Source organism: Ponticaulis koreensis DSM 19734 (assembly GCF_000420665.1).
GTDB lineage: Bacteria > Pseudomonadota > Alphaproteobacteria > Caulobacterales > Hyphomonadaceae > Ponticaulis > Ponticaulis koreensis.
Map to the genome: position 1 here is coordinate 1,359,501 of NZ_ATVJ01000001.1, position 57,671 is coordinate 1,417,171.

A 57,671-nucleotide genomic window follows, 5' to 3' on the forward strand; every position below is an offset into this window, starting at 1 on the left:
GTGAACGACCAGAAGATCGTCGCGCTGATATTTATACATGCCAAGCGAGAAGGTCGCGGCGTGTACGCCATCAATGTCAGGCAGGTCCGGAAACCGTTCCGGAGCCAGCGGAGAGCGTGTCAGTTTCACTCAGTCGCCTCAGTAGTTGGAGCTGTGTCGTCAGTAGTTTCGGATTCGTCTGCCAACGGAAGGCCGGACGGAAATTCATCCTCGACCATCAGGTCATCGAGCGATTCCGGAGCATCACTGAAGTTTCGAACACCAATCTCCGGATCTTCGATAACCGTCTCGATGCTGGCGCGGTTGTGCAGGCGCTCCAGAACGGAGCTGATCTCGCTGAGCGTCAGAAACTCGACAATCATCGGGCGGGTTTCGTCGAATGTCGGCGGCGCTTCTGTGCGGCGGTCATCAATTTTGATGATGTGCCAGCCAAGATCGCTCTCGAACGGAGACGAGATCGCGCCGACCGCTGTGCGGTTGATGATGGATGGGAACGGTGCGGAGAATTCTTCGGGAAGGAAATAACCGAGCAGGCCACCTTCCGCGCTGGAACTCCTGTCGATGGAGTGAGTGAAGGCGACTTCGGCAAATTCTGCGCCGCCGCGCAGTTCCTGATAAAGTTCGTCTGCTTCCTCTTCGGTTTCCACCAGAATGTGGCGGATCAGAACTTCCTCACCAAGCTGCTGAAGGGCGGTCTGGGCCTCGTACATTTCCAGAATGGCTGCGTCGTCGACCTCAGCGGAAACGAGATTTTCGATCAGGATGTTTCCGAGAATGCGTTCACGGGCAGCCTGCAGGCGGTGCTGGGCGTTTTCTTCCAGATGAAGGCCGCGTGCGAGGGCTTCCTGCGCGAGCAGTTTCTGGTCGATCAACTGTTTCAGAATATCGGCAAAAACCGGATCTGTGGTTTCAAGTCGGGTGCCGACATCAACCCGGCCCTGCGCAACCGCTTCAAGCTCGACATCAGTGGCATAGATAGGTTCACCATTAACAACGGCGGCGACGGCAGCGCTGACACGGATCGGAACACCTGTCGGTTCGGAACTATTCTGTTCACATGCGGCTGTTGTGAGCAGCAGGCTGCCGAATAAAGCGGCGAAAATCGTACGTTGCATGCGCGTCTGTCTTTCCTGCTTGCAGGTCATCTACATTGACACCAATTTATAGGCTACTTAAGTCATGCTCATCGCAGGGTCGAGGTCAAATCCCCGCTCGTGTGCAGAGTATGTAAAGATGTGCGTGCTATCCAAGCGGAAAGTGCGACGAACTGGTTTTGATTTATGCTTCAACTTGCAAAGAAATTATTCGGATCCTCAAACGAGCGTCAGATTAAGCCTTATCGGGCTCGCGTTCAGCGGATCAACGCGATGGAGCCCGTAATTGAAGCGCTTTCCGATAGTGCGCTCCGGGGTAAAACTGCCGAATTAAAACAGAAACTAGCCAATGGCGCGACGCTGGACGATGTTCTCGAAGAAGCGTTCGCCGTCGTTCGGGAAGCCTCCAAGCGTGCCTTGGGTATGCGGCATTTCGACGTACAGCTCATCGGCGGCATGGTCCTCCACTCGGGCAATATCGCAGAAATGCGGACCGGTGAGGGTAAAACGCTCGTCGCAACGCTTCCGGCTTATTTGAATGCGCTTGAGGGCAAAGGTGTTCACGTCATTACGGTGAACGATTACCTCGCCAGCCGTGACGCGGAGTGGATGAATCAGGTTTATAGCTTCCTTGGCATGAAAACCGGCACGATCGTTCACGGTCTTGATGACCGCCAGCGCCGTGAAGCTTACGCCTGTGACATCACTTACGGCACAAACAACGAATTCGGCTTCGACTATCTTCGCGACAATATGAAATACGCCCTGAATGACATGGTTCAGCGCGGTCACCATTATTGTATTGTGGACGAGGTCGACTCTATTCTGATCGACGAAGCGCGTACGCCGCTGATCATTTCAGGCCCGACCGATGACCGGTCCGATCTTTACCGTCAGATCGACGCGATAATTCCTCAGCTGACCGAAGAGGATTATGACCTTGACGAGAAACAGCGCTCGATTGTCTTCACCGAAGAAGGTAATGAGCACATTGAGGATCTGCTTATACAGGCAGGCTTAATGGAAGGGTCTATGTATGACCCGCAGAACATCACCATTGTTCACCATGCGAACCAGGCGCTTCGTGCGCACAAGCTGTTCACACGCGACAAGGACTACATCGTCAAAGACAAGCAGGTCATGCTGATTGATGAGTTCACGGGGCGCATGATGGACGGCCGCCGCCTTTCAGAGGGGCTGCACCAGGCGATCGAAGCCAAAGAAGGCGTAACGATCCAGCCGGAAAATCAGACGCTCGCGTCCATCACATACCAGAACTATTTCCGCCTCTACAAAAAGCTGGCGGGCATGACCGGTACGGCTGACACAGAAGCCGACGAGTTCATGGATACCTATGGCCTGCGCGTTTTCGATATTCCGACAAACCGTCCGATCCAGCGTATTGATGAAGATGACGTCGTCTACCGGACGGCGAAAGAGAAATATAAAGCGATTATCGAAGAGCTGCGTGACTGCCATCAGCGTGGCCAGCCGGTTCTCCTCGGTACAGCGTCTATTGAGAAGTCCGAGCTTCTCTCCACGCTGCTCGCTCAGGCAAAAATTCCGCACCAGGTTCTGAACGCCCGTCACCACGAGCGTGAGGCTCTGATCATCGCGCAGGCCGGTATGCCGGGTGCGATCACGGTTGCGACAAATATGGCTGGCCGTGGTACGGACATCCAGCTTGGCGGTAACCTTGAAATGCGCATGGAGACCGAGCTTCTGGCAGGTCGTCAGGACCAGCTGCAAGCCGAGTTCCAGACCGAGCTTCAGGAAGAAGTCGGTCGCATCATAGAAAAGACACCAGCGCTCGCAGCAAGCCGTGACCAGATCATGCGCAATGTTCCGCCGGAACTGCGCGATCAGGTGGTGAAGCGCGTTGAGCATAAAGTGCTCGAGCAGATCCGTCAGGAAATTGAAGATGGTAAGCACGAGCAGCTGAAAACCCGTCTGAAAGACGAGATTGCAGCAGCGAAGAAGAAGGCACTGGATGCCGGTGGTTTGTTCGTTCTGGGTACAGAGCGTCACGAGAGCCGCCGTATCGATAACCAGCTTCGTGGTCGTACAGGCCGTCAGGGTGACCCTGGCCGTTCTAAATTCTACGTGTCTATCGAAGACGATCTTCTGCGCATCTTCGCGGCCGAACGTCTCGACACCATCATGCGTCGCCTCGGTATCAAGGAAGACGAAGCCATTGTTCACCCATGGATGAACAAGGCGCTTGAGACCTCCCAGAAAAAGGTCGAGCAGCGCAACTTCGAAATCCGTAAGAACCTTCTGAAATACGACAACGTGACGAACGATCAGCGTAAAGCGATCTTCGAACAGCGTATCGAGTTCATGACGGCTGAAGACGTGAGCGACACCATTACCGAAATGCGCCGTGATGTGGTCGAGGACATCGTCAATGAGGCGATGCCGCCTAAAACCTACGCCGAGCAGTGGGACATTGATGGTCTGATCGAAGAAACACACAAAATCTTCGGCATCACACCGCCTATCCGTGAGTGGGCGTCCGAAGAGGGTGTGGCGAACGAGGAAATCATCGAGCGTCTGTCAGCAGCGGCTGACGAAGCCTTCCTCGCCCGAGCGGCTGAAATGGGTCCGGATCGGATGCGCTGGTTCGAGAAGCAAATCCTTCTCCAGCTTCTGGATAAAGAATGGCGCGAACACCTGCAGCAACTTGATCAGCTTCGGTCTGTTATTCACCTGCGCAGCTATGGTCAGCGTGACCCGCTCAACGAGTTCAAATCCGAAGCGTTTGCGCTTTTCTCAGAGCTCCTGTCTTCACTGCGGAAAACAGTGACTGGCACGCTAATGAACTTCCAGATTCAACAGGGACCACCGCCGCAACAGCGCCCGGCGCAAGCACCTCAACAGGTCTGACGAAAATGTTATCCTGATGTTATCAGAAAAAGCCCCGCATCTTTCATCAATGTATTGAAGGTGCGGGGCTTTTTGTTATCTTGATCCCATTGGGAACGGGGTGGCACTTGTCTTTTTGTACGTCTGTCAAACGTGGTGAATGTGCCAAGTTTATCGTCATGATAAACGGGGACCTCATGGCCGCGCCTTGTCGTCGTGCCCACCCTGCATCCCAGCGTGATCCAGTCTGATCACGATCCCTTAGATTCCGTACATCGAGACTTATGCCCTCCACGGGTGAAGTGCATCTGCGCCTGATCCTGTAAGGCTGATACGTCCCGCCCGGAATCCGTTCCTTCCCGAAAATACATCATAAATCCGCGCATCCGCGCGAAGAGGAGAAGCTATGCCTAAGATTGCTGCAGGCGTTGTAAAGTTTCAACGCGAGTCATACCCAAAACGTCAGGCTTTGTTTGAAGAGCTGAGCTCCGGTCAGTCTCCGGAAGCCCTGTTCATTACCTGCTCTGACAGCCGTATCAGCCCGAACCTCATGACATCGACAGAGCCGGGCGAGCTCTTCATTTGCCGCAATGCAGGCAACATTGTTCCGCCGCATACCCTGCACACAGGCGGAATGACTGCGTCTATCGAATATGCGGTTGCCGCGCTGAAAGTGCCTCACATCATCGTTTGCGGTCACACAGAATGCGGCGCGATGAAGGGCGTTACTGATCTCGAAGCGCTGAATGAGCTGCCACACGTAAAAGACTGGTTGAGCTATGCGCGCGCGGCCTGGCAGGTCGTGAAAGAGAAAGGCGAGGGCATGTCCGAGCAGGAGCGTATGCACCTTCTCATTCAGGAAAATGTTCTGCTTCAGCTGCAACACCTTAAAACGCACCCATACGTGGCGGCACGCCTCGCAACCAAGTCTGTGAAGCTTCATGGCTGGGTGTATGACATCAAAACCGGTGACGTCACGGCCTGGAATGAAGAGACACAACGTTTCGAGCCGGTAGCCGACTATTACGCTGACATGGTGCGTGAGCACCTGCCTGAGCACGCTCACGTCGCAGCGGAATAGGATCTGGCATGAAGAATTACTTCGATTTCTCTCACATAAAGGGCGACCTTTATGGCGGGATCACCGCTGGCGTGGTGGCTTTGCCGCTCGCTCTGGCCTTCGGTGAAGCCTCCGGCGCCGGTCCGATTGCAGGCCTTTGGGGCGCTATTTTTACCGGCTTTTTCGCAGCGCTATTCGGCGGTACGCAGACACAGGTCACCGGGCCGACGGGCCCGATGGTCGTTGTGTTTGCCGGTCTGGCCGGTGAAGTGAGCCGTCAGGCAGGCGCGCCATTTCCTGAAGTGGCGGGCATTATCTTCGCTGCCGTCATTCTTGCGGGCATCTTCCAGATCCTGCTCGGTGTGATGCGGTTTGGCGAGTATATCCGCCTGGTGCCATACCCTGTGATCTCCGGCTTCATGACCGGTATCGGCGTTATCATCATCCTGTTGCAAGCCAGCCGCCTGTTCGGGTCTGAACCTGATGGCGGCGGGACAATTGCGGCAATGGAAGCTATTCCGGCTGCGATTGCAGGCCCGAATTTCGGGGCGCTTGGACTTGGTGTTCTGACACTGGCAATCGTATTCCTTTGGCCAAAAGCCGTTGGTAAGTTCATTCCGGGAGCATTGGCAGCGCTGATCATTGGTACGCTCGTCGGCATGCTGCTGGAGGTTCCGATCATCGGCGAAGACCTCGTGGTCGGCTTCCCGTCTCTTGTCATCCCGAATATTGACCGGTCTGCGGCCTTCCTGGTCGTTGAGGCAGCGATCATTCTGGCCCTGCTCGGTGCGATTGACAGTCTCCTGACAAGCCTTGTTGCAGACAATGCGACACGCACACGTCACGAGTCTAACCGTGAGCTGATCGGTCAGGGTATTGGTAACTCTATTGCGGGTCTGTTCGGTGCTATTCCGGGCGCGGGTGCAACCATGCGGACCATGGTGAACATCCGGACGGGTGGTAAGACGCGCATTTCTGGCATGGTGCATTCCATTCTGCTTCTGGCGGTTGTTGTGGCACTTGCACCGCTTGCGCGGGCAATCCCGCACGCCGTTCTGGCGGGCATTCTGATCAAGGTTGGCTGGGATATCATCGACGTGGCTTACATCAAACGCGCGCATAAAGGCCCACGTTGGGACCTTGTACTCATGGCGCTTGTGCTGGTCGTCACTGTGTTCGTTGACCTCATTACAGCGGTTGGCCTTGGTGTTTTCCTTGCGGCGCTCGCCTTTGTTCGCTCGGTTGCTCAGCAACAGCTCGATGCGATCAATCGCAATGCACCAGCCGCGTTGAACGAAGAAGAGCAGACACTGTTCGAACGTGCGGGCAGCCGCCTGCAAATGTTCGAATTCTCCGGTCCGCTCAGCTTTGGTGCGGCAGCTGACCTGTCTCACCGCGTTCGGGAGAACGTACACGGGCGTGAGGCGGTGATACTCGATTTCGGCGGTATTGATAGCGTGGACGTATCAGCCGCGCGGGCTGTCGAGGCGATTTCGGAAGACGCCCATGATGAAGAGCGCCTGCTCTTTGTGTGTAACGTCACCGAGACCGTGCACCAGCAGCTGGCTGGGCTGAATGCTGACCGTTTCCTTCCGGAAGGCTATCAGTCCATGTCCCGTCTGGAGGCGATCCGCAAAGCTGTTGCCGGCATAGAGGCCAGCGAAACGCCTGCGGATACTTCGGACGAAACCGACACGTCGCTCAAACCTGCCTGACCTTCCCCAATGCAATGGGCTGCGGACACCGCAGCCCTGAGCGACAGGTTTGAGTGATGCCCCGACCGGAGCCCCCCACGTTTCCGGTCGGGGACAACATAAAAAAACACCGCGCCGTTCTGGCGCGGTGTTTTTGGTTTGGGATCTGGTCTTCTCGATTTTTCGTTAGCCAGCGGCGCGTTGACCGTCTTCGCGTCGTGTGCGCGACTTCTTAGGCTGGAACGCGACTTTTGCGTGTTCTGCGCAGTAAGGGCCGCCGGAGGCTGCACGACCACAGAATGCAAAATCCTTGTCCATTGGGTCGCCGATTGGCCATTTGCACATGGACTCGCGAATGTTCAGAACGCTTGCGAAGTCGCCATTCGCCAGTTTTACCGGATCAAGCGGTTCTGTAGATTTTGCGACAGCTGGCAGCGTTGTTGGCTGCTGCTGTTGTGGTGCCGCGACCTCTGGTGTCGGTGCGACTGGACGCTCGACACGCTGCGGCGCTGGTTTTGGCCTTGCCAGACGTGGTGGGCGCTTCACCGGACGTGACGGCGTCGCGCGGCCTGAGAGGCCCAGCCGGTGGACTTTGCCGATGACGGCATTGCGTGTGACACCGCCAAGCTGGTTGGCAATCTGGCTGGCGCTATGGCCCTCGGTCCAGAGTTTCTTGAGCTGTTCCACCCGCTCTTCTGTCCAACTCATCATCCGCCTCCTGAAAGTCAGTTTTGTTAATCAATATGTAGTAGCGTTGAGACTTTGTTAACCTTAGCCTTCCCCACATATCGTATAGGTTGAAGCGGCAGACACAATATCATGATCTGTGGAGAACATGATTAATCCACATCTAGTAGGCTAAATTAACTAATTGCATGTGGAAAACCGAGGAAACCTATCTGGTCAATTAACGCGAACTCATATGTGCAGGGTGTTCTGGCCATTCCATTCTCGTCCGAAACCCTTATGTGTTGGACCTGATTGACGGAAACCAAGGGGCTGACACCATGAGCTACGCTGAACCTCGCCGATTTGCCGGTTGGAACTGGCTCGGAATGTTCACGCTGTACAAGCGCGAAGTCGGGCGTTTTATCAAAGTGGCGATGCAGACCCTGTTTGCACCTGCCGTCTCTACGCTTCTTCTGATGACAGTGTTCAAGCTTGCCTTTGGCAATCGCGGCGAACTAACCGGAGATTTTGAAGGCATTGCCTATCAGAACTTCCTGGCGCCGGGCCTGATCATCATGTCCATCCTGCAGAACGCTTTCCAGAATACGGCGAGCTCTCTGACGATTTCAAAAGTGCAGGGCACATCTGTCGACTTTCTGATGCCGCCTCTGTCTGCGCTCGAGCTGACGCTCGGTTTCGTAGCCGGTGCGGCAACACGCGGGATTATGGTTGGCCTCGTTACAGGTATTGCGATCCAGATCCTTGGCCTTGCCTCTCTGTCCATCACCCATATCTGGGCGGTCATCTGGTTCTCTATGATGGCGAGCATTATTCTCGGCGCGATTGGCGCTGCGGGCGGCATCTGGGCTGATAAATTCGACCACCTCGCGGCTGTCACCAACTTTGTGATCGTGCCACTGACCTTCCTGTCAGGTACATTCTACGATGTGAAGGTTCTGGCAGAGCCATTCCAGACGCTGGCTCACTGGGACCCGTTCTTCTATCTGATTGACGGTTTCCGCTATGGCTTCCTCGGCGTGGCGAACTCCAACATCATGACGGGTGTCTTCGTGACCGGCGGTCTTGCCTTTGTCACCTGTGCATTTGTCTGGTGGCTGTTCAAGATCGGTTACAAACTCAAAGCCTGATCCACGCCCAAAAAGCGAACAAAAAAAAGGGACCAGTCCTGCGAAGGGCTGGTCCTTTGAGTCTTCCCATGCACGAGCTCGGGAGGAAAGTGGTGGCTAAGCGCTAGTCATATCGTCATGCATTTCATTTGCCGATAGCTGACTATACTTATATAATTAAATAAACGCAATTAATTGAAGAGTGCCGGCTCCGGGGAAGGCAGCCCGAAGCCGGCAGGGGCGTCAGGCAAGCCTCAGAAATTATACCGCACTCTGAAACGGACCTGACGTGGCTCTACGGGTTTGAAGTGGATATCCTCGACCGGATTGGCTGCACCCTGAAACTGGCTTTCGTAGAAATAGCTGATGTCATTATCCTCCGCGTCGAGGGCATTAAGAACCTCAAGACCGAAGTCTACGTTTTCCCATGTGTAGCTGGCGCCCAGGTTCAGAACAGTGGTCGGGTCTGTTGTGACCGAGCCATCTTCGATCAGCGGGGCTTTGCCCAGATAGCGTAGACGCGCGGTGAATACCCATGGATCGAAATCGAGGTGCATTCCGGCGCCGACAACGCTTTCAACGGCATTTGGAATGGCGGTATCAGGGCCAGCCACATTGAACTCCGCATCCGTGAAGGCCGCACTCGCATCAAGTGTCAGCCAGTCATTCGGGCGCCAGAAGCTGGTCAGCTCAACGCCGGTGCGTGTGGTGGCGTCATTGATTTCAGTCGTGCCTGCATCGCCGACAAAGATCAGTTCAGAGTCGAGTTCCAGCGTGAACAGGGCGGCTGACAGGTTGAAGTCGCCGCGTTCGAAACGTGCACCCAGCTCATAGCCTTCGCCTTCAGAGAAGAGCGGGGCCTGAGTGGCGGGCTGGCCGCTCGCCGGATCTGTCTGGATCACGGTGCCGCGAATGTCATTGGTGTGGAAGCCGCGGCCATAGCTCGCATAAAGCTCAACATGGTCGCTCGCGCGCCATGCCAGGGATGCGTTAGGCGTCACCAGCGTATCATCGATTGAGCCGGAGTTTTGGGGCACGATATCGGCGGTGACTTCACCATCATAATAGTCTGCGCGAAGGCCGAATGAGCCACGCAGCGTTGGTGTGAAATGGTATTCGGCCTCACCCCATACGCCGAGGCTGAATTCCTCTACCGAGCCGCGATTGACCGTTTGCAACACAGTCGGGCCTGCCGTGAGTTCCAGGCCAACATCCGAGACATCGTCATAGCGCAGTTGTGCGCCCGTATGAATCTCTAGGCGGTCGCTCAATTCCCTTTCATGTCGGATGGAGCCGCCCATAATTGTGCGCTCGTCAAACTGGTGGAACTCATCACCATTTACCGGATCGGCAAGGAAATAGGTGAAGTTGGACGTGAGGCTGAAAGAGGAGTCGACATAGAAGGCCGAAATCTCGGTGGACGCGCCATCGCCGTGATCGAAGCCGAGCTGGCCGGACAGGCTATAGCGTGAGACATCTCCGCCCAGATCATCATCGAGAGACCCGAACCGGCTAATCGTGCCGTTGCTTACGAGTCGTTGCGGGATCTGCTCGCTGGAGACCCAGTTATTGTCATATGCCGTTGCGGTGAGCGTGTAATTCCACGTGCCAAAGTCGCCGGAAAGGCGCGCAAGGCCACTGATCTTGTCGACCTCCTGAGCGTTTTCCCACGGGCCGTCATAGTTCTGGAATTCACCGGCGATGAGGAGGGTGGTTGTTTCTGACAATGGCGTTGAATAGCCGCCTACCGTGCGCAGATACCCGTCTTCACCAATTTTCAGTTCGACGAAGTTCTCAGCGAGTTCGGAATAGAGCGTGTATGTGCCCGCGCCCGCTACGGAGAAGTCGCCTGTATCTGCGAAATAGGGCCCTTTCTGATAGTCGACCCGTTCCACGAGTTCCGGAATAATCGGGTTCAGGTCGAGATAGCCCTGACCATGCCCGTGCGAGCGCATGGAAAGCGGCACGCCATCCACAACGGCTGAGAAGTCCGAGCCATGATCAAGGTTGAAACCGCGCAGGAAAAATTGGTTCGCTTTGCCTTCTCCGGAGTGCTGGGTGGCGATGACGCCGGGAATGACTTCAACGAGCTCACCAGCGCGGGAAAGAGGGCGGTCCTCGAAATCAGCATAGCCGACAACGCCCTGTGAAGCGGCCTGCGCTTCGCCAATCAGCGCAAGGCCTCGGCCGTGAACCTCTACCGTGGAGAGGCGGTTTTCTTCGTCTGTGACATCTGCGGTTTGAGCATAGGCCGAAACAGAGGTGAGGCCAGCCAGCAGCGCTATGGCGCTTGTTCGTATCATTCTTCCATCCCTTGATCTGGCGGCCCGAAGCAGTGCTGCGGGCCGGAAGGGATTTGATACGGGGTCCACTACACCGAAGTGCAGTAAATAACGGTAGCGTAACGCAGTGTAACGTTACATATTTCCCGATATAGGTATAAAAATCAGTCGGTTAGTCGGACGTGTCAGAGAAGTTGCCAACGCGTTTTTCCATGCCTGCTTTCACCGCTTCGACCTGATTTGGCTTGCCGATGATTTCATCCTGCAGAACGGATTCTGTCAGAAGGGCTTCAGCGTCGGTCGCATCGAACAGGGCGTTGAACATCTTCTTGGAGCGTTTCACAGAAGACGGAGAGCGTTCTGCGATCTCACGCGCCAGAACCATCGCATCATCGTATGGGCTTTCGGACACGTGTGTTGCAAAGCCGTATTCCTTGGCCTGCTCGCCGGAGAAAATGCGCGCGGTGTAAGACAGCTCTCTCAGAATGTCTTCGGACGCGATAGCGCGCATAACCGGCGTGCCGCCCATATCCGGAATGAGACCCCATTTGGCTTCCATGATAGAGAGCTTGGTTTCCGGGTGCATGAAGCGGATATCGGCGCCAAGGGTCAGCTGAAAGCCGCCGCCAAAGGCGATGCCATGAACGGCCGCAATGACCGGCGCGTGAAGATTGCGCCAGCCCCAGACAATCTGTTGAGCGCGGTTGGCAATGCCATGCGTGCGATCAGCAAGACCGCCGCCATGTTTTACAGTGGCCGAGCCGCCATTACCTTCTGCGGTACGTTTGAAATTGCTGGTGTCGAGGCCTGCACAAAACGCACGTCCTTCGCCGGACAGGACAACAACGCGGACCTCAGGATGGTTTTCTAATTCGGCTGCCGTATCGATCAGCGCGTCGATCATGGCATTGTCGAGCGCGTTCATTTTGTCAGTGCGGACCATGCGTACATCCGCAATGCCGTTCTTGATTGTGTAGGTGATGCGCTGCTCGCTCATGGCGTTTCCCCGAGGCTGATCTTCGTTTTGGCGGAGACTAGACCCGGGGCGCCGTTTGGCAAGCCATACCGTTGGGTGAGGTCAGTTAAACACTTCCGCGATTTCCGGATTCGTGCGGGCTTTGGGGGCGCGGCCATATTTATTGTCAAACCGGTCACCTTCTTCAGCGCAGAAAAAGAGAAGCGGGAACATGCCAAGGGCGGTGATTGGCGGAATGAGAAGGAAAGCCCAGCGCGCGGTTCGATTGGTGTCGTGCAGCCGTCTTGCGGTGGCGGCCAGCATTGGAAGGAAGCTCAGGAAGGTGAATATCAATTGTGACCCGATCGCTATCATAGCTATCGTTCCCGCAATTGTTTTGTCCGGTGTGGTCTGAGATTCAGCTATCAGAATAAAAGATACCGCGGAGGCCAGCCACAGAATCGTATGGACGCCAACCCATGCGAGTACGATTAGCCAGAAGTTTTTCCGGGACAGCCGACCGTTGAACTCAAACAGATTGAGGCGGAGCACCCAGAGGAATTTGGAAATGCCAGACATATTTGAATTTCAGTTGAGCCGGATCAGAAGACGTCGTGCGTTGGCCTTTTCGGGTCAGGGCCGTATTTGTTCGGGCCAGGTGTGCCTTCCGTGACGAAGTGGAAAAGGAGGAAGAGAAAGCCGATTAGCGGAACTAACCAAATTAGTACCCAGAAGCCGCTCATATCCTTGTCGTGAAGGCGTCGCACCGCCATAGCGAGATTGGGGATGATACAAGCAAGGCCGAACAGCCAGTACAAAACCATCGGGATCCAGATCAGTATCATGCCGATATCGCCAAGCATGCCGAAAATTCCGCTGACGAAGATCATGGCCACGTAAGCGATGAACTGCATCAGCACCGGCCACCAGTATTCGGCGCGGCGTGCGCGATCCTGAAAATTGAAATAGTTTGAGAAGTAAAGGCGAATTGCTGTGCCAAAATCCATGAGATTTCCCCCTGTGGAAGGCAGCCCCCTGCTGCCTTACCGGTCAGGGTGAATTCTGAACATGGAGTTGGCGTGTCTGGCAAGCACGAATTGTCTCGAATGCAGGCAGTAAAAAACCGGCCCACCTGAGTCAGCCGGTTTTTCATTTTAAAGGGCTATCAGCCTAGTTGCTGTAAAGCTCGGAGATAGCGAGCGTCGCTGGCTGATTGTCGCCAAAGAAGCTGCCAACCCAGATGTCATACTGGCCGCTCATAGGAGACGCGATATTGACTGATGCGTTGAAGTTTTCACCGGAGTCATCGTCGCAGATCCAGCTGCCATCCGGCTGGTTGATCACCAGTGTGGTGTCGTCGGAAGACATTGTGGAGATGATGAGCGGGAAGATGTCTCCAGCTGCATAGTTCAGGCGGAAGTCAGGCGCCGTTGCGATCATGCCTGCACAGCCAACAACTTCGGCGTCAACGGTGCCGCCGGATGTGACCTGCACATTGTACGGGTCAGGGTCAAAGCCGGATTGGAGGTCAACCGATCCGTATGTTGGTGCGAGCGAGAAGTCTGGCATTCCGCCGCTCATTGAGCCGCCGTCGTCGTATGACGAGCCTGCCATAATTTCAGAGATATAAAGCGTGGCTTCTTCGTTTCCGCCACCGAATGCGCCAACCCAGATATCATACTGGCCGGACATTGGCTGGTTAAACTCAAGCATCGGGTTCAGGTTACCCGCGCTGTCATCGTCACACGCCCAGCTGCCATCCGGCATATTCACAACGAGCGTCGTGTCGGAATTGGATTCTACGGACAGGATGAGCGGAAAAAAGTCGCCAGCCAGATAATCGACGCGGAAGTCAGGTGCGTTTGCAATCATGCCAGCGCAACCGATTGTAGACGCGTCGACCGAACCACCAGAAATAAGATCAACTTCATACGGATCAGGTGTGAAACCGTTTTCGAGGCTTACAGAGCCGTAGCCTGGCTGCAGAGTGAAATCCTGCGCACTGGCAACGCCAGCAGAACAGATAAGAGCGGTAGACGCGATAAGCGCGATAGTCGTTTTCATAATGTCCCCCTTCGGACCCTTCATCAGTGATTACACCTTAGTGCACCATGCCAAATGTCTGGAAGATGAACAGATTTCAGATTCCGGAAATTTCTGGCTTTGACGAAGTATTCTCAAGCGAAAATCATAAGTTTCAAGCAATTTCAGCAGGGATGTTGTATTTGCCGCGCTCTGGCGCGTGATCGTTTCGTGACAATCCGGGCGTTCCATTGACCAGAATAGCGCAATTAAGGTAATGACGCGGCTTGTTTTTCAACAGGGCAGGAGAGCCCTTTCAGCATTCAGGAGTACATGTCATGCGCGAAGCCATGCTTCCCGTTTACGCCCCGCCAGAAGAAGTCTTCGTGCGAGGTGAAGGCATGCGACTGTATACTGAAGACGGCACGGCCTATCTCGACTTCATCGCGGGCATTGCGGTGAACGCGCTTGGTCATGCGCATCCTAAAATGGTTGCCGCTCTGAAAGATCAGGCTGACAAGCTCTGGCATACGTCAAACATGTTCCGCGTACCGGCTGGCGAACAGCTGGCGGAGAAGTATTGCGCGAACACATTCGCCGATCAGGTCTTCTTTACCAACTCTGGTACAGAAGCGATCGAGTGCGCGCTGAAAACAGCCCGTAAATATCACTGGGCGAATGGCGAGCCGCACCGTCAGGAAATCCTGACATTCTCCGGCGCCTTCCATGGCCGCTCTTTCGCAGCGATCAATGCAGGCGGCAATCCGGCTTATCTGGAAGGCTTTGGCGAGCCTATGGCGGGCTTCACCCAACTGCCATTCGGTGACCATGACGCGCTGAAAGCGGCGATCACCAAAGACACATGTGCGGTTCTGGTAGAGCCGGTACAGGGCGAAGGCGGCGTGCGCAGCATTCCTGAGCATTGCCTCGTCTCCCTGCGCGAGCTTTGCAACGAGACCGGCACGCTTCTCATTTATGATGAAGTCCAGTGCGGCGCGGGCCGTACAGGTAAGCTGTTTGCGCACCAATGGGCAGATGGCAAAGCCGATCCGGACATTATGGCTGTGGCTAAAGGCGTTGGCGGCGGCTTCCCGTTCGGTGCGTGCCTCGTCACGGAAGAAGCAGGCAAGGGCATGCGTCCTGGCTCCCACGGCTCGACCTATGGCGGCAACCCGCTGGCTATGGCTGTCGGCAATGTCGTGTTCGACGAGATGATGTCCGAAGGCTTCCTTGAGGGCGTTCGCCGCACGGCCAGCAATCTGCAGCAGGGCCTTGCAAGCCTGAAAGACCGTCACCCTGATATGGTTGAGGATGTGCGCGGCAAAGGTCTCTTGGTGGGCCTGAAGCTGAAATCCGCACCTAAGCCGGTTCAACAGCTGGCGCGCGCCAAAAAGCTCCTTTGCGGCGTTGCGGGCGACAACGTTCTGCGCCTTGCGCCGCCTCTCATTGCTACGGATGCTGATATCCGTGAAGCTATCGACATTCTTGATGCTTGCCTGACAGAGGCCGCTTCGGCTGGCTGACATGACGGTCAAGCGGCTGCATCTCGCACACAGCGCCCTGAAGGTGGCTATCTGCGCCGTTTCCATTTTCTGGAGCGGGGGCGCGTCTGCGAGTCCGGCCCAGAATCGGATACAGGCCAATGTTCAGGCGGCTTGCGAACTGGTTGCCACGCGGTATGCCTATATTGACGAACTCACGATGGATCTCGGCACCTTTTGCGAGGATCTTACGGCTGACGCAGCGGGAAGATCTGATCTGTTGCCGGTTCTGGAAGAGCTCGTCGCGGCGCTGCGGGACAATCACGTCAGCCTCAACACCAATTCCTCTACATCTCCTCGTCTGGCGCCTTCGGGAGCGGACTACGCGGTGCGTCCTTCAGGCGAAGGTCTGGCGGTTGTCACCGGCGTACGTCCTGCATCATCGGCGGCGCTGGCAGGACTCATGCCCGGAGACCAGATTGTAGCGATTGATGGTCGTCCGGTAGACGACATTATCTCAGCCTGGGAAGCCTATGAGTCAGAGGACCAGCAGGTCAGCCGCGATATGTCTGCGCTCAATCAGGCTGCAGCCGGACAACGTGGTGCGCCGCGTTCTGTAACTCTGAAAACGAGTGAGGACGTTAGCGAACTGCAGCTGGATGATCCTGTGCAGCGGCCTTACCATGGCCCGGTTACAGCGCTGATACTACCTGGCGAGGTGCTTTATGTCAGGTTCAACAACTCACTGGGTGAGACGGACACAGTCGCCGCTTTTGAGGCAGCTATCGAGGATCATGCGGATACGCATCGCTGGATCATTGATCTGCGCGATACGCCATCTGGTGGAGGTACTGACGTTGCCGAGCCCATTCTTGGCCGGTTTGTCGACGAGCGCGCCAATTATCAGCGCTTCAGCATCGCAGACGGCAGCTATGTCGACCGATATGTCGATCCCCGCGGTCCTTGGACCATCAGCGGAGATGTCATTGTTCTGGTTGGTAACTGGACGGGGTCGATGGGCGAGGGTATGGCCGTCGGGTTTGATGCGCTTGGCATTGGAGACGTTGTGGGCTCGCAAATGGCGGCGCTGCGCGGCGGAATAGAAGGACTCAATCTGCCATCGGGTCTGGTTCTGCGATTGCCAACCTATGACCTGACGCACGTGGACGGTACACCTCGGCATCACTGGATGCCGCCATATGAGCAGATCGCAGATAATGGGAATGGCCCCGATATCGCGTTGGCTCAGGCAATCTGGATGCTGACGTTAGAAGAGGACTGAGGGGATGAGACATTTTTTAGACATGTGCGATATCGCAGCGTCCGAGCTGAGAGCCATTCTGGATGACGCGAAGGCGACAAAAGCCGCGCGTCAGGGCTGGCCGAAGGGCAAGGTCGATGCGGGCGCGCCGCTCGCCGACCATATCCTTGCGATGATTTTCGAGAAAAGCTCTACGCGGACCCGCACGAGCTTTGATGTCGGCATGCGCCAGCTTGGCGGCCAGACCATGTTCATGACCTCGTCTGACATGCAGCTCGGCCGCGGCGAGACGATTGAAGACACAGCTAAGGTTCTGTCCCGCTTTGTCGATATCGTCATGATCCGTGCGAACAACCATCAGGATGTTGTCGATTTTGCTGAGACGGGCTCTGTGCCGGTCATTAACGGCCTGACGAATAAGTCTCACCCGTGCCAGATCATGGCGGACCTGCAGACGCTGGAAGAAAAAGGCCTCGACCTGAAAGGCGCGCGTATCGCCTGGGTAGGCGATGGCAATAATGTCTGCGCGAGCTTTATCGACGCTGCGCCGAAATTCGGCTTCTCGCTCGCGGTTGGCACAGCTATTGGCTATGAAGCGCCAGCAGACCGTATTGAGGCGGCCCGCGCAGAGCAGGGCCGAATTGACGTATTCACCTCTGCGGCTGACGCCGTTGCCGGCGCGGATGTCGTCGTGGCGGATACTTTCGTCTCCATGGGCGATAAAGATGCAGATAAACGTCTTTCAGACCTTGCACCCTTCATGGTGGATGACCAGCTAATGGGCGCGGCCAATGGAGGGGCTATCTTCCTCCACTGTCTCCCGGCGCACCGCGGTGAAGAAGTTTCAGCCAGTGTGATTGACGGGCCGCAATCTGCGGTTTTTGACGAAGCTGAGAACCGGCTTCATGCACAGAAGGCAATTTTGAAATGGTGTCTGGAAACCTGACCCATCTGGCCGACGAGCTCGGCACAGGCGCAAACAGCGTTGCAACATTCCAGCTGGACCAGCAGGCCGTGCGCGGACGTATCACGCGCATGGACGGTCAGGTGATTGGCGCAATTCTGAACCGTCATGACTATCCGCACGAACTTGCCCGTTTTCTGGGGGAGGCGCTCACCCTTGCTGTGCTGATCGGTGCCAGCCTGAAAGAAGATGCACGCGTGGCCGTGCAGGCGCAGGGCAGTGGCCCTGTCAGCCTGATGGTTGCCGAGTATCACACGCGCGGCAGCCTGCGCGGCATGCTACGCTATGACGAAGAAAAATGGGCTCTGGTGGAGCGCGTGAACAAAGACGAGCTGATCCGTCCGCACCCGCGTCAGGTGTTCGGCAATGGCGCGCTCGCTATCACCGTGATTTCAGACAATGAATTCGTACAGCCTTATCAGGGTGTTGTGCCGCTCGACGGAACGTCTTTGGCCGAATGCGCAGAGCATTATTTTGATCGCTCAGAGCAGGTGCCAACCAAGGTGCGCCTCGCTGTAGGTGAAATCCAGAAGGCAGGCGAAGGCGCCAGCTGGCAGGCTGGCGGCGCGCTGATCCAGAAGGTTGCAGGCGACGAAAACCGCGGCGACACGGAAGACCAGTGGAACACAGCCAGCGTGCTCTTCCAGAGCGTTGAGGATGCAGAACTGCTCGACCCTGATCTGTCACTTGGCCGTGTGCTTTACCGTCTCTTCCACGAAGATGGCGTGCGCATGGAAGCACCAAGCCTGATCCGTGACGAATGCACCTGTTCTGAAGAACGCCTCGTTGAGACGATGAAGAACCTGCCGGATAACGAGCTTCTGGAACTGGCCGAAGAGACGGGCAAAGACGTCTTTGAAGCCGATTGCCAGTTCTGTAATCGTCAGTTCGAAATCCCGCTTCAGGATGTGATTACGTCGAAGCCGAATTAGGGTTCCGGTGGTCTTTTAAATTTGCTCGGCAGTGTCGCCTCGCCTCCGGCTCGACCCGCCTGCGCCTTCGCATTGCTCGTGGGCTCACAGACCGCGACCGCGGTCCGGGCGATAGCCCGCCCCGCCTTAGACGCCGCGCGTCGTGAGGCATAAAGAAATTGCTGCCTGCGCCTTCGCGTTGCTCGTAATGTTCCGCTCATTCCCGCGAAGGCGGGAAACTGGACCGGCCATGTCGCACCAGATCCCTGCCTGCGCAGGGATAAACGAAAATCCCTCAACACCGCAGATGCCCGCGAAGGCGGGTATTCAGACTGAGATCGACCACTTCAAAATGCCGCGAGATTTAAGCATGGGTTCCCGTCTTCACGGGAACCGGCGGGCTGCGGACGGTTACCATACTGGTAAATTCGCTGCGCTTAATGCACCCTGTCGCGCAGCGGAGTTTCGCCGATCACGGATATTGACGATGAAAATAAAATTCCAACCTAGAGACTTCGGAGCATGGCTCGACATGATTGATGTGAATTGCTTGACTGCAACTGATGCTAACTATCTCGCAGAGTTTGATATTGAGGATGATGGCGCTCTCAAAGCGATGATCGGCGGATGGATGAAGGCTCGTTTTGAGGAATACGATGCTCAGAATCGTGCAGAAATGCGCGCACTTCTGGAACAGTCGAAACAATGGACTACCGAGCAATTAACGCCGGTATTCGCGGAAGTGGGCATTCCATCTGGACAAACGGTAAAAGATATCGACCGCTTCATGGCCGAGTTAAGGTATCAGATTCTAACATAGCCATCCGGTGCTTTGCATCGAGCAGGGTGCATCAAGGGTGCTGCCCGGATGTGCTAGAAAGACTCAGCTGCATGGCATCCATGTTCTTCGATGGCCTGCGAAGCATCACCCCACTTCGTTTTTCTGGTGCGTTTGCTGCGGTTTTTACATCCCACACGTACAGCGAAGTGACGCATACTGCACCCAAACAAAATCAACCAAGGCGTAGATGATTTTATGAGAAGTCAAGACAGACAATTATATTGGTGGTATCGCGCGCAGGAAGAAAGGGCTTGGGAAGTTTATCCTGAGCATATTTATGATTAGAAATATGGTTCTCTGAATGCTGGCTGATCAGTTTGATAAGAGAGTTCGCGATGTCATTGAGCTTAAGCCAAATTGGTTCGTCGGAATGGAGGAACCTGCGAAGGAAAAAGACATCTTACACGTAGAAGATACGCTCAAATGTAAGTTGCCGGAACAATTGAAACATTTTGCACGAACGTTTGGTGCTGGATATTTCGGAAGCTGTAACATTTCATCATTGGTCGAGACGAGTGAGTGGTATATCCTCTCGCGTCCAAAAATTTTCTCCAATGGCGGCCCGCTTCTCGTGGTTTCAGATGATGAGGCGGGAGGCTTTTATGGTTATCAAATCGACACGGCGATCTACGGAGACAGCATCGTCTACGTACACCCAGGTGACGGCAATTACACAGAAGAAATTGCATCTTCGCTTTTTGAGTTTCTGGATCAGCGAGCTCTGAATATTTGATTTGAAATCCCGATGCGTTGCATGAGGTAGCAATCCGATGCTTTGCATCAGGTAAGGTGCATTCCGCGTAGCAATGCACCAGAAAGAACCGGTGCGCATGGGTTCAGGTTTCTGGGGCTATCTCATTGTCATGCTGCACAGCATCCGGGATGACAGTGTAAAAAAACAAAAACTAATCCAACCCCGCCACACCCCGCTCTAAACTTGGGGCATGAACCCCGCGTCATCATCTGCCCCTGATTATACGTCTCTGACCATTGGTCAGCTGATCGGGCTGAACCTTGCGCGGCTTTACGCCTGGTGCCTGCGGCTTCAGGCGTCCGGCGAAACATGCGTGTCGCGTGATCTCGCTCGAATGGTGATCTCGACCGACGCTATGGTGCATGCCTATGTGCGCATGCTGGCCTCGAACCAGCTAAAGCAGGCCGGTTTCACCTTCGCCGCCAACGCCATGCGTACGCCCGTCTGGCAACGGACTGACAGTTTTGTTTGCTCTCATGAAGAAGAGGTTCACATAGAGCCCGCTCAGGGTTGTGATTTCATCTCAATGGCCGAGCTGTCTGACCGACTTCAGACCGCAATAGAAAACTTTGAACGCGCAGAAATACTGGCGAGCCATCTGGCTCGTGTGATTGTCTGCGCGCTGGTGTATCTTGAACCTGCAGAACGCACATCCCTTGAGTTTGATCGGATTGTAGAACCGGCATTCCGGGGTTCCCGTCACATTGCTTCAACTCAAGAACCGTGGCCGCCACCAGACCGTGCGGCGTCTATCGTTTCACTCGCAATCTGACTTCATCTTCAAATCAAAACTTATGCGCTGCAGGGAATCCCTTGCGGCGATATAGGTGTATGTTTTTTGTTTGCTCGCCTTCGTGGTTCGCCATGGGCTCACCCCGGCTGCGCCTTCGCGTTGCTCGTAGTGTTCCGCTCATTCCCGCGAAGGCGGGAAACTGGCCCAGCCATGTCGCACCAGATCCCTGCCTGCGCAGGGATGAGCGAAAATCCCTCAACACCGCAGATACCCGCGAAGGCGGGTATCCCTGCTTAGATTGTCCGGTACTGCACGCCGTCAAATTTAAGCATAGGTTCCCGCCTTCGCGGGAACCTTCGGGCTGCATGACCGAGTTTCCAATTGAGGGAGGCAGCATGTAGATCGGTCCAGCCCTCAGCGGAGCCGGACAACGCCTTGATCGCAAAGTCGGGTCCACTTTGCTTGGCACGCCTGCGAAGTTAATTCGTCCTGAGAGAAAGCTCGTTTGCGAGAAAATACTCAAAGCTTCCTTCGTCAAAAAAGACCAAGCTCTCGGCTTCGCACACCGGATCACCCGTGTCGCGATGAAAGACATTCGTAAACTCGCTGAGTACTAAGTCTTCGCTGGTATCAATGACCCTGAACCGGGAAACGAGATAATCATCGTCTATGGCGATGTCTCTTTCGAAGTAATAAGGCAGAAAGTCTTGCGTTTCCTCGATTGAGCGAAGCTCTACCAAAGAGAGGTCAAAAGCGATCCCTGCCTTTTCGAAAACTGCTTCAAGCGCCTGATCGACCTGATTTAAGGTTCGCGTCCGATAGCCCGCTTCGTATCCGCCCGTGGCGCTGTCGTCCCTGTAATCGGAATCCTCGAATAGCGATGCGTCTGCGAGCGACACCTCTGCTGACGAGGATGGCGTTAGCTCCAACAAGTATTTTGTGACGTGGGCGTAACAGGGATCAAATTGGGTGAAGTTGTGGGCCATGCCAGCGCGTTCACTTCGCGCATCACACGGATTTGGCAATTCCAGATAAAACGGAATCTCGCCGGATCTGGACGACAAATCGTAAACCGCCAAAATGTTACGTTCAGAGACTTCGGGGAAATCGAATATGTCGCCGCCGCCCAATCGTACTGGGCCTACAAACTCAGCCAACCGAACTGAATCGTCGGCGATTGATGAAATGAAACGGGTCACCTCGTTATTCATCTGCACAGCAAGGGCACGGCAGTGGATGGTTTCGATAGCATCGCGTGGCCGTGCGTCCGCTATGCCCGTAGCACAGTATCCGGTAATGACGGCGCCCAGTAGAAGTTGTCGTGCTTTCTTTAAGCTCATTGTTCTCTCCTACTTAGGGTGACATTCTCTATATCTCAGCCAGCTCCGGCAATCCAATCAGCTTTGCGAGGCGTTCGGCGGTGCCCATGCCCATTGTCCAGCCGAGCATACCATGGCCGAGATTATAGGCGAGCGCGGCATGCGGGCGACCTATGCGCGGGTTTGAATCCGGGGTCATCGGACGAAGGCCTGCCCAGACGGACTGAACATTCCGGAAATCTGCCGCTTTCGGTAGCGAGGCCTCAGCCTCCCGAAGGAGCGTTGCGATGCGTTTCTGGTCCGGATCGGGATTGGTCCAGCCAAGGTCGGCCATGCCCGCAATGCGGATGCGATCTCCCAGACGGGAGACAACGAGGCGGCGCTTGGAATCGGTGATGGAAATACGAGGCGCGTTTTCGCCATGCGGGGCCGTCATGGAATAGCCCTTCATCGGCATGACGGGGGCATCGATCTTCAGCTCTTTCAACAGGCGGCGGTCTGCCCCTGTGCAGAGCACGCAGAGGTCCGCCTCGCGCACATCGCCGTCCGCAAGCGTGAGCGTTGCACGGTCTGATGAGAGCGAGACATGTTGGACGCGATGCCCAAACAGCGTTGTGACGCCGAAATCACGCTTCAGCAGGGCCAGCAGATTGACCGAGAATTTATGCGCATCGCCCAGCGCCTCTCGCGCGGCATACATCACCGCTTCAGGGCGTGTGCCGAGGTCTGTCAGCGCCGGTTCCAGCTTGCAGGCTTCTTCGTAGGTGAGGAGGCGCTGTTCATCCTCGTCGAGCCCTTTGACGGCCATACCGGTTTCGACATTGCGGCGGGCTTCCGGTGTGTAAATGAGCTGCATTTTGCCCGGCACCTGATAGTCGAAATCAAGGTCGTATCGCTGGACGAGTTTTTGCATTTCAAGGCGGGATTCCAGCCCGATGGCGAGCGCGCTGCGGGTGTTTTCAGCATGACGGCTGGCCGTGCAGTTTCGCAGAAAGGCCAGTAGCCAGTTCACATAATCAGGGTCGAGCGAGACCTTGATGCGGAAGGCCGGGTTCAGCCCCATTGCGAGGCCGGGCATATCCTTGATGATCGTGTCGCTGGCGAGCGCCTCTGTGTGCAGATAGCTGAGCTGGCCGCCATTGGCGAACGATGTGCCATCGCCTGCGCCGTGGCGAAAGTCGATCAGGGTCACATCCACACCGCGTCGCGCCAGCGCATAGGCTGTGGTCACGCCGACAACGCCAGCGCCGATAATCATAGCCGTTTTCGGTGTGCGCGCGCTCATATCGTGGAGAGATCATCCCTGTCTGGGTGTGGAGCCCTGCTTCTAACCTGATGCATTGAGAGAGCGCAATGCGAGCAATATGTCGCTGTCAGAAACAGTCTTGAAATGACAATTTGTTCCTGTATTGTTCTCTGCATGTCGAAGGCAGTTTCCCGATCAAAAACGACGTTTCAGAAGCTCGCCATATTGGCGGACGCTGCCAAGTATGATGCCTCCTGCGCGTCGTCTGGCAGCACAAAACGCAATTCAATGTCCGGTAAGGGTGTCGGATCAAGCGAGGGCATGGGGATTTGCCATGCCTACACGCCTGATGGGCGCTGTATTTCGCTTCTCAAGGTGCTTCTGACCAACTTCTGCACATTTGACTGTCGGTATTGTGTGAACCGTGTCTCTTCGAATGTGGAGCGTGCGCGGTTTGAAACGCATGAGCTGGCGAAGCTGACGCTGGATTTCTACAAGCGCAATTACATTGAAGGCCTCTTCCTCTCTTCGGGGATTATCCGCTCACCGGATTACACGATGGAGCAGATCGTAGAGGTGGCCCGCGTGCTGCGTGAGGAGCATGACTTTCGCGGCTATATCCATCTGAAAACCATCCCTGAAGCCGATCCGGAGCTGATCAGGCTGGCGGGGGCGTATGCTGACCGGCTGTCCATCAATATCGAGCTGCCGACAGAGCCGGGGCTGAAAACGCTGGCGCCTGAAAAGTCGGGGCAGGTGATCCGCTCGGCCATGGCGCATGTCAAATACGGCATTGATGATAGGGCGGATGCGATGAAGTCCCGCATCATCAAGAAGGCAAAACCAAAAGCGTTTGCGCCGGCCGGCCAGTCCACCCAGATGATTGTCGGCGCCGATGATGCGCGCGACAGCGATATCATCGTCACCTCGCGCAAGCTCTATGCGGGTTATGGTCTGCGGCGGGTCTATTACTCAGCGTTCAGCCCGATCCCGGATGCCTCGTCCAGCCTACCGCCGCTTGCCCCGCCTTTGCTGCGTGAGCACCGGCTTTATCAGGCTGACTGGATGATGCGGTTTTACGGCTATGACACCGAAGATGTGATCTCGGCGACTGATGGCGGCATGCTGGATCTGGATGTCGACCCGAAGCTTTCATGGGCGCTCAAACATCGCGCCTGGTTTCCGGTGGATGTGAACCGTGCGCCGAAAGAGCATTTGTTGCGTGTGCCGGGTCTCGGCCCGAAATCGGTCATGAAGATTTTGTCGTCGCGGCGGCATGGCTCCATCGGGATGGCTGATCTGGCGCGTATGCGGGTCTCGCTATCCAAGGTGCGGCCCTTCATAACCGCACGGGACTGGTCTCCGGGCGGTCTGACCGACACGGATAATCTCAAAGCGCGCTTTGTGAAGCCGCCAGAACAGCTGTCTTTGTTCTGATGCAGACGGTTATTCTCGCGCACGAAACAGATTTCGACGGCTGGCGCGCCGAGGCGAGGCGGCTCTGCGGGCAGGGTGTGGCTCCTGAGATGATCTCATGGCAAGTGGAAGGCAAGGGCGGTGATCTCTTTGCTGGCGTCAGCGAGGCAGGCCCGGCGCGAGGGCCGGTGCGCGAGATTTCAGTGCCGAAATCATTTCCGGGCATTGCGCGCGCTGTGATCTGCCATCGCGATGAAGAGCGCTTTGACCGGCTCTACCGGATTTTATGGCGGCTGCAGACCGAGAAAAATCTTATCGAACGCAAGGCAGACCCTGATATTGTGTGGCTGCGATCACGCGAGAAGGCCATCCGCCGCGACGTTCATAAAATGCATGCCTTTGTGCGGTTTCGCAAAGCCGGTGACGCGCCGGATGGGCGCGAGAATTTCGTCTCATGGTTTGAGCCGACACACCGGATCGAGGAGATTGGAACGCCATTCTTCAAACGTCGCTTTGCGAATATGAACTGGGCAATCGTCACGCCGGAGAAGACGGCGCGCTGGGATGGTAAAACCTTGAGCTTCGGGCCAGGCGGGTCAAAACGCGATGTGCCGTCTGAAGACGTGATGGAAGAAGGCTGGAAGACGTATTTCGCGTCTATCTTTAATCCAGCGCGGGTGAAAATCTCTGCCATGACATCGGAGATGCCGAAGAAATACTGGAAGAATTTGCCAGAGGCAGAACTGATACCCGAACTCCTCGAACAGGCCGAGACACGTGCGCGCCAGATGGTTGAGGAGAGCATTACTGAGGCAAATCGGCTCGCCGATGTGGTGGCAAACCGCCGCGAGGCTCTGCCGCAAAACATCGAGATCAAATCGCTTGAAGAATTGAAGTCAGCCGCTTCGACCTGTGAACGGTGCCCGCTTTATTGCGATGCCAGCCAAGTGGTGATGGGCGAGGGGCCATCAGGTGCGCGGCTGATGATTGTCGGCGAACAGCCGGGCGATCAGGAAGATATTGCGGGCAGGCCGTTTGTCGGCCCGGCGGGGCAGCTCCTGAATGAGGCGCTTCTTAAATCAGGGATAGACCGGCGCCGCGCTTATGTGACTAATGCTGTTAAGCATTTTAAATTCAAGACACGCGGTAAGCGCCGCATCCACCAGTCGCCAACCGTGCGCGAGATTGATGTATGCGGGCAATGGCTGAGCGAAGAGCGCCGCCTTGTACAGCCAGATGTAATCATCGCGCTTGGGGCAAGCGCAGCGCGCGGTATTCTGGGCCACAGCGTAACGTTGAAAGACTGGCGCGGTGAAATCCACAAACTCACAGACGGCACAAAGCTCGTCGTGACGGTGCATCCATCCTATCTATTACGATTGCCGGATGCGCAGCGTGCAGAGGCTGAACGGCGATTGTTTGTTTCCGAACTGGCGCTGGCTGCAACTGCTCTACAGCCTGCGAAACCGGTTGAAAAACTCACCCATCAGGCGGAATTAACTTTTGACTAACCCTTTATACACGAAGGCGTGTTAGATAGAGCCTGATGGTGTCGTACTAAGCGTTAGAACTTATTCAATGCGTAAGCTTTTCCACTGGCCTCTTGATCCTGCAAGCCGCCTTGTCCGGTTGGTTCTGGCCGAAAAACAACTGGAATTTACTCCTGTTGTCTCTCCGCCGTGGAAGCCGGCAGAAGAGGTTACACGCCTGTATGCCAATCCGATTGGCCCGGTGTTGATCGATCAGGGCCAGCATGGCCGCGTGGTCGCGAACCACACCCATGCCATCGTCGAGTTTCTGGAAGAGCAGTACCGCGATGTAAAAGTGCTGCCCATGCTTGCGCCGGATCGCGCCGAAGCCCGTCGCCTCTGGCGCTGGATTGAGAGCCGGTTCGAGAGCGAGATTAACGGCTCTATTCTTGCCGAGCGCATTGCCCAGTCTGTGCAGCGGACCAGTGCGCCGGATAGTGCGCTTCTCCGACGCGGCGCGCACGCGCTTCGCGGTGTGATGACCTACCTGAACGCGCTGTGCGAGCAGACCTCCTATCTGGCGGGCCGTCAGTTGACGATTGCCGACCTTTCTGCGGCCGCGCATCTCTCTGCGCTCGATTATTTCGGGGACGTGCCATGGGATAACGCGCCAGACCTTCGAGAATGGTATCAGCGGGTGAAATCCCGCCCATGCTTCCGCGATGTTTTGAAAGACTATCTGACGGGCACAAAACCGGTTCCGCATTATGCCGATCTGGACTTCTGAGGACGTAAAAGCGCACGCCCTGTCTATAGGGTTTGACGTCTGTCGTATTGCCTCGGTTGAAGAGGGCTGGGCGGCTGGTGCACGGCTGAAAGCCTTTGTCGACGCGGGCTATCACGGTGAAATGGGCTGGATGGAGGAGACGCTGGACCGGCGCTCTCATCCTCAGGCCATGTGGCCGAATGCGCGCTCGGCTATTGTCGTTGGCGTCAATTATGGGCCAGATCATGATCCTCTTGCGGTGCTGGATGAGACAAACCGTGCCGCGGTCTCGGTTTATGCCAAGGGCAAGGATTATCATGACGTTCTGAAAAAGCGTCTTAAGCAGCTCGCGCGAGAATTTGTGGCCGCGAATGAGTGCGAAGTGAAAGTCTTTGTTGATACCGCGCCGCTGATGGAAAAGCCGCTGGCGCAGCAGGCAGGGCTCGGCTGGCAGGGAAAGCATACAAATCTGGTGAGCCGTGAATTTGGGTCATGGCTCTTCCTCGGTGTGATGCTGACCGAAGCCGAACTTGCGCCGGATGAAGCCGCAAGTGATCATTGCGGGCAGTGCAGGGCGTGCCTTGATATCTGTCCGACGAATGCGTTTGTCGGCCCGTATCAGATCGATGCCCGCAAGTGCATTTCCTATCTGACGATTGAGCACGGCGCGCCTATTCCGCACGAGCTGCGAAAGCCAATGGGAAACCGGATTTATGGCTGCGATGATTGTCTTGCGGTTTGCCCATGGAACAAGTTTGCTTCTGAAACCAAAGAGACAAAGTTCCAGCTGACAGAAGCAACAGATGCGCCGTCATTGTCGACACTTTTAGCGCTGGATGATGACGCGTTTCGGGCAATGTTCTCAGGCTCGCCGGTAAAGCGTATCAAGCGCCGCCGTTTTCTGCGGAACGTGTTGATTGCGACAGGCAATTCCGGCGATGCGGCGCTGGTGCCGGCCGTGAAGGAGCTACTCGGCGATGAAGAGCCGCTTATTCGCGGCGCTGCAATCTGGGCGCTCTATCAGCTGGCGCCTGACAATGCGCGGGCAGAAAAGCTCAGCCGCGCACCGGACGAAACATCCGAGGATGTTCTATCAGAATGGCATCTCGTCGAGTGAACGACCTTCAGCGAGTAGTCGCTGGGCCTCACGGATATGGCCGCGCCAGAGAAGCGCCTGCGTGTTAGCTGGATCGAGCGTACGAGCCTGAGCAATATCCTGCATGGCTTCGTCCATGCGCAGCTGCCAGAAGCGGACCTGCGCGCGATAGAGCCAGGCGTAAAAGTCTCCCGGCTGACGACGGATCGCCTCGTCCAGGTCGGTTTCGGCCTGTTCGTATTCTTCAAGCTGAAGATGGGCGAGACCGCGATACGCAAGGATATCGTCAGCATACTGGTTCAGGCGAAGGGCGTTGCTGAAAGCGACAATGGCTTCTTCCGGATAGCCGACTTCCAGCCATGCGCCACCGGCGCGCGCTAGATAGCCGACGCGGTCATCGAGAGAGCCACCATCAGGTGCGTTGGCAAGAGCTTCAAATTCCAGTGCGCCGTCTTCGTAATGGCCGAGCGCGATCATGGATGCTGCGCGGCACTCACGGGCGATGCGGCGATTGCCTTCCATATAGGTCCATGTCGCGGCCAGTTCGTGTGCGGCTTCCGGATCCGTTTCTACGAGCTCCAGACATTCACGCAGACGCTGCGTCTCTGACATGTCGGTGGTGGCGGCGACGTTCACATCTGGCACGACCTGCGCGGACAGAAAAAGTGGCGCGATGATATAGACGAGAGGAAGGCTGAGGCCCATGTCATACTCCTGATACTCTGACTATTGACCTGCAGGCTCGGCGGACAAAAAGCAAATGAAGAAACAGCAACGGACCTTGTTTTGTGCAGGTTTTGGCGACAGTGCGAAGGCTTTGGCGCGTATTCTGGCAGCTGAAGGCTGGCTGATTGTGCCCACAACGCGCTCTGAAGATACCCGCGCCAAGCTTCAGGCCAAAGGCTATGACGCTCTGTTGTTCGAAGATGGCATTGATAAGAAAGTGCCGGACAATGCGGTCTGGCTGATCTCTACGCCGCCTGATGACGAGGGCTGCCCGAGCTATAAACTGCTGCAAAATGCTGCGCAGCATGCCTGCAGCATTTTCTATCTGTCGACCACGGGCGTCTATGGTGATCTGGAGGGTGGCTGGGCGTTTGAATGGACACCTGTGAACCCACAAAGCCCGCAAGGTGAACGACGTGTTCTGGCTGAAAGCCAGTGGCGCGGTGCGAGGCCTGATACCAGTTTTGTGCGTCTACCGGGTATTTATGGCCCGGGCCGGTCTGCCTTCGACCGGCTGGAAGACGGCAAAGCGCGCCGGATTATTAAAGACGGACAGGTCTTTTCACGCGTTCATGTTGATGACATTGCTGCCTGTGTGAAAGGCGCAATCGAGCATGATGTCAAAGGCGCTGTGCTTCATGCCTGCGATGACGAGCCCGCCCCGCCTCAGGATGTGATCGAGCATGCGGCAAAGGTTATGGGCGTTGAGGTGCCACCTGATGTTCCGTTCGAGGAGGCCGGCCTTTCTGAGATGGCCAAGCGCTTTTATGCCGAGTGCAAGCGCGTTTCGAACGCCCGGACAAAGTCACTGACAGGCTGGCGGCCCATTTATGCGGACTATCGCGAAGGTCTTCAGGCGATCTGGTCAGCGCGCGATTGAGGTGGATACATAAAAGACATCAGGAGATTTGATGTCTTTTAGCGTAGAGACCCGGTAAAGCCCCGCGACTGACACCGATCAGGCGGGGCCAGAACAGACGGAGCCGCATGCCCTTATGAGGCGTGTATCTGACTGTGCGCGGATTTTGTCCGCGAATACCGGAATTACTCAAGACAATGGATATTTCACGCGCCGAACAGCGCATACTCCACCTGCTCGCGCAGGGCGGACGGATCGATAAATTTCGTGATGAATACAATGATTTATAGGTGAGCTGCGTTACCCGGGACGGGTGGCAGTTTCCGCATCTGGATCTCATTCTGTTTCGCAAGCTGAAAAGGAAACGTAGCATCGCATCACGAAATGGGGGGCCTTATCAGATCACCAGACGCGGCCTCGAACTTGTGAGGTCGCAGTATGACAACCGATAACTGGAAACAAAAAAAGAGGGCCTTTACGGGCCCTCTTTCTCGTTTGGATATGTCCGTCGGACTTACCAGATTGTGATACGCTCTTCCGGTGGAAGGTAAAGCTCGTCGTCTTCTGTGACGCCGAAGGCTTCATACCACTGGTTCATGTTACGCACGACGCCGTTGATACGGTACATTGGTGGAGAGTGCGGGTCTGTTGCGAGCTGTGTACGCTGAGCTTCCTCACGGTACATTGCCTGCCAGACCTGAGCCCATGACATGAAGAAGCGCTGGTCGCCGGTGTAACCGTCGATGACAGGAGCTTCTTCACCGTTCAGCGAGAGCTGGTACGCTGTGTAAGCCATAGACAGGCCACCAAGGTCACCAATGTTCTCACCGAGTGTGAGGCGGCCGTTTACACAGACCGTGTCTTCTTCTGAATTCTGGATCGGGCAGAACTCGTTGTACTGAGCAACCAGAGCGTCTGTACGCTCACGGAAGGCTTCGAGGTCTTCGTCTGTCCACCAGTTACGGAGCATGCCGTCACCGTCAGAGCGTGAGCCCTGGTCGTCGAAGCCGTGGCCCATCTCGTGACCGATAACCGCACCGATAGCGCCGTAGTTTACAGCCGGGTCAGCGTTCAGGTCGAAGAATGGTGGCTGCAGGATAGCGGCCGGGAAGACGATCTCGTTACGGTTTGGCGAGTAGTATGCGTTCACCGTCTGAGGGTACATGCCCCACTCTGTACGGTCGATTGGCTGACCGAGTTGAGAGATCATGTCGTTATACTGCCATTCAGAGACAGCCATAACGTTCTCGAACGCCATGCCTTCGGTGATTTCGAGACCTTCATATTCCTCGAAGACTTCCGGATAACCGATTTTCGGACGGAACTTAGCAAGCTTGTCCTGAGCTTCAACGCGTGTTTCGGCACCCATCCACTCGAGGTTTTCAAGGTTTGCGGACATTGCTGCGCGAAGGTTTTCGACCAGCTCTTCCATTGCGTCTTTAGCTTCTTCCTGGAAGTGACGCTCTACGTAGATCGCGCCGACAGCCTCACCCAGTGCGCCTTCGGTTGCGCCAACAGCGCGTTTCCAGCGTGGACGTTGCTCAGGCTGACCGCGGAGGGTCTGGCCATAGAATGCAAAGTTAGCTTCGTCGATTTCAGATGGCAGAACAGATGACATGCCGGAGATGAAACGTGCTGTGAGGTATGCACGCCATGCTTCCAGATCAGCTGTCTGAGCGACATTGAAGAGGCCCTGTACGCCGTTGCCGAGCATTGAAACCTGCTCTTCCGTCAGGCCGTACTCTTCGATCTCTTCAGCTGTTGGTGCCAGCTGACGAACAACGAAGTGATCATGAGCGCCAACGCCCATGTCATTCAGCATGACTTCGACAGGGAAGTCGCCAGCCAGCTCTTCGAGTTCAGAACGTGTCAGTGCGTTGTATGTGAGGTTACGGTTACGACCGATTGCGCGGTCCCAATGCTCTTCAGCCATCGCGTATTCGAGGTCGTAGACCATTTGCGCGCCAGCTGCAGGATCTTCGTAACCGGCGAAGGTCAGCATCTGCTCGAGATATTCCATGTAAGCTGCACGCAGCTCTACATTGTTTGGTGTGTCGCGCAGATAGTAGTCGCGGTCAGGCAGACCGAGGCCGGACTGGTTGATATAAACCGTATATGTATCCGGAGCGCGGGCGTCGACATCGACCCAGCCGCCAATCGGAGAGGCAAAGCCTGTTGCCGCGAAGATTGCAGCGAGGTCTTCACGTGTCTGGATGGACGCGATGCGGTCGAGGTAAGGCTGAGCTGGCTCGAGGCCGCGTGCGTTGATCGCTTCTTCGTCCATGTAAGCGCTGTAGTATGCGCCGACTTTGCCCTGCAGAGTGTCGAGGCCTTCACCGGAAGCGGCTGCTTCTTCGATGATCTCGCGAACGTGGATTTCAGCTTCGTCGCGCAGCATGTTGAACACGCCATAGCGGGACTGGTCAGACGGGATTTCAAAGCTGTCGAGCCAGACGCCGTTTACGTAACGGTTGAAGTCGTCACCCGGATCAACGCTCTCGTCGATATTGGCAAGCTCGATGCCGAATGTACCGAATACCGGTGATGCATCATTTGCCGGTGCAGCTGTTTCGGTAGCGGCTGGCGTAGCGGCTTCCTGTTCCGGTTCAGTCTGTCCACAGCCTGCGACTGCGAGCAGCGCCAGAGATGACGTAGCGATAAGTAGCTTTTTCATATGGTCCTCTTTGAAGTTGCGCAATCTAACCCTCAGGGAGAGCAGATTGCGCAAAATTATTCTGCGGGTTGGTGATGAACATGATCGTCTCTTTCAGTCACGCCTGCAACCTTTGAAGAGTCATATGTATCACCAATGCCCTGATATGGACGGCCCGACCACAACCAACGGAAGAGGCGGGCAATCTCTGCGCCCACAGCGTAGAGTGCCGGGACAAAGAGAAGGCTGACGAACAGGGCAAATGCCACCGCTGAACCAAGTGCAACCACCATCGGCTTCAGCATTTGCGCCTGGACTGATTTTTCTGCGATCATCGGCAGGACGCCCACAAAGGTTGTCACAGATGTCAGAAGGATCGGACGGAAGCGTGAGACCGCTGATTCGACCAGTGCCTGAACAGCGCCCATGCCATGCTCGTTTCTGCGTCGGTTGACGTTATCGATCAGGACGAGGTTGTCGTTGATCACAACGCCTGCCGCCGCAGCAATACCGAAGACGGAGAACATCGCCATCGGAATGCCGAACATGAGGTGTCCGAACACGGCGCCGGCAAAGGCGAACGGAACGGCGCTCATCAGAAGCAGAGGCTGGAAGTAGGACTTAAAGGCAACAGCCAGAAGAATATACATGCAGAACAGTGCGCCGAGATTGAGCATGAAGAGGCTGTTTACTAACTCCATTTCAGCTTCAGCATCGCCCAGGCTTCCGCGCTGAACAGTCGGAAAGCGTTGTTCAAAGCGTGGCCAGAAATTTTCTTCCATGTCTGCGGAGATCACGCCGCGTTCTTCCGGTGAGGTGAGTTCTGCGAAGACGGCAGCCGAACGAATTCGGTCGCGTCGATAGATGCGATTGATACCTGGCGCAAACTCGTACTCTGCGACCTGGTCGAGCGGGATTCCGCGGCCATCAGGTGTACGGATGCGGAAATCATCAAGGCTGTCGAGCGAGCGACGTGCCTCTGGCGGGTAACGAACCATCACGCGGACGTCTTCGCCATCACGTGGCAGACGTTGCACTTCAAGACCATAATAGGCCTGACCAACCTGTTGAGACACCATCTGGAGTGTGACACCGAGAGCTTCTGCGCCCGGCTTCAGTGTGAAACGAAGCTCGTCAGCAGCCGACGAAAGATTGTCACCAATGTCATAGGTCGTGCTGTAGGTCTGGAGCTGTGTCTGGACCATGTCTACAGCTGCCTGAAGAGTTTCCAGATCAGGATGGCTGAGCGCAACACGGTATCCGCCACCGCCACCATTCATGGAGAAGTCGAAACGGATTTCCTCGGCATCCGGAACAGGGCCGGTCGCTTCACGGAGAGCAAGTGCAATGTCTTCTGTCGACAGGCCTTCCGGACGGTTTTCAGGAAGCAGGGTGCCAATGAAGGATTGGATACGGCGTTCCTCGGTGATGATGGACGCATCGGTGATGATGTCTTCTTCAATTTCCGGGAATCGTTCTGCGAGAACCTCACGTGCCCGATCTACACCGCGTTGAAGTTGATCGGAAACACGCTGCGTACGCTCAAACGGAGTACCATCAGGCATGGTGATGTTTGCCATGACGAGATTGCTCTCGACTTTTGGCATCATCGCAGCTGGGACGATGTTATTTAGAAGCATCGACACTGCGATCACGAACAGGCTGATAAAGAAAGTCACTGTCGCATAGCGGAAGCGGATTGCCATTTCGAGGACCGGCTTGAACAGATTGTCGGCAAACCAGATCAGGCTGTCTGCAATTGAACGCTGAACACGCAGCAGTACACCACTCGCCCCGTCAAAAGATTGAGGCTTCATATGGCTGAGGTGGGCTGGGAGGATGAGCAGTGACTCGATCAGGGAGAAAGACAGAGCCGCAATAACAACGTAAGTCACTTGTGCCGTAAATTGGCGCTCTGGTCCTGGCAGGAGCATCCATGGTGAGAACATGATCATGGTTGTGAGGACGCCGAAAATGATCGGTTTCACCACAAGCTGCGTACCTATAACGGCGGCATCAATACCTTTATTGCGGCCGGATTCTACCTCTTTGTGAATGTTCTCGCCGACGACGATCGCGTCATCCACGATAACGCCGATCACCAACAGGATCGCAAAGAAGGACAGGAAGTTCAGAGACACCCCGAACATTGGCAGGACTGCAAATCCGCCCGCGAATGCGGTTATGATACCGATTGTTACCCAGAAAGCTACGATAGGGCGCAGGAACAGGATCAGGACGATCAGAACGAGTATAAGGCCAAGAATCGCGGAGCTGGAGATAATATCCATATTGCCGCGGTACATATCCGCTTCGTCGAACAGAAGGTCGGCGCTGATCGCTTCCGGAAGAAGTTCTTCATTCGCGCGTTCGATGAACGCCATCAGATTCTCAGAGTATGTATCAATATACATAGTCTCTGGTGGCATGATCATGATGAAGGCCGTCGGGTCGCCATCAAATGTTGTGTTGAGGGATTCATCGACGAAACCGTCAATGACGTTCGCCACATCACCTACGCGGATGGTTTCACCGGTCGGAAGCTGACGGATGACGATATCTGAGAATTCATCCGCATTGTCGGCGAGGTTCCGTGTCTGAAGGCGCATACTACCGACATCCGTACGGATCTGCCCGCCGGACGAGTTTACAGACGTGCCGCGGATCGCGTTGGCAACGTCGGAGAATGTCAGATTGTAGCGGCGGAGCTGTTCTTCGGAGACTTCAATAGAGACTTCTTCAGGCAGTACGCCCCATACTTCAGCCAGTTCGCCGCCCTGAACGGTCGCCGCGATCTGGTCGCGAAGCTCATCAGCTACGCGTTTGAGAGTGAGGCGGTCAGTGTCGCCATGGACTGCAATACCGAAATACATCTGGCTCTGGCGCCAGCGCTGGATTTGCGGCGGAAAGCTTGCCTGTGGCAGGTTGTTGATCTGGTCAACGCGCATGCGGACTTCATCGAGGAATTTGTCGATGTCGTAGTCCTGGAAAGACTCAAGGTTTACATAGCCGACGCCTTCGCGTGCTACGCCTTCCATGCGGCGCAGGCCATCCAGGTCGGCAAGTACTTCTTCAAGGCGCGTAACGATCTGGTCCTCTATGTCCTGAGGGGATGCACCCGGCCATGAGATTGAAACGCTTGCGCCATTGAAGTCTGCGGAAGGGAAGACTTCACGTTCAAGAGACGAGAACCCGATTGCGCCGAAAATAAAGGCGCATAGCATCAAAAGATTGGCTGCGACGGAGTTCTGTGCCCACCAGGCAACAATACCTTTATGCTCTTTGGTTGTCTCGGTGCTCATAGCTTACCTGTGCTTTTCCGAAATTTCGGCTGCGAGACATATCGCAGCCGGTAACAAACTGCTTATTCTTCTGCGAGCGTGATGCTCATGCCGTCGAACGGCGCCTGAAGCGGTGATAGAATGGCCAGATCACCTGGCTCCACACCTGCGTCGGAATATACGTGGTCACGGTCAGTGTAGACCACATTGACCTCGTGGATATGCATCACAAGTTCGTCAGCATCGGCGACGAAAATCTGGTTGCGGCCACGAAGGGCTGCGCGCGGTGCTTCGAGAAGACCTTCAATAGTTTCGCCCGAAACTTCCGCTGAAACAAACAGGCCCGGCGCGAGCGGAATGCCGTTAGAGGCACCTTCGCCAAACGGATCTTCGACTACCGCGATTGCAGAGATCAGACGAGTTTGTGGATCAACGGCGGCAGCTGTACGTGTGACACGACCATACCATTCTCGGCGCTCGCCCGCCACAGTCGCGCTGAACACGACGGCAGGACCAGGTTGTTCGGCTGTCTCTTCAAACGCGAAGGAGAGACCAAGGCGGCCTAGCTCTGTGTCTGTCAGCGGAAGCGCAACTTCAGCGAAGTCTGTGCCGAACATACGACCGAGTGATGAGCCGGTTGAAACGAACTGACCGACGTCAACGTCTTTAGAGCGGATGCGACCTTCAAACGGCGCGCGGACGACTGTGCGCTCGAGCGCGAGTTCAGCATCGCGAAGCTGGGAGCGTGCCGCTTCCAGAGAGGCCTGAGCTTGTGCCAGCTGCGGTTCACGAAGGGCCAGAGGTGATGCTGTGCCCGTGCCAAGTTCTTCCCAGTCCTGACGGGCAAGTTCTGCCTCTGCCTGCTCACGGATGAGAGCCTGCTGGGCGCTGGCGACCTGAGACTCGGCGCGAACACGAGCGAGGCGATAATCCGCGTCGTCAATTCGGATCAGAACTTCATCGCGGCGGACGAAGCCACCATCAATGAAGGCCGGCGACACATAAGAGATACGACCGGAAATCTGCGGTGAGATGGCAATTTCACGGCGCGGGCGAACCTCACCCTGACTTGTGACCGTCAGGTGGAGGTCCGTGCGTACGATTTCCTCAGTGAAGACCGCAATGCCGCGTGGTGCTTCTTCAGCCGGTGCCGGCGTTGGCTTCATTAAAGCCAGAACATTGGTGCCACCGATTACCATGACTACGAAAATCAGGATTGGCAAACCAACTGAAAGAGCGATCTTGGCGCCTCTGCTCATTATTCTGTCCCTTCAGACGTGTCCTCAGCCGGGAGCGCGTCATTGGTAAGCTCCCCACCCAGTGCTAAGTGAAACTGTACGCGATTGATGGCACGTGAGGTCTGCGCGGAAATGAGGCTGGCCTCTGCGTTGATCCTACGTGTCTGTGTATCAATCAGATTGAAAATTGTGGTCAGGCCATTCTGATACTGGCGTTCAGCAAGGCCTTCAGCGGCGAGAGCCTGTTCGTAAGCCACCGTCTGCGCCTCAACCTGCGCAGCAAGGAAGCCATCAGCGGCACGCGCGTCTTCAACTTCTTTCCATGCGGTCAGAACGGCTGACACATAATTGAAGCTGGCTGTGCGCCCCTGTGCTTCAGCGGCTGCGATATTGGCTTCCAGAGACCCGCCATTGAAAATCGGTGCTGTGAGTGAGCTGATCACTTGCGCCGCCAGATATTCCGGGTTCAGGACGTCGCCGATATTGTCGGCTGAATTTGTGAGGCTGGCGGTGAGCGACAGGCTCGGGCGAAGCGCCAGACGGGCCTGATCGACGCGGAAACCTGCTGCCGCGATACGTGCTTCAGCAGCGGCAATATCCGGGCGACGTGCCAGAAGGCTGGTCGGGTCGCCGGCGCCAGTGATTGGCGGCAATTCCTTGCTGTCCAGATTGGCTTCAAGTTCGTTTGCCGGATAGCGACCGAGCAGGATTTCAATGCTGCGACGGGCGACACCGCTATTTTGCTGACGAGAGAGCAGCGCGGCTTCTGAAGAAGCAACTGCGCTGCGTGCGGTACGCACATCAAGCGCGCCTGTCAGACCGAAGTTATAACGACGCTCTGTTAGAGAGAGAACCCGTTCACGAGCTGCAAGGGTTGCTTCGGCCAGTGCTTCCTGACGGACGGCGTCGGAGAGGCGGATCCAGGCAATCGCCGTGTTGGCAGCGAGCGACAGACGCGAGGCAGCAAAGTCGGCTTCGCTTGCGACAAGATCAGCATCAGCTGCGGAAAGGCCTGCGCCAATACGGCCCCAGAGGTCTGCTTCCCAGCTGGCGTTGAGACCGATGCGGTAACCAAGTGAATCAGTGCGCGTAATACCGCCGGAATTGTTGTCGAAGGCAGAAGACGTTCCGGTTGCACTGCCGGATGCGCTGAGTGATGGCAGGCTACGGCCGTAAGTCGCTGCCGCTGTCGCGCGGGCTGCGTCGACACGGGCATAAGCGGCCTGAATGCCCGGATTGTTTTTCAGGGCTTCGGCAATCAGCTCTTCCATGACCGGATCGTTGAAACCGGCTACCCAGTTTCCGACAGGTGGCACTTCGGCCAGCTGACCTTCGGCCCACTCTGCAGGTGTGGCAGGTAGCTCTACGCTGATTGTTTCTGGTTCATGTCGAAGACTTGCACACCCTGACAGCGCGGCGACTCCGGCAAGCAAAAGATGTGCTCGCATTCCTAACTCCGATTTAAGTCAGCGATTTAGACCCGACATTTCTGACTGTCAACAAAAAATTATCGCAAAACAATATAACTATACGATGTATATTTCTGTTTTGGTATGAGAGTTAGGTCAATCGCCCGTTGTTTTCTATACGAGAGATAAATTATTTCAGGTTGTCATCATGCTGATACGTTGTTCTGAGAAATAAACGGGCACTGTGCCATTTGAATGACATAGGCAGATATAAAACGAGCCGGATTTGAGTCTGAACGAAAACATCGACGCCCCGCCTGAACCGGCGAAAGCACCAGCGCCTCCTCCAGAGGGCCGTCATCGCGTGCGTGACTTTGGCGTTATGTCTCTGATTTGCCTGCTGATTCTTCTGATTATGTTTATGTCAGGCTCGCTGGTTCTGTCTGAAGTTCTGGTGTCGCTTCTCATCTTCTGTTTCGCAGGCATTGCATACTTTCTTTCGACCGAGCCGGATGCACGTGGGCGCGGCAATGCCGAATCACCCGACATCGCGCGACCTCAGAGCTTGCGTGAAAGCGCATCCTCCTACTCGGTATCGAAGGTTCGTGAAGACCTGATCTCCATTCTAACTGCCTACCCTGAGCCTGCTCTGATTTGCGGCTTTGATGGTCGAATTATTGCCAGCAACCAGATGGCTGGCGAGGTCTTCCGTTTGCCTAAGCATGGTCTCGGTTCGCCGATTATCCGCCGGCCGGATGTGCTTGAGCGTCTCGAGCAGATTGCGCGTGGCGCACAGCCTGATCCATTAGAGATCGAAATTGCGGGCACACCGGATCAATTCTTCCGTGTGGAAATCAAAAAGCTCACCCTGCTAGGTGAGGACCTTGTTCTGATCGCGCTGGACGAGCTGACCGAGCTTCGCCGCGCAGAAAAGGCTCGCGCAGACTTCCTTGCCAATGCGAGTCATGAACTTCGCACACCGCTGACTTCGCTTGCAGGCTTCATCGAAACAATGCGCGGTCCGGCCAAAGATGACCCGGCATCCTGGGACCGCTTCCTTGAGATCATGTATGGTCAGACCGAGCGTATGCGTCGCCTGATTCACGACCTTTTGTCTCTGTCCCGTATCGAACTTAACGAGCATCTTCGCCCTAACCAGCGTGTTGATCTGGCGCATATCGTAACCGAAGGTGTCGAAGCGCTCGCACCTGTCGCGCAAGAGAAGGGCACTGAGCTGGAGCTGATTCGCTCTGCTGACGAAGCACCTGTCTATGCGATCCGTGATGAACTCGTGCAGGTCATCCAGAACCTGATCGACAATGCGATGAAATACTCGCCAGCCGGTAGCACTGTGCGTGTAGAAATTTCAGCAGGGCTGACGATCGAGCAGGCCCGTACCTTTACAGGGCGTCGCTGGCCGAATGCTGCGCGTATCTCCATCGTTCAGAACCGGACCGAGCCAGATGCGCAGTTTGCCGTCTTCCGTGTTAGTGACGAGGGCGACGGTATTCCGCGTGAACACCTTCCGCGACTTGGTGAGCGGTTCTACCGGGTTGATGAAGGGCGTGACCGAAGCGTCGGCGGAACCGGGCTCGGCCTTGCGATTGTGAAGCACATCGTATCCCGTCACCGCGGCGGACTTATGGTGGAAAGTGAAGAAGGGCGAGGTTCTGCCTTCGGAATCTGGCTGCCTATGATCGCTCAAGCTACTGATTCGAAAAGCGAAAATATCACTTCAGATCTAAGTGAAAACTAATCGGCATACTGAAATAAAAACGTCGTGAAGCGATGTTAGGTTCCGGCGCTTTCGGACCCTGATTTAGTGTGTGCATGCCAATAGCGCAGAACATATTTGCGGCGGTCGTATTGATCGTCTTCACTGCATTTCTAGCCGGACGCCTTCAGGCGGCCCGGTTGTCGCGCGTGCACTCTCGTCAGCTGTCATCCCTGTCGGTCTATTATGGCTGGTATTGTGCGTTGGGGGCATTAGCGCCGACAATGCTGGCTGGTCTGATCGCCTGGTTCTTCCCAATTCGACCGGATGTGGTGGCGGTAGGTCTGCCCCTGATTGCTGTCGCAGGCGCGATTTACACCTGCATGCAGATCAGACCGGAAGTCTCCATGCAGTTACGCGTAGAGCGGTTGATAAAGTGGATGCTGATGGCCAGCGGAGGCGTTGCCGTGCTGACGACGTTTGGGATTGTGCTGTCGCTCATTTTTGAGACCGCCCGGTTCTTCGCCAGCGATGGCGTAAGTGCGAGCGAGTTCTTCTTCGGCCTTGAATGGAGCGCGCAAACCTCTGCAGCCTTTGGCGCGGTGCCGCTCTTTTTCGGTACCTTCTTTATTGCCTTCATCGCGCTTTTGATCGCCGCGCCAGTTGGCTTGTTCTGTGCAATTTACCTGTCGGAGTATGCCAGCCCGAGACAGCGCCGCGTTCTGAAACCGGTTCTTGAAATTCTCGCCGGTATTCCGACAGTCGTATACGGCTTCTTCGCAATCCTTGTCGTTGCGCCGCTTGTGCGCCAGCTCGGGCTTGCGGTGAATGATGTTCTGCGTCCGCTGAATGGCGGCATGGATGTGTTGACGGCCCAGCCGAAAAGCGCGCTCGCGGCAGGGCTGGTGATGGGCATTATGATCATCCCGTTCGTCTCGTCTCTATCTGACGATGTACTGAGGACGGTGCCGAAAAAGCTGAAAAATGGCGCGCTCGGCGTTGGGGCAACCCGCGCTGAAATGATGAAGCACATTGTCTTGCCAGTCGCCTTTCCCGGCTTGATGGCCGCCATGCTGCTGGCAACCAGCCGCGCCATTGGCGAGACGATGATCGTTGTGATGGCTGCGGGGGAGCGGGCGAATCTGACGGCCAACCCGTTCGAAGACATCACCACCGTTACGGTTCAGATCGTTGCGCTGATGACAGGCGACCCTGAATTCGACAATCCGCGTACGCTCTCTGCTTTTGCGCTTGGCGCGGCCTTATTTGTCGTGACACTCTTCTTCAATTTTGTGTCCCAGTGGATCGTAGACAGACAGAGGAAGCGTTATGCAGGCCTCTGATCTCAACACACCGATTTCGCAAAATCCGGCATTCCTGAAACGGATGAAGCAACGCAGCCGCGCTGACCAGCGTTTCCGTTATTATGGACTGCTGGCCATTTTCATCGCGCTAGCGCTTCTGGTGACATTGCTCGTCTCGATTACCTTTGAAGCACGCACCGCCTTCAGCCGCCACGAGGTGTCGCTCGATTTGCAGCTGACAGATACGGACTCGCGTTCGGTGTATCGCAGCATTCGCAGCGCTGTTCAGAACATGGCGGGCGATCCGGCCGACCGTGATGTGCGAATTGAAATGTCCCAACTGGTCAGCCGTCTGGCTGCCGGAGACATTACAGAGACGCTGCAAACCTCCGGTGTGGATTTGTCCGCAACTTACCCAGTTCGTGTGCCTGTGTCCGATGAGGCAGACCGGTATCTTAAAGGCCTCGCAACACCCGTGCATCGGTTTGACGGGCTTGGTTTTGATCAGGAAGGTTCGCGCATCGATAGCGACTTTTCTGGCGCGATACAGGTGATCCAGCGCTGGCACCGCGAACAGGTATCCACCATTCGTCACCGTGAGTACCAGCCTGCATTGCGCATGCGTGATGGGCTCGCGCGTCAGGCGGAAGCGGCGCCGGGTGATCGCCAGCTTGCTATGCGTTTGGCCGGGGCTGAACACAGAGTCGAGCTGATTGAAGCGCGCCTGTCAGACTTTGAAGCGCGTATCAACGCTGAGAGCCTTGTGCTGGACGAGTTTACGCCGAGCGTCCTGTTCCGATCCGGTGAGGGCTGGATGAAAGCAGTCTCTATTTCAGGCAGGATGATAGAAGTAGAGCCGGTGATTTCCGGTCTGGACCCTGACCGTCAGCGCGGCGAAATTCTGGTCATCGAGCAGCCAGAATCCCAGCGCTCCATTCCGGATGCGCAGATTGTCGTCCTCGAGCGTTTCCAGACGGCGGGCCGTATCAGCACGCACTTTAATGGCGCCCTTTTCAGCAATGCCGATTCTTCGGATGCCGAGTTTGCAGGCGTCTTGTCCGGTCTTGTTGGCTCGATCATGATCATTCTGGTGACGATGGGGTTGGCCGTACCCGTGGGCATTGCGGCTGCGATTTATCTGGAAGAGTTCGCGCCGCGTAACCGTTGGACGAGTTTTGTTCAGGTGAACATCAATAATCTGGCCGCGATCCCGTCTATTGTCTTTGGTCTTCTGGGCGCAGCGATCTTTGTGAATGGCGTGATCATTCCGATCCCGTTTGTGGACGGGGTATTCCGTCTGGGTGGCGGGCTTGGCCGCGGCTGGCCGCTCGTGGGTGGTATTGTGCTGGCGCTAATGACACTTCCGACGATCATCATTGCATCGCGCGCCGCGCTGGGTGCTGTGCCAGGTAGCGTAAGACAGGCTGCTCTTGCTATGGGCGCAACACGTCTTCAAACCGTCAATCACCATGTTCTGCCGATGGCTGCGCCGGGCATTCTGACTGGCTCGATCATCGGTCTGGCCCAGGCGATTGGCGAAACCGCGCCGCTGCTTCTAATCGGCATGGTGGCCTTCGTCGCAGAGATGCCGCAGGGCGCGACAGACCGCGCGACAGCGCTGCCGGTTCTGATTTTCCAATGGTCCACACGCGCTGAACGGGCATGGGAACCGATGACGTCTGCTGCGATCATTATCCTGCTGCTCGTCATGTTGGTGCTGAACGGTTTGGCGGTGTTGATGCGGTTGAGGTATGAGAAATGATGAGCGATCCGATCCTGCCATCTGCAGCTCCAGCCCACGCCGGAGCCGCCCCGCAAGAGCAAGCCGTAAAGGTGCGTGTTCGTGATGTGACTGTCAGCTATGACGGCGCGATGGCGATTGATAGCGTCAATATAGACATTCCGGACAAGTCCGTAATGTCGATTATCGGTCCGTCCGGCTGCGGGAAGTCCACCTTCCTGCGCTGTCTCAACCGCATGAATGATACGATTTCCGGATGCTCGGTGACGGGTGACATCCGGATTGATGAGGAAGATGTCACAGCGCGCAACGTGAACCCTGTTATGCTCCGGGCGCGCGTCGGAATGGTCTTCCAGGAACCGAACCCGTTCCCGAAAACCGTGTTCGAGAATGTCGCTTACGGACCGAAGATCCACGGGCTTGCTGCAACGCGCGCCGAACTGGAAGACATTGTCGAGACGAGCCTTCGCCGCGCCGGTCTCTGGGATGAGGTCAAAGACGGGCTGCATAAGCCCGGCACATCGCTTTCCGGTGGTCAGCAGCAACGTCTCGTGATCGCGCGGGCCATCGCGATCAATCCGGAAATCATTCTCATGGACGAGCCGTGCTCGGCGCTCGATCCGATCGCGACAGCGCGCATTGAGGAGCTGATCGACGAGCTGCGCCAGAATTATTGTATCGTAATTGTGACCCACTCTATGTCTCAGGCGGCCCGGATTTCGCAGAATACGGCCTTCTTTGATCGTGGTAAGCTGATAGAAACGGGCACGACCGAACAGATTTTCACCAATCCGCGTGACCGTCGCACGCATGACTATATCACCGGCCGTTACGGCTAGATTTCAGGAGACGAAAAGTGCCATCGCACACACTCAAAGCCTTCACCAGTGAACTCAACGCTCTGACCAGTGACGTCCTGCGTATGGGCGGTATGGCCGAGGCGATGATCACGGATATGGCGACGGCGTTTGCGCGCGGCGACAGCGAACTGGCGCGAAGCGTGATCCAGCGTGACGCTGACGTGAATGCGCTGGAAACCCGTCTCGAACGCGAGATTACGCGTCTTTTGGCACTTCGCCAGCCGGTCGCACAGGACCTTCGCGGAATTATCGCGGCGCTGAAAGTTTCCAACGATCTGGAACGCATTGGCGATCTTGCAAAGAATGTCTGCAAACGCCTTATCGCAATGGGTGTAGAACACGGCGCAACCGGACAAAAAAGCGTTGAGCGTATGTCGCGCGCTGTTCGCATGCAGCTGAATACGGTTCTTGATGCTTATGCCACCCAGAGTGCGCAGGAAGCGATAAATGTCTGGCAGCATGATGAAGAGATCGACGAGCACTATAACAGCATGTTCCGTGAGGTGCTCACCTATATGATGGAAGACCCGCGCAAAATATCGCAGGGCGCGCATCTTCTATTCATCGCTAAAAATCTCGAGCGGATTGGTGATCACTGCACCAACATCGCTGAAGTGGTTCATTTCTTTGTGACCGGCGAGGACATGCCTATGGCGCGTCCGAAATTGCCGGACCTCGAATAGACGGAAATTGTGTGAGTATGGGGAATACGATGACACCTTACATTCTGGTCGCTGAAGACGAAGATCCGGTGATTGAGCTTCTGCGCTACAATCTGGAACGTGAAGGCTATGAAGTCGGCGTTGCAAAGGACGGGGAAGAAGCGCTGGTCATGATGAAAGAGCGTGCGCCGGACCTGCTTTTGCTGGACTGGATGCTCCCGAAAGTGACGGGCATTGAAGTGTGCCGCCAGACCCGGTCACGCTCTGAGACGCGCAATCTGCCAATCATTATGGTGACAGCACGTACCGAAGAATCTGACCGTATTCGCGGCCTTGATACCGGCGCGGACGACTATATCGCCAAGCCATTCTCCACCACCGAGCTGATGGCGCGTATTCGCGCGGTCATGCGTCGTATCCGTCCGGGCCTTGCTGAAGACGTGCTGAGCTGCGCTGGCGTTGAGATTAACCGCTCGTCGCATACAGTCATGCGTGATGGACAGGAGCTGCATCTCGGCCCGACGGAGTTCCGCCTTCTGGACTATCTGATTCAGCGTCCGGGACGAGTTTTCTCGCGTGAGCAGCTTCTTGATTCTGTCTGGGGTGCAGACGTGTATGTTGAGGCGCGCACGGTAGATGTTCACATTGGCCGCCTGCGTAAAGCGCTGAACAAACATTCTGACGTGGACCTGATCCGCACCGTACGCTCTGCCGGATATTCTTTCGTTCCGCCGAAAGACCTTTAGACGCTTACATTTGCCTTTCAGGTGAAATGATCACAGATAACGGTCTGGGAGGAACGGGCCGTATGAGAGCTTTCGTCTGCAACACAATAAGTGAAGACTTGTCTGGCGCATCGCTGACTGAAATAGCAGAGCCCGTTGCAAAAGCGGGAGAAGTGAAAATTGCGGTACGCGCGGCGAGCCTCAATTTTCCTGACATTCTGATGTGTCAGGGCAAATACCAGTTTAAGCCGGAGTTACCTTTCACCGTGGGCATGGAGTTTGCCGGCGATGTGGTCGAAACGGGCGAGGGCGTGACCCGATGGAAGATTGGTGACCGTGTCTGCGGCGGGGCCAAGACAGGGGCGTTTGCCGAATTTGTGATCGCATCGGAAGATGGGCTGAGGCCGGTTCCAGCGGCCTATAGTTATGCAGAAGGTGCAGCCTTCGGCGCTGCTTATCTTACAGCTTATGTGTCTCTCGTTCGTCGGGCACGCATTGAAGCGGGCGAAACCCTTCTGGTGCATGGCGCAAGTGGCGGCGTCGGTATGGCGACGATTGAGGTCGGCAAACTGCTCGGCGCGACTGTCATCGCCACGACAGGGCGCGACTCCAAGATGGATGCCATCCGGCAAGCTGGCGCAGATTATGTGCTCAATCTGCGCGATGGCTTCCGTGAGAAGGTGAAAGAGCTGACCGATGGACGCGGCGCAGATGTCATTTTCGACCCGATTGGCGGCGATGTGTTTGACGAATCCACGCGGTGTATCGCGTTTGATGGTCGCCTTCTCGTCATCGGCTTCATGTCGGGCCGTATCGCCGAAATCAAAACCAATATCCCTTTGATCAAAGGGTTTTCCGTCGTTGGCGTTCGCGCGGGTGAATATGGCCGCAGATTTCCTGAGAAGGGGCGCGAAAACATGGCGCAGGTTCAGGCCTGGGCCGAAGACGGGCTTATCCGTCCACGCATTCACGCAGAGCTTCCGCTGGATGAAGCGGCTAGGGGCCTTGGTATGCTGACGGGTCGTGATGTGATCGGCAAGATCGTTCTGACGACCTGACGAGGTCCTAGCCGGATTGGCGTTTTTGAGTGATTGCTGGCGTGCGAGACACCTGGCGACGTCGTTTCTGGTAGGCGGCCAGTTTCTTCTGAACGGCTACTGTCATCAGTGTGCCAACGGATTTGCGAGCTTCAACATCAGTATCAGGCAGGACGGAGAGCTGGGTGAGCGCGTGGATGCTGATCTCAAGTACGTGGGCTTCAGGATCTTCCTTGCCCTCAATGCCATCGAGATAAAAACGCACCGCCGTCGCCGTCTGATGAAGCGCGGTGTCACCTTGTTCGATAGACTGTTGCATGGTGCGGGTGGCAATGGCCCGAACACGGTCGGTCATGCTCTGGCGCATCGGGGCTGGCGCGAAGTCCGAATTGAGAAGCTCGTTGACCGCGAATTTCAGCTCTTCGGCGCCGGCAGCTTCCGGTCGGCCTTCTTCTTTATTTTTTCGACCGTCTTCTGTTCGACGCCGAGGCGGCTCCAGATCTTCCTGTCGACGACGGCACGGACCGATATATTTATTAGTCGATACAAAGACTTGTGGGGCTTCGATCACGGCGCGAAACTTTTTCTGCAACTGGCTGGAGGAGACAGGACGCATGACGAATTCATCTGCACCTGCATCACGTGCGCCGCGAATATTGGTCATCGTTGCGATCGCAGACAGATAAATAAACGGGCGCTCCGATAGCATTGGGTTCGGCAGGCGCCTCAGCTTCTGTATCAGGCTCAGATCAACCGGATTCTCCTGCGAATGAATGATCAGCACAATGTCAGCTGGAAAGCTGTAATTTTCTTCCTGAAGAAATTCGAGCGCATTCCGGCTCATTACGTGGTCATTCTGGATGCCGATGCCGCGCAACACCTCCATCATTACAGATCGGGAGTGAATGCTGTCTTCAAGCATGAGGATGCGTACTTCTTCTGGTACGAACTCACGCGGAATCCGGGCGGGGGACAATACTGAACCGGTCATGCTGCTTCGCGAAGTTTACGTTTAACGATTTTTTCGAGGCCCTGAGCGATTTCGAGCCGGGCGTGCGATTTTCCGCCTTTCGCAGATAGAAGCAGGCGGATTGCATCCATGTGGGCGGAGATCACCTGCGCCTGAAGTGCGCCGCTTGCACCGACGCCTTCAATGTAGCGGGCGACACAAACGGTCGCGAGTTCGAGGGCTTCATCCTCGATTTTTTTCGCAATATCGTTGGCTTCATTGGCGGTATTGTAGAGCGTACGCACACCGCCACGGTCACGTGGGTCGATAGATTTTGCGAGTGATGTCAGGCGTTCAGCACACTGTACCAGCATGTTTTGATGGAATTCGCGGTCAGCTTGTTGATCGGTTGCGTCCAGCGGGTCAGACAGGCGTTTCAGCGGGCCGCGATATTCCAGCTTCCGCTTACGGCGGCGGCATGGGCCGATATAGTTTTTGCCTTCAATGAACGGGCGAGGGCGCAGGATCACCTCATCAAGACGTTCCTTGATGGTCGCGTGAGAGATCGGTTTGGCTGCAAACTCGTCAACGCCAGCGATGCGTGCTTCTTTGACGGTTTCTACACGCGGGTCGCTGGTGATCATGATCACAGGCACGCTGCGGTCAGACACAACATCATTGTGGCGCATACGGCGAACCATCTCGGTGCCGTTCATGTCAGGCAGCAGGTTTTCGGTGATCACGACACGGGGATGCCAGACATTGATAGCCTCAATGACTTCCGAGGCAGATGCTGCGGGATAAACTTTGATGAAGCCCATATTACGCAGCACTTCATTGATCATAGCGCGCGCATAGTTGTTGGACTCACCCAGTACAATCCCGATTTCGGAGGGATTGTAGTGCTTCTTCATTTTACCAGTGTCTTTGGTCATACCGTCCTGCCCGGATGTTCGATCATCCCTTACTGCCAGAGCGGGGTGAATATTCATCAACGCCAGACGATCAAATTTTAAAGAAATCAACGCGGCCGTTAGAAGCGGGCAATTACAGGGCAAGCCACCTTGCAAAATGAATGAAGGTGTGTAAGTTGATCAAAGTGTATTTTAGTTAGTTTCAAGAGATTTAGTCGTGTCTGATAGTGAAAAACTGGACCAGCGTATTCAGCTGGTCGCTTCAAAAGAGTTCGGACAGAAGGTTGATGCCTGGCGTCGTGGTCAGGATGATCTGCCGTCTCGTTCAGAGGCGATCCGTCGTCTTGTCTATCTTGGGCTTGTTCATGAAGAGGAATTTCCGATGCGCCTGATCACAGCCATCATCCGGCCGCACAAATATGAAGCGGTTCGCGAGGCACTCGCAGAACTCGGCGTTACGGGGATTACGGCAAGTCAGGTGACAGGCTTTGGTCGTCAGCGCGGTCAGACAGAGATGTATCGCGGCGCGGAATACGAAGTAAAAGAAATTCCGAAGGTGAAGATCGAAGTGGCGGTCCCATCTACAATGCTGGAAACCGCGCTTCAGGCGATCACACAGACGGCTGAAACCGGCAAAATCGGTGACGGCAAAATCTTCGTCACCTCACTTTCTGGCGCCGTACGAATTCGTACTGGCGAACGTGACGAGAAGGCGCTGATCTAATCAGCGCCTGAAGGGCAGGCTCAACAGCCGCCACAACACCCAGATTGGAAGTACGACGAGCGCACCAAGCAGGGCGGGCTTCCAACCATGGCTGATCACCCAGAATAGCCCTGCGAGCATGCTCTGCCAGACATCCTGCAGGAAGCTTACGAACGAGAATTGGCCGGGATCCTGTGCGAAATCGCCAACCTGCATGATCAGACCGACGAGCACGCAGAGCGCTAGAAGTCGGATAGCTCCCCAGAACTTAATTGCAAAGATGCGCGCAAGTAGTGGACGCTTCGGCTTCGGTGCGGGTGTCTGGGTGCTTACAGGTGGCGGCGCCTGAGCTTCCTCCGGAAATGGAGGGAAGTCCGGTGGGGGCTGGGTGTTTGTGGTCTCTGACATACCTTACTCTCCGCGATGACTTATAGGTAAGGGCGGAGCGCGGCAGAAAAAAGGCCGCCAGAGCGGCGGCCTTTATGGAAATTGATTTTGCAGGGCTTACGCCGCAGCGTCTTTCTTGACGATAGTTGTGTGCGGGTAAGGAATGGAAACGCCCTGCGTATCGAAGGACTTCTTCACTTTTTCCAGCATGTCGAATTTGATCGGCCAGTAGTCGCCAGACTGACACCAGAGGCGGCAGGTAATGTCGACAGAGCTGTCACCGAGATTGGTCACACGCACAAACGGTTCCGGATCTTTCAGAATGCGCTCGTCAGCGGCAATGATCTCTTTGAGGATGGCGATCGCATTGTCGAAATCATCGTCATAATCAATGCCGAATACGATATCGCAGCGGCGTGTTGTGTAGCCGGAATAGTTGGTGATGACACCATCAATCGCCTGACCGTTCGGGATCATGATCTTCTTGTTGTCCGGCGTCGCGATAACCGTCTGGAACAGGTTGATGTCTTTTACAGAACCGGACACGCCTGATACTTCGATAAAGTCACCGAGCTTGTATGGACGGAACAGCATGATCATCACGCCAGAAGCGATATTGCCAAGCGCGCCCTGCATGGACAGACCGATTGCAAGGGTCAGAGCACCGAGCACGGCAGCAAAAGAAGCGACAGGAATTCCGAAAACGCCGAAGACGGCGATAACAACTGCGGCTGTGACACCCCAGCGAACGATTGAGGCGAAGAAGTTAGCGAGCGTATTATCTACATTTTCGCGTTTCTCTGCCTGAGTGCGAACTACGCTCGCCAGCCAGCCGGCAATGCGCAGACCGATGATCAAGAGGATGATCGCACCGATTACGTTCAGTGCGCCATTTACGATCAGCACACCGTACTGGTCCCAAATTGCCTGAGGGTCGAATTCCATTCTGAACTCCTATGATTGGTTTACCTGCTCTGGTTAACGCGAGTTTGTGTCGTTTTGCAAAAGGCAGGCTCAAATTTTTGCGCTGTGTTTGCTGGTCTGTTTCTTAACTGATCTCTGCTAGGCTTAAGTGCTGGCATGGAGGTCGTATTGTGCGTTTGGTGTTGAGTTTGATTGCCACGGCGCTGGTTTTGAATTTTGGCCAGCCATCATCTGCCCAGCAGGCGGCGGTTATTCCCGCTACGCAGAGCGCTGAAGGCATCTATACGCTTGGCGCGACGTCGCTGAACGAAGCGCCATCTTTTGCGAGCTATTCGGGAAACATCACGCTTGTCGTGCTCTTCCAGCCGGGCTGTCCGTGGTGCGCTATCCAGTTTCGCGACATTGAAGAGTTGCAACGCGACCGCGCGCCATGGCTTCAGGTTGCTGCAGTCTCACGCAATGGCAGTGTGCCTGCGCTGCTGCGTGAACTGGAAGAGTACAGCACGAGCATTCCAGCCTATCAGTCGAGCCGCGAGCTTCTATCAGCGCTTCAATATACGCCGGGCACGCCATGCGTGTATCTGATCAGTCCCGACGGACGTCTGGGGCAGGTGGCGTGTGGCCGCATGACCGCAGACCAGCTCGTCGGATTTCTGACCGGGCGCTAATCCTCCAGCGGTTCGCCAGTCTCTGCATCAATGAGGATGCGCTCCGGCTGACCTTCAACATGAACACGGAAGACAATGGCGCGTGCGCCAGCCGGCCCGCCAATCGGTGAGTGCGCGGCATAGGGTGTGATGACGAACGCGTCACCGGCAGATAGCCACATATCGTCCATGCCTTCCTGACGGTGAAGCGCAGACCCTTCAATCACATAGAGGAATTCCTCGCCCGGATGTTCATGCAGCGGAACGCTGGCATTTGGCGGGATGATCACGTCGGAGATGATGACTTCCAGCCCGTCCGCGGCTTCAATCGCGGCCTGCAGCATCATATGTGAACCTGGCGCTGTCGGGCGCCCGTCGGTCAGTTCCGGTTCTGTCACCGTGTCGAATTCAGCGTCATGTGCATGATCGGACTGCGCACTGTGCGCAAAGGCAGATGCGGACATAAACAGCGCTGCAGCCGGAATAAGAAGCTTGGTTGTTATCATTTTGGCCCCTCCCGAAGTCAGGCCTCACTATAGCTCAGAAATTCTTTCAGGCCATCAAGTGTCTCGGCCTCTGCGGCGGGCTTATCCCAGCGTATCCGGTTGAAGCGCGGAAAGCGCATGGCGACGCCGGATTTATGCCGCGGTGAGGCATTCAGGCCTTCAAATGCGACCTCTACGACAAGGCCTTCTTCGCGGGTGGCCTTGACCATGCGAACGGGGCCAAACCTGTCGATTGTGTTGTTCCGAACGAACTTGTCGAGCTCTTTGAGTTCCTTATCGGTAAAGCCAAAATAGGCTTTGCCGACAGGGGTGATCTCATGTCCGTCATCGGTTTCAGCCCAGACACCAAAAGTAAAATCCGAGAAGTAACCGGATCGTCTGCCATGGCCGCGCTGTGCGTACATGATCACGGCATCAATCAGGAAGGGATCGCGCTTCCATTTGAACCATGGGCCTTTCGGACGGCCGGCTTCGTAGATCGACTCCCAGCGTTTCAGCATCAGGCCTTCAATTTCGGGCTGGGGCGGGGCGTTGCGTAGTGCGTTGAGGCTTGCTGCATCCGTGACCTCTACCAGAGGCGATACATCAAACCGGTCGGTCGGAGGCGCTTCGAGCAGCGCTTCCAGTTTTGCGCGGCGTTCGCGGAAGGTGAGGGCGCGCAAATCCTCTTCGCCATGATGGAGAATGTCATAAGCGCGTATGAAGGCAGGCCGCTCAGTCAGCATCTTTTTCGAGACGGTTTTCCGGTTCAGGCGCTGCTGAAGATCGTTGAACGGGGCGACATGGCCATCCGGTTTTCTGACCAGAAGTTCGCCATCCAGAACGGCATCAAATTCCATCGCGGCAACGACGTCCGGAAAGGTGTGAGAGATATCATCGCCCGTGCGCGTATAGAGGCGGCGCACACCATTCTCGCTAACGGCCTGTACGCGAATGCCATCCCATTTCCATTCGGCGGCAAACGCTTCAGGTGTGATCATGTCAGGGTTGATAGCGTCCGGATCATCCCGGTCTTTCTTGGCGATCAGCGGATGGGCGAGCATAACGGGCCTGAACGCGCCGCTCATATCAGGTGCGGGTTTCTCGCCGTCACCTGAAAGCCATGCGAATAGATCTTCATAGGGCGCATCAAGTCCGTGCCAGAGCTCTTCAATCTCTCCAGCTTTTACGCCTCCAAACTTCGCCAATGCTTGCTTGGCAAGGCGCGCAGATACACCGATGCGCAGTCCGCCGGTGACGAGCTTTAGCAATGCCCAGCGCTCAGACGCGCCAAGCCTGTCCAGCCAGTGCGCGATAAGCTCTGGCGCTTTGGCTTTCGGCGTGTCCTGAACCGTTTCGACGATCTCATCCAGTGTGGGCGAATAGTTGGTGCCATGCGTTTCTGGCCAGACCAGACTCACCGTTTCGGCAAGGTCACCGACATACTCATAAGAGAGACGAAACAGCTCTTCATCCATGCGTTCGGAGACCAGTACGCGGATCATGGCGGGCTTGATGGTTTTCAGGTCCAGCTCGCCTGTAATGGCCGCGAGTGCCCAGCCTCGCGCCGGATCAGGCGTTCGTGCGAAATAGTCACAAAGGAGCGTAATCTTTGCGTTCCGCCCCGGTGTGAGGATCAGACTATCAAGAAGCTGGGAAAAGGCCTGCATGCCTTCTAAGATAAGTTCAGGGAGACAGAATGACAGAACAAATTCCGCCGGAAGGCTTCGAGCCTCACTTTCGTAAATCGGCGCTTACCGATCCATGGGAGCCGTTATTTTCTAAACGGGAGTCTGACCGCGTGCGGATCGGATTGTATTTGCGTGAGCCGCACTGCAATTCGCGGGGCTTGGTGCATGGCGGTCTCATCGCAACCCTCGCCGACAACGCGATGGTATTATCCTGTGTTGCGGTGATTAAGGGTGCAGGGCGAGAAACGTCTGGCCTCGTCACGGTAAGCCTGACAACCGATTTCATCGGCTCTGCGCGATTGGGGCAGTGGCTTGAGGTGAATACCCACTTTGTCAAAGCCGGTGGAAGCCTCGCATTCGCCGATAGTTTTGTGACGGCGGATGGCGCGGTGGTGGCGCGCGCCAGCGCGAGTTTCAAAATTTTATCAGTAAGAAAGTGACCGGCGGCAGAGCGCGTCATCGAGCTCGCAGGTTTCCATGACGGCGTTGATCCAGTCGCGCTGCGTTTCAAGGTTTACATAATTCACCGCATACACGCCGGCACACATCTCGCCGCTGACCGATGGCATGAGCGTGGAGAGGACGCCCATCATAACCGGATGGCCGCTTTCATCATCCACCATAAGCGGGCCGCCTGAATCGCCAACGCACGGGCCGCCGGAGACCTGCGTCGCACCGCGAATACGGTCGGGTAGCACGTCTATGATGTGGATTTCCTCGCGCTGGAGCATGTCGGCCAGTTCTCCATAATAGGAGAGCGCCCCCCAGCCACCGACGCGGGCGGTTTCATAGAATTTCTCAGAGAATGGCCGTGTAGTCTGGCCCCAGGCAACAGGCGGTACGTTGACCAGCCTATCTATATCATCGTCTGCGACATGTACGAGCGCGATGTCGTTCCGGTAATTGTCGGTCTGGCCTGAAAAACTGCCATGGCAGACAGCAAAATCGACTTCGACGCGCTGGATTTCGTTGGAGGAGAGTTGCTGTGAATTAGCGCGCAGGACGATGCGGTCAAAGCTGCCCGTCAGGCAGTGTGCTGCGGTGAGAAACCAGTTCTCTGAAATACGCGTGGCAGAGCAATGGCTGGAGGCGACATCGAAGTCTTCGGTGTCAGTCTCGCGCTCCATTTTAACAATGCCGGGCAGGTCGCGCGCTGAAGGTGGGCGAAAGCGGTTGCGCAGCTCCGGCAGAGGTGCGGCGTCCATTTTGCCTTCATATTTCAGGTAGTCAGGGCTTGCGAGTTCCTCTGCGGTCGCCGTTGGTCCGCATGGATGGAAATTGCCTTCAAGCCGGAGGTAGTGTTCCGGTATGTCCGTCTCAATACGCGCATCATCAGCCGTGGCCGAGCCGAGTATGACTGTGCCAGTGAGAAGCAGAACGAAGCCGAGGCGTTTCAACGGGCAATCTCCTTTCAGGAGAGTTTTTGCCAAACTCGCGCCGTCGTCAATTCACTAATGTGGTTCAGCTGTCCTCATCATAGCCGACGAGACGCAATGGACGCGCTTTATAGCCATCAAGTTCCGCCCAACGACATAAGGCATCCTCGCGGCCATGCGTGACCCAAACTTCCTGCGGGTTCACATCGCGCACGGTCTGGGTGAGTTCATCCCAGTCAGCATGGTCGGACAGGATAATCGGCAGTTCGACGCCGCTCTGTTTTGCGCGCTGGCGGATACGCATCCAGCCTGAGCAGAAGACGGTGATCGGGTCAGGAAAACGTCGCGCCCATTTGTCGCGGAAAGCGGATGGCGGGCCCATCACGATCTTACCTGAGAATTTGGCCTGCTCTTCTTTGGCGACGCCTTTTTCGAGCGTTGCGGGTTCAAGGTTGCCAAGCGAAATGCCGTGATCCTCATAAAGGTCGCAAAGTGATTTCAGTGCGCCATGAATGTAGATGGTGTCGTGATAACCGGCCTCGCGGATAAGCGAGATAACGCGCTGCGCTTTACCGAGCGCGTAGACGCCGACCAGATGGGCGCGGTCGGGAAATGTGGTCAGGCTGTGCAGGAGTTTTCTGATTTCGTCGCGGTCATCCGGATGGCGGAAGACGGGAAGGGCAAAGGTCGCCTCGGATATAAAGACATGGCACGGCACAGGTTCGAACGGTGTACAGGTCGGGTCCTGACGCCGTTTATAATCACCCGTGCAGACCATTCGAAGGCCTTTATGCTCAACAACAGCCTGCGCAGAGCCGAGCACATGTCCTGCCGGTGCGAGCGACACATCCACGCCGTTTATGCTGACCACTTCGCCAAGTTCGGTTGGTTGACGCCTGGCCGTGAAGTTTTCGCCATAGCGCGCCGCCATGATGTTGATGGTCTCTGGAGTTGCGAGCACGGTGCCGTGCCCTGCGCGGGCATGGTCTGCGTGGCCATGTGTGATCACGGCGCGATCAACGGCGCGAACCGGATCAATGTAAAAATCACCGACCGGGCAATAGAGGCCCGCAGGTGTGGGATGCAGAAGCTGGTCGGGTGAGCGCATAAACAAGATATAGTGCGCCGCAGCGCCTGTGTCCTGCCTGCATGTGACGTAAAGTGTCACTGCTAACACCTTGAGTAACATGCGCACTATTTATATAGTCTACTCTCATAAATATTACGGGAGGAAGGCGAATGTCTTTTACGAAGCGATATAAGCTCTTATTCGTGACTGCGGTTTCCGCGCTGGCGCTGGCGGCATGTTCTGATCAGGGTGCAGACGAGCATGCCGACATGAACCATGATGGAATGGACCATGCGTCCATGGATCACGGCTCTATGGACCATTCCGGTCACGAAGGCATGGAAATGGCGAATGCGAATACGCCGTCTTATGGCGCCGCGGAGTATGTTGCTGACTTTACGCTGATGGGCAGTGACGGCCAGATGCATACGCTGAGTGATCATTCCGATGCACCAGCAGTCGTTCTGATGACGCACGGTGTGGGGTGCCCGATCGTGCGTAATGCCGTGACTGATTACAAAGAACTCGCTGCGCAGTTCGAGGATCAGGGTATCCCGTTCTACATGATCAATTCCAATATTCAGGACGACATTGACGAACTGGCCGCGGATGCTGAGCTTTATTCCATCACCATGCCAATTCTGGATGACGAAGATCAGTCGGTTGGCCGTCAGATGGGGTATGACCGTACCGCCCAGATTTACGTGCTAGACCCGTCAGATGATTTTCGCGTCATGTATTACGGCTCGCTCAATGATCGCCAGACTTATGAGCGCCAAAGGAATGAAGCCCAGAATCATTTCGCAGCAGAGGTTCTGAACCAGATGCTGGCAGGCGAAGAGGTTACCGTAACGGCACCTGCGATCAGAGCGGGATGTATGATTAACTTTCTCTGATCACTTGTCCTTTCTTTAGTGTTTTACTCGGGTTTCTCTTGAGTGTTGGGCACTACATTTGATATAGCTACCTCCAGATAATAATACACGGGAGGTAGCCTTATGGCTGTTTTTAAACGAGGCAATTTGCTTGTCGCGACTGCGTTCACTGCGCTTTTGCTGGGCGCATGTTCGCAAGAAGGCGGAGAAGACCATGCGGCTATGGATCATTCCGCCATGGATCACTCCGGTCATGATGGCATGGTTATAGCGACGGCTGCGACGCCTGTCAGCGGCCCGCCGGAATATATCGATAACTTCCGCCTGATCGATCATAACGGCGACAGCCATGAGCTGTTCTACCACGCAGACGCTCCTGCGGTGGTGCTAATGACGCACGGTGTCGGCTGCCCGATCGTGCGCAATGCCGTTACCGATTATAAAGCGCTGCGCGACCAGTTCGCGGATCAGGGCGTTCAGTTCTACATGATCAACTCCAACATTCAGGATGATCGTGACGAGATCGCTGCTGACGCCGAGCTTTACGGCATTGATATGCCAATCCTTGATGACGTGACCCAGCTGATCGGCGAGTCCATGGGCTATGACCGTACAGCGCAGGTTTACGTGCTGGATCCGGCGCAGGGCTTCAAAGTCGTCTATTATGGCGCGCTGAATGATCGTCAGACTTATGAGCGTCAGCGCAATGAAGCCAACAACCACTTTGCGGCAGATGCTATTTCGCAGGTGCTGGCGGGCGAAGACGTCACGGTTGAGGCACCCGCTATTCGCGCTGGTTGCATGATCAACTTCCCGGAGCAGCGCAATCAGGCAGAGCATATGCAAATTTCTTATGCTGAAGAGATTGCGCCTATCCTGCGCGAGAACTGCGCTGAGTGTCACCAGGAGGGCGGTATCGGCCCTTGGGCGATGACCGATTACGAGACTATTCAGGGCTGGGCGCCGATGATCCGCGAAGTGGTTCGCACGGATCGTATGCCGCCCTGGCATGCTGACCCGTCTATCGGCACATTCCATAATGCGCGTGACCTGACTGTCGAAGAAACGCAGACGCTGGTTCACTGGGTTGAAGCTGGCGCACCGCGTGGTGAGGGCGAAGACCCACTGGCCGGTCTTGATCTGCATGCGCCGGACTGGCCGCTTGGTGAGCCGGATCTGATCCTGACGCTTCCTGCCTACACCGTGCCAGCAACAGGTGTTGTCGATTATGCTTATCCGGTCGTGGAAAATCCGCTGACTGAAGATACATGGCTGCGTGCTACGACAGTTCGAGCCGGCAACCGCGAAGTCGTCCACCACGTGCTGTCTGGCTATATGTCTGAAGTCCCTGCAGATGGGCGCGGTTCGACATCGCTCTGGGAATTCTCAACCGGCGGCTATGCTGTGGGTGCTGAAT

General features: G+C 55.8%; 51 protein-coding genes and 1 pseudogene (2 of these 52 cut by a window edge). 29 read left to right on the forward strand and 23 right to left on the reverse strand.

The features are described from left to right. Both argJ and G523_RS18410 read right to left on the reverse strand, forming a co-directional pair. Positions 1-129, reverse strand: partial view of a bifunctional glutamate N-acetyltransferase/amino-acid acetyltransferase ArgJ gene (gene argJ / locus G523_RS0107140; RefSeq protein ID WP_022694353.1) — the beginning only. 1,107 nt of this gene lie to the left of the window's left edge; 129 of the gene's 1,236 nt are visible here — the first part of the coding sequence; the start codon lies at positions 127-129; its stop codon lies beyond the left edge, outside the window. After that, positions 126-1,115: a peptidylprolyl isomerase gene (locus G523_RS18410; RefSeq protein ID WP_022694354.1), complete on the reverse strand. Its 990-nt coding sequence runs from the start codon at positions 1,113-1,115 to the stop codon at positions 126-128. Before G523_RS18410 ends, argJ begins: the two co-directional genes overlap by 4 nt. 165 nt (positions 1,116-1,280) lie before the next feature. Between G523_RS18410 and secA the strand changes: the two genes are divergently transcribed. The 3 genes from secA (at position 1,281) to G523_RS0107160 (ending at position 6,734) form a co-directional block, all read left to right on the forward strand. Then, positions 1,281-3,980: a preprotein translocase subunit SecA gene (secA, locus tag G523_RS18415; RefSeq protein ID WP_022694355.1), complete on the forward strand. Its 2,700-nt coding sequence runs from the start codon at positions 1,281-1,283 to the stop codon at positions 3,978-3,980. 385 nt (positions 3,981-4,365) lie between these two features. Beyond that, complete coding sequence (locus tag G523_RS0107155; protein ID WP_022694356.1) at positions 4,366-5,040, forward strand: carbonic anhydrase; 675 nt, start codon at positions 4,366-4,368, stop codon at positions 5,038-5,040. An 8-nt stretch (positions 5,041-5,048) separates the two neighbouring features. Beyond that, positions 5,049-6,734, forward strand: coding sequence for a SulP family inorganic anion transporter (locus G523_RS0107160; RefSeq protein ID WP_022694357.1), 1,686 nt, complete (start codon positions 5,049-5,051; stop codon positions 6,732-6,734). A 165-nt stretch (positions 6,735-6,899) separates the two neighbouring features. Here the strand turns inward: G523_RS0107160 and G523_RS0107165 are convergent, their stop codons facing one another. Next, on the reverse strand, positions 6,900-7,421 hold the full coding sequence (locus tag G523_RS0107165; protein ID WP_027441531.1) for a GcrA family cell cycle regulator: 522 nt from the start codon (positions 7,419-7,421) through the stop codon (positions 6,900-6,902). A 299-nt stretch (positions 7,422-7,720) separates the two neighbouring features. Between G523_RS0107165 and G523_RS0107170 the strand changes: the two genes are divergently transcribed. Then, positions 7,721-8,530, forward strand: coding sequence for an ABC transporter permease (locus tag G523_RS0107170; RefSeq protein ID WP_027441532.1), 810 nt, complete (start codon positions 7,721-7,723; stop codon positions 8,528-8,530). Positions 8,531-8,763: 233 nt separating this feature from the next. Here G523_RS0107170 and G523_RS0107175 read toward each other — a convergent pair whose 3' ends face one another. The 5 genes from G523_RS0107175 to G523_RS21210 form a co-directional block, all read right to left on the reverse strand. Continuing rightward, complete coding sequence (locus G523_RS0107175; RefSeq protein ID WP_022694360.1) at positions 8,764-10,812, reverse strand: TonB-dependent receptor; 2,049 nt, start codon at positions 10,810-10,812, stop codon at positions 8,764-8,766. Between the two features lie 151 nt (positions 10,813-10,963). Then, positions 10,964-11,788 carry a crotonase/enoyl-CoA hydratase family protein gene (locus G523_RS0107180; protein WP_022694361.1) on the reverse strand — a complete coding sequence of 275 codons (825 nt, stop codon included), beginning with the start codon at positions 11,786-11,788 and terminating at the stop codon, positions 10,964-10,966. Positions 11,789-11,869: 81 nt separating this feature from the next. Then, a complete protein-coding gene (locus G523_RS0107185) occupies positions 11,870-12,325 on the reverse strand; it encodes a DUF805 domain-containing protein (RefSeq protein WP_022694362.1) in 456 nt (151 codons plus the stop codon). A 23-nt stretch (positions 12,326-12,348) separates the two neighbouring features. Next, a complete protein-coding gene (locus G523_RS0107190; RefSeq protein WP_022694363.1) occupies positions 12,349-12,753 on the reverse strand; it encodes a DUF805 domain-containing protein in 405 nt (134 codons plus the stop codon). Between the two features lie 163 nt (positions 12,754-12,916). Continuing rightward, positions 12,917-13,810 (reverse strand): hypothetical protein, encoded by an 894-nt coding sequence (locus G523_RS21210; protein WP_022694364.1) that lies wholly within the window; start codon positions 13,808-13,810, stop codon positions 12,917-12,919. A gap of 296 nt (positions 13,811-14,106) precedes the next feature. Between G523_RS21210 and G523_RS0107205 the strand changes: the two genes are divergently transcribed. The 7 genes from G523_RS0107205 to G523_RS0107235 all read left to right on the forward strand — a co-directional run bounded on the left by G523_RS0107205 (position 14,107) and on the right by G523_RS0107235 (position 20,752). Next, positions 14,107-15,291, forward strand: coding sequence for an aspartate aminotransferase family protein (locus tag G523_RS0107205; RefSeq protein ID WP_022694366.1), 1,185 nt, complete (start codon positions 14,107-14,109; stop codon positions 15,289-15,291). A 1-nt stretch (position 15,292) separates the two neighbouring features. Beyond that, complete coding sequence (locus tag G523_RS0107210; protein WP_022694367.1) at positions 15,293-16,531, forward strand: S41 family peptidase; 1,239 nt, start codon at positions 15,293-15,295, stop codon at positions 16,529-16,531. Between the two features lie 4 nt (positions 16,532-16,535). Then, positions 16,536-17,456, forward strand: a complete 921-nt coding sequence (gene argF, locus G523_RS0107215) for an ornithine carbamoyltransferase (protein ID WP_022694368.1) — start codon at positions 16,536-16,538, stop codon at positions 17,454-17,456. Next, positions 17,438-18,406 (forward strand): Hsp33 family molecular chaperone HslO, encoded by a 969-nt coding sequence (locus tag G523_RS0107220; protein ID WP_022694369.1) that lies wholly within the window; start codon positions 17,438-17,440, stop codon positions 18,404-18,406. Before argF ends, G523_RS0107220 begins: the two co-directional genes overlap by 19 nt. A 229-nt stretch (positions 18,407-18,635) precedes the next feature. Then, positions 18,636-19,205, forward strand: coding sequence for a hypothetical protein (locus G523_RS0107225; protein ID WP_022694370.1), 570 nt, complete (start codon positions 18,636-18,638; stop codon positions 19,203-19,205). Positions 19,206-19,527: 322 nt separating this feature from the next. Then, positions 19,528-19,959: an SMI1/KNR4 family protein gene (locus G523_RS0107230; protein ID WP_022694371.1), complete on the forward strand. Its 432-nt coding sequence runs from the start codon at positions 19,528-19,530 to the stop codon at positions 19,957-19,959. 211 nt (positions 19,960-20,170) lie between these two features. Further along, positions 20,171-20,752 (forward strand): hypothetical protein, encoded by a 582-nt coding sequence (locus G523_RS0107235; protein ID WP_022694372.1) that lies wholly within the window; start codon positions 20,171-20,173, stop codon positions 20,750-20,752. A gap of 440 nt (positions 20,753-21,192) precedes the next feature. On the opposite strand, the gene G523_RS0107240 is transcribed toward G523_RS0107235, so the two are convergent. Then, positions 21,193-22,053, reverse strand: a complete 861-nt coding sequence (locus G523_RS0107240; RefSeq protein WP_022694373.1) for a hypothetical protein — start codon at positions 22,051-22,053, stop codon at positions 21,193-21,195. A gap of 28 nt (positions 22,054-22,081) precedes the next feature. Next, on the reverse strand, positions 22,082-23,317 hold the full coding sequence (locus G523_RS0107245) for an FAD-dependent oxidoreductase (protein WP_022694374.1): 1,236 nt from the start codon (positions 23,315-23,317) through the stop codon (positions 22,082-22,084). 135 nt (positions 23,318-23,452) lie between these two features. Between G523_RS0107245 and G523_RS0107250 the strand changes: the two genes are divergently transcribed. The 4 genes from G523_RS0107250 to queG all read left to right on the forward strand — a co-directional run bounded on the left by G523_RS0107250 (position 23,453) and on the right by queG (position 28,046). Further along, positions 23,453-24,715 (forward strand): putative DNA modification/repair radical SAM protein, encoded by a 1,263-nt coding sequence (locus G523_RS0107250; protein WP_027441534.1) that lies wholly within the window; start codon positions 23,453-23,455, stop codon positions 24,713-24,715. Further along, positions 24,715-26,205, forward strand: a complete 1,491-nt coding sequence (locus tag G523_RS18420; RefSeq protein ID WP_022694376.1) for a UdgX family uracil-DNA binding protein — start codon at positions 24,715-24,717, stop codon at positions 26,203-26,205. Before G523_RS0107250 ends, G523_RS18420 begins: the two co-directional genes overlap by 1 nt. 67 nt (positions 26,206-26,272) lie before the next feature. Beyond that, positions 26,273-26,950, forward strand: a complete 678-nt coding sequence (locus tag G523_RS0107260; RefSeq protein WP_022694377.1) for a glutathione S-transferase family protein — start codon at positions 26,273-26,275, stop codon at positions 26,948-26,950. Further along, on the forward strand, positions 26,931-28,046 hold the full coding sequence (gene queG / locus G523_RS0107265) for a tRNA epoxyqueuosine(34) reductase QueG (protein WP_022694378.1): 1,116 nt from the start codon (positions 26,931-26,933) through the stop codon (positions 28,044-28,046). Before G523_RS0107260 ends, queG begins: the two co-directional genes overlap by 20 nt. Here the strand turns inward: queG and G523_RS0107270 are convergent. Next, positions 28,023-28,730 (reverse strand): tetratricopeptide repeat protein, encoded by a 708-nt coding sequence (locus G523_RS0107270; protein WP_022694379.1) that lies wholly within the window; start codon positions 28,728-28,730, stop codon positions 28,023-28,025. The two genes, queG and G523_RS0107270, sit on opposite strands and share 24 nt — an antisense overlap. A 55-nt stretch (positions 28,731-28,785) precedes the next feature. Here G523_RS0107270 and G523_RS0107275 point away from each other — a divergent pair, with 55 nt between their 5' ends. Continuing rightward, entirely contained in the window at positions 28,786-29,631 is an 846-nt protein-coding gene (locus G523_RS0107275) for an NAD-dependent epimerase/dehydratase family protein (protein WP_022694380.1), read from the forward strand. A gap of 176 nt (positions 29,632-29,807) precedes the next feature. Then, positions 29,808-30,062, forward strand: a pseudogene (locus G523_RS20650) (YjhX family toxin). A gap of 62 nt (positions 30,063-30,124) precedes the next feature. Here the strand turns inward: G523_RS20650 and G523_RS0107280 are convergent. From G523_RS0107280 to G523_RS0107295, 4 genes are all read right to left on the reverse strand, one after another. Beyond that, entirely contained in the window at positions 30,125-32,284 is a 2,160-nt protein-coding gene (locus G523_RS0107280) for a M13 family metallopeptidase (RefSeq protein WP_027441535.1), read from the reverse strand. A 56-nt stretch (positions 32,285-32,340) separates the two neighbouring features. Next, positions 32,341-35,565: an efflux RND transporter permease subunit gene (locus G523_RS0107285; RefSeq protein ID WP_022694382.1), complete on the reverse strand. Its 3,225-nt coding sequence runs from the start codon at positions 35,563-35,565 to the stop codon at positions 32,341-32,343. Positions 35,566-35,627: 62 nt separating this feature from the next. Continuing rightward, positions 35,628-36,803: an efflux RND transporter periplasmic adaptor subunit gene (locus G523_RS0107290; RefSeq protein ID WP_022694383.1), complete on the reverse strand. Its 1,176-nt coding sequence runs from the start codon at positions 36,801-36,803 to the stop codon at positions 35,628-35,630. After that, positions 36,803-38,230 carry an efflux transporter outer membrane subunit gene (locus tag G523_RS0107295; RefSeq protein ID WP_022694384.1) on the reverse strand — a complete coding sequence of 476 codons (1,428 nt, stop codon included), beginning with the start codon at positions 38,228-38,230 and terminating at the stop codon, positions 36,803-36,805. The genes G523_RS0107290 and G523_RS0107295 overlap by 1 nt, the downstream gene beginning before the upstream one ends. Before the next feature lie 247 nt (positions 38,231-38,477). Here G523_RS0107295 and G523_RS18425 point away from each other — a divergent pair, with 247 nt between their 5' ends. From G523_RS18425 to G523_RS0107330, 7 genes are all read left to right on the forward strand, one after another. Then, positions 38,478-39,947: an ATP-binding protein gene (locus tag G523_RS18425; protein ID WP_022694385.1), complete on the forward strand. Its 1,470-nt coding sequence runs from the start codon at positions 38,478-38,480 to the stop codon at positions 39,945-39,947. 110 nt (positions 39,948-40,057) lie between these two features. Then, positions 40,058-41,248, forward strand: a complete 1,191-nt coding sequence (pstC, locus tag G523_RS0107305) for a phosphate ABC transporter permease subunit PstC (protein ID WP_233347270.1) — start codon at positions 40,058-40,060, stop codon at positions 41,246-41,248. Beyond that, positions 41,235-42,971 carry a phosphate ABC transporter permease PstA gene (pstA, locus tag G523_RS0107310; RefSeq protein WP_022694387.1) on the forward strand — a complete coding sequence of 579 codons (1,737 nt, stop codon included), beginning with the start codon at positions 41,235-41,237 and terminating at the stop codon, positions 42,969-42,971. The genes pstC and pstA overlap by 14 nt, the downstream gene beginning before the upstream one ends. Beyond that, positions 42,971-43,789 carry a phosphate ABC transporter ATP-binding protein PstB gene (gene pstB / locus G523_RS0107315; protein ID WP_233347271.1) on the forward strand — a complete coding sequence of 273 codons (819 nt, stop codon included), beginning with the start codon at positions 42,971-42,973 and terminating at the stop codon, positions 43,787-43,789. The genes pstA and pstB overlap by 1 nt, the downstream gene beginning before the upstream one ends. Positions 43,790-43,806: 17 nt before the next feature. Continuing rightward, positions 43,807-44,493, forward strand: a complete 687-nt coding sequence (phoU, locus tag G523_RS0107320) for a phosphate signaling complex protein PhoU (RefSeq protein WP_022694389.1) — start codon at positions 43,807-43,809, stop codon at positions 44,491-44,493. Positions 44,494-44,522: 29 nt separating this feature from the next. Continuing rightward, positions 44,523-45,218, forward strand: a complete 696-nt coding sequence (gene phoB, locus G523_RS0107325) for a phosphate regulon transcriptional regulator PhoB (RefSeq protein WP_022694390.1) — start codon at positions 44,523-44,525, stop codon at positions 45,216-45,218. Positions 45,219-45,244: 26 nt separating this feature from the next. Further along, positions 45,245-46,255: a zinc-binding dehydrogenase gene (locus tag G523_RS0107330; protein ID WP_022694391.1), complete on the forward strand. Its 1,011-nt coding sequence runs from the start codon at positions 45,245-45,247 to the stop codon at positions 46,253-46,255. A 7-nt stretch (positions 46,256-46,262) separates the two neighbouring features. On the opposite strand, the gene G523_RS0107335 is transcribed toward G523_RS0107330, so the two are convergent. Together G523_RS0107335 and G523_RS20200 are read right to left on the reverse strand one after the other, a co-directional pair. Further along, positions 46,263-47,225: a response regulator gene (locus G523_RS0107335; protein ID WP_022694392.1), complete on the reverse strand. Its 963-nt coding sequence runs from the start codon at positions 47,223-47,225 to the stop codon at positions 46,263-46,265. Continuing rightward, complete coding sequence (locus G523_RS20200) at positions 47,222-48,118, reverse strand: response regulator (RefSeq protein ID WP_022694393.1); 897 nt, start codon at positions 48,116-48,118, stop codon at positions 47,222-47,224. The genes G523_RS0107335 and G523_RS20200 overlap by 4 nt, the downstream gene beginning before the upstream one ends. Before the next feature lie 361 nt (positions 48,119-48,479). On the opposite strand from G523_RS20200, the gene G523_RS0107345 reads away from it, so the two are divergent. Beyond that, on the forward strand, positions 48,480-48,821 hold the full coding sequence (locus G523_RS0107345) for a P-II family nitrogen regulator (protein ID WP_027441539.1): 342 nt from the start codon (positions 48,480-48,482) through the stop codon (positions 48,819-48,821). Here G523_RS0107345 and G523_RS18435 read toward each other — a convergent pair whose 3' ends face one another. Then, entirely contained in the window at positions 48,822-49,208 is a 387-nt protein-coding gene (locus G523_RS18435) for a hypothetical protein (RefSeq protein WP_022694395.1), read from the reverse strand. It lies immediately after the preceding gene. Positions 49,209-49,304: 96 nt separating this feature from the next. After that, a complete protein-coding gene (locus tag G523_RS0107355; protein ID WP_022694396.1) occupies positions 49,305-50,132 on the reverse strand; it encodes a mechanosensitive ion channel family protein in 828 nt (275 codons plus the stop codon). 149 nt (positions 50,133-50,281) lie between these two features. On the opposite strand from G523_RS0107355, the gene G523_RS0107360 reads away from it, so the two are divergent. Beyond that, complete coding sequence (locus tag G523_RS0107360; RefSeq protein ID WP_162141035.1) at positions 50,282-50,779, forward strand: TlpA family protein disulfide reductase; 498 nt, start codon at positions 50,282-50,284, stop codon at positions 50,777-50,779. On the opposite strand, the gene G523_RS20205 is transcribed toward G523_RS0107360, so the two are convergent. Both G523_RS20205 and G523_RS0107370 read right to left on the reverse strand, forming a co-directional pair. Continuing rightward, on the reverse strand, positions 50,776-51,264 hold the full coding sequence (locus G523_RS20205; RefSeq protein ID WP_022694398.1) for a cupin domain-containing protein: 489 nt from the start codon (positions 51,262-51,264) through the stop codon (positions 50,776-50,778). The two genes, G523_RS0107360 and G523_RS20205, sit on opposite strands and share 4 nt — an antisense overlap. A 17-nt stretch (positions 51,265-51,281) precedes the next feature. Further along, a complete protein-coding gene (locus G523_RS0107370; RefSeq protein WP_022694399.1) occupies positions 51,282-52,913 on the reverse strand; it encodes a cisplatin damage response ATP-dependent DNA ligase in 1,632 nt (543 codons plus the stop codon). Positions 52,914-52,942: 29 nt separating this feature from the next. Between G523_RS0107370 and G523_RS0107375 the strand changes: the two genes are divergently transcribed. After that, entirely contained in the window at positions 52,943-53,374 is a 432-nt protein-coding gene (locus tag G523_RS0107375; RefSeq protein WP_022694400.1) for a PaaI family thioesterase, read from the forward strand. Here the strand turns inward: G523_RS0107375 and G523_RS0107380 are convergent. Both G523_RS0107380 and G523_RS0107385 read right to left on the reverse strand, forming a co-directional pair. Then, the gene (locus G523_RS0107380; protein ID WP_022694401.1) at positions 53,360-54,331 is read right to left on the reverse strand and encodes a S1 family peptidase; all 972 of its coding nucleotides are present in this window, start codon (positions 54,329-54,331) and stop codon (positions 53,360-53,362) included. The genes G523_RS0107375 and G523_RS0107380 overlap by 15 nt on opposite strands. A gap of 64 nt (positions 54,332-54,395) precedes the next feature. Then, entirely contained in the window at positions 54,396-55,418 is a 1,023-nt protein-coding gene (locus tag G523_RS0107385; RefSeq protein ID WP_022694402.1) for a ligase-associated DNA damage response exonuclease, read from the reverse strand. Between the two features lie 131 nt (positions 55,419-55,549). On the opposite strand from G523_RS0107385, the gene G523_RS0107390 reads away from it, so the two are divergent. Together G523_RS0107390 and G523_RS18445 are read left to right on the forward strand one after the other, a co-directional pair. Next, a complete protein-coding gene (locus G523_RS0107390; RefSeq protein ID WP_022694403.1) occupies positions 55,550-56,275 on the forward strand; it encodes a redoxin domain-containing protein in 726 nt (241 codons plus the stop codon). 102 nt (positions 56,276-56,377) lie between these two features. Then, positions 56,378-57,671 carry the 5' portion of a redoxin domain-containing protein gene (locus tag G523_RS18445; RefSeq protein ID WP_022694404.1) on the forward strand. The gene runs 776 nt beyond the window's last position, so 1,294 of the gene's 2,070 nt are visible here — the first part of the coding sequence; the start codon lies at positions 56,378-56,380; its stop codon lies beyond the right edge, outside the window.

Coding starts and splice junctions, on each gene's coding strand:
- G523_RS18410 (WP_022694354.1), bottom strand. CDS start 1,115: ATGCAACGTACGATTTTCGCCGCTTTATTCGGCAGCCTGCTGCTCACA.
- secA (WP_022694355.1), top strand. CDS start 1,281: ATGCTTCAACTTGCAAAGAAATTATTCGGATCCTCAAACGAGCGTCAG.
- G523_RS0107155 (WP_022694356.1), top strand. CDS start 4,366: ATGCCTAAGATTGCTGCAGGCGTTGTAAAGTTTCAACGCGAGTCATAC.
- G523_RS0107160 (WP_022694357.1), top strand. CDS start 5,049: ATGAAGAATTACTTCGATTTCTCTCACATAAAGGGCGACCTTTATGGC.
- G523_RS0107165 (WP_027441531.1), bottom strand. CDS start 7,421: ATGAGTTGGACAGAAGAGCGGGTGGAACAGCTCAAGAAACTCTGGACC.
- G523_RS0107170 (WP_027441532.1), top strand. CDS start 7,721: ATGAGCTACGCTGAACCTCGCCGATTTGCCGGTTGGAACTGGCTCGGA.
- G523_RS0107175 (WP_022694360.1), bottom strand. CDS start 10,812: ATGATACGAACAAGCGCCATAGCGCTGCTGGCTGGCCTCACCTCTGTT.
- G523_RS0107180 (WP_022694361.1), bottom strand. CDS start 11,788: ATGAGCGAGCAGCGCATCACCTACACAATCAAGAACGGCATTGCGGAT.
- G523_RS0107185 (WP_022694362.1), bottom strand. CDS start 12,325: ATGTCTGGCATTTCCAAATTCCTCTGGGTGCTCCGCCTCAATCTGTTT.
- G523_RS0107190 (WP_022694363.1), bottom strand. CDS start 12,753: ATGGATTTTGGCACAGCAATTCGCCTTTACTTCTCAAACTATTTCAAT.
- G523_RS21210 (WP_022694364.1), bottom strand. CDS start 13,810: ATGAAAACGACTATCGCGCTTATCGCGTCTACCGCTCTTATCTGTTCT.
- G523_RS0107205 (WP_022694366.1), top strand. CDS start 14,107: ATGCGCGAAGCCATGCTTCCCGTTTACGCCCCGCCAGAAGAAGTCTTC.
- G523_RS0107210 (WP_022694367.1), top strand. CDS start 15,293: ATGACGGTCAAGCGGCTGCATCTCGCACACAGCGCCCTGAAGGTGGCT.
- argF (WP_022694368.1), top strand. CDS start 16,536: ATGAGACATTTTTTAGACATGTGCGATATCGCAGCGTCCGAGCTGAGA.
- G523_RS0107220 (WP_022694369.1), top strand. CDS start 17,438: ATGGTGTCTGGAAACCTGACCCATCTGGCCGACGAGCTCGGCACAGGC.
- G523_RS0107225 (WP_022694370.1), top strand. CDS start 18,636: ATGTCGCACCAGATCCCTGCCTGCGCAGGGATAAACGAAAATCCCTCA.
- G523_RS0107230 (WP_022694371.1), top strand. CDS start 19,528: ATGCTGGCTGATCAGTTTGATAAGAGAGTTCGCGATGTCATTGAGCTT.
- G523_RS0107235 (WP_022694372.1), top strand. CDS start 20,171: ATGAACCCCGCGTCATCATCTGCCCCTGATTATACGTCTCTGACCATT.
- G523_RS0107240 (WP_022694373.1), bottom strand. CDS start 22,053: ATGAGCTTAAAGAAAGCACGACAACTTCTACTGGGCGCCGTCATTACC.
- G523_RS0107245 (WP_022694374.1), bottom strand. CDS start 23,317: ATGAGCGCGCGCACACCGAAAACGGCTATGATTATCGGCGCTGGCGTT.
- G523_RS0107250 (WP_027441534.1), top strand. CDS start 23,453: ATGTCGAAGGCAGTTTCCCGATCAAAAACGACGTTTCAGAAGCTCGCC.
- G523_RS18420 (WP_022694376.1), top strand. CDS start 24,715: ATGCAGACGGTTATTCTCGCGCACGAAACAGATTTCGACGGCTGGCGC.
- G523_RS0107260 (WP_022694377.1), top strand. CDS start 26,273: ATGCGTAAGCTTTTCCACTGGCCTCTTGATCCTGCAAGCCGCCTTGTC.
- queG (WP_022694378.1), top strand. CDS start 26,931: ATGCCGATCTGGACTTCTGAGGACGTAAAAGCGCACGCCCTGTCTATA.
- G523_RS0107270 (WP_022694379.1), bottom strand. CDS start 28,730: ATGGGCCTCAGCCTTCCTCTCGTCTATATCATCGCGCCACTTTTTCTG.
- G523_RS0107275 (WP_022694380.1), top strand. CDS start 28,786: ATGAAGAAACAGCAACGGACCTTGTTTTGTGCAGGTTTTGGCGACAGT.
- G523_RS0107280 (WP_027441535.1), bottom strand. CDS start 32,284: ATGAAAAAGCTACTTATCGCTACGTCATCTCTGGCGCTGCTCGCAGTC.
- G523_RS0107285 (WP_022694382.1), bottom strand. CDS start 35,565: ATGAGCACCGAGACAACCAAAGAGCATAAAGGTATTGTTGCCTGGTGG.
- G523_RS0107290 (WP_022694383.1), bottom strand. CDS start 36,803: ATGAGCAGAGGCGCCAAGATCGCTCTTTCAGTTGGTTTGCCAATCCTG.
- G523_RS0107295 (WP_022694384.1), bottom strand. CDS start 38,230: ATGCGAGCACATCTTTTGCTTGCCGGAGTCGCCGCGCTGTCAGGGTGT.
- pstA (WP_022694387.1), top strand. CDS start 41,235: ATGCAGGCCTCTGATCTCAACACACCGATTTCGCAAAATCCGGCATTC.
- pstB (WP_233347271.1), top strand. CDS start 42,971: ATGAGCGATCCGATCCTGCCATCTGCAGCTCCAGCCCACGCCGGAGCC.
- phoB (WP_022694390.1), top strand. CDS start 44,523: ATGACACCTTACATTCTGGTCGCTGAAGACGAAGATCCGGTGATTGAG.
- G523_RS0107330 (WP_022694391.1), top strand. CDS start 45,245: ATGATCACAGATAACGGTCTGGGAGGAACGGGCCGTATGAGAGCTTTC.
- G523_RS0107335 (WP_022694392.1), bottom strand. CDS start 47,225: ATGACCGGTTCAGTATTGTCCCCCGCCCGGATTCCGCGTGAGTTCGTA.
- G523_RS20200 (WP_022694393.1), bottom strand. CDS start 48,118: ATGACCAAAGACACTGGTAAAATGAAGAAGCACTACAATCCCTCCGAA.
- G523_RS0107345 (WP_027441539.1), top strand. CDS start 48,480: ATGCGCCTGATCACAGCCATCATCCGGCCGCACAAATATGAAGCGGTT.
- G523_RS18435 (WP_022694395.1), bottom strand. CDS start 49,208: ATGTCAGAGACCACAAACACCCAGCCCCCACCGGACTTCCCTCCATTT.
- G523_RS0107355 (WP_022694396.1), bottom strand. CDS start 50,132: ATGGAATTCGACCCTCAGGCAATTTGGGACCAGTACGGTGTGCTGATC.
- G523_RS20205 (WP_022694398.1), bottom strand. CDS start 51,264: ATGATAACAACCAAGCTTCTTATTCCGGCTGCAGCGCTGTTTATGTCC.
- G523_RS0107370 (WP_022694399.1), bottom strand. CDS start 52,913: ATGCAGGCCTTTTCCCAGCTTCTTGATAGTCTGATCCTCACACCGGGG.
- G523_RS0107375 (WP_022694400.1), top strand. CDS start 52,943: ATGACAGAACAAATTCCGCCGGAAGGCTTCGAGCCTCACTTTCGTAAA.
- G523_RS0107385 (WP_022694402.1), bottom strand. CDS start 55,418: ATGCGCTCACCCGACCAGCTTCTGCATCCCACACCTGCGGGCCTCTAT.
- G523_RS0107390 (WP_022694403.1), top strand. CDS start 55,550: ATGTCTTTTACGAAGCGATATAAGCTCTTATTCGTGACTGCGGTTTCC.